General features: G+C 73.3%; 62 protein-coding genes and 1 pseudogene (2 of these 63 running past the window's edge). 35 read left to right on the forward strand and 28 right to left on the reverse strand.

What is annotated here, in order from left to right:
• The 4 genes from FB454_RS20990 to FB454_RS21005 all read right to left on the reverse strand — a co-directional run.
• Window positions 1-699 carry the 5' portion of an RNA polymerase subunit sigma-70 gene (locus FB454_RS20990; RefSeq protein WP_071095217.1) on the reverse strand. Its footprint begins 300 nt before the window's first position, so the window shows 699 of its 999 coding nt (coding positions 1-699); the start codon lies at window positions 697-699; its stop codon lies beyond the left edge, outside the window.
• A gap of 75 nt (window positions 700-774) precedes the next feature.
• Complete coding sequence (locus FB454_RS20995; protein WP_071095215.1) at window positions 775-1110, reverse strand: YnfA family protein; 336 nt, start codon at window positions 1108-1110, stop codon at window positions 775-777.
• Window positions 1111-1113: 3 nt separating this feature from the next.
• The gene (locus tag FB454_RS21000) at window positions 1114-1536 is read right to left on the reverse strand and encodes a MerR family transcriptional regulator (protein ID WP_030274025.1); all 423 of its coding nucleotides are present in this window, start codon (window positions 1534-1536) and stop codon (window positions 1114-1116) included.
• Window positions 1536-1865, reverse strand: coding sequence for a hypothetical protein (locus tag FB454_RS21005; protein ID WP_145823313.1), 330 nt, complete (start codon window positions 1863-1865; stop codon window positions 1536-1538). Before FB454_RS21005 ends, FB454_RS21000 begins: the two co-directional genes overlap by 1 nt.
• Window positions 1866-1952: 87 nt before the next feature.
• On the opposite strand from FB454_RS21005, the gene FB454_RS21010 reads away from it, so the two are divergent.
• From FB454_RS21010 to FB454_RS21020, 3 genes are all read left to right on the forward strand, one after another.
• Window positions 1953-2279, forward strand: coding sequence for a helix-turn-helix domain-containing protein (locus FB454_RS21010; protein WP_145823314.1), 327 nt, complete (start codon window positions 1953-1955; stop codon window positions 2277-2279).
• Window positions 2279-2953 (forward strand): cation efflux transmembrane domain-containing protein, encoded by a 675-nt coding sequence (locus tag FB454_RS21015; protein ID WP_013476960.1) that lies wholly within the window; start codon window positions 2279-2281, stop codon window positions 2951-2953. The genes FB454_RS21010 and FB454_RS21015 overlap by 1 nt, the downstream gene beginning before the upstream one ends.
• A gap of 179 nt (window positions 2954-3132) precedes the next feature.
• Window positions 3133-3315, forward strand: a complete 183-nt coding sequence (locus FB454_RS21020) for a hypothetical protein (RefSeq protein WP_013286093.1) — start codon at window positions 3133-3135, stop codon at window positions 3313-3315.
• A gap of 9 nt (window positions 3316-3324) precedes the next feature.
• Here the strand turns inward: FB454_RS21020 and FB454_RS21025 are convergent, their stop codons facing one another.
• Entirely contained in the window at window positions 3325-3684 is a 360-nt protein-coding gene (locus FB454_RS21025) for a hypothetical protein (RefSeq protein ID WP_145823315.1), read from the reverse strand.
• 130 nt (window positions 3685-3814) lie between these two features.
• Between FB454_RS21025 and FB454_RS21030 the strand changes: the two genes are divergently transcribed.
• Together FB454_RS21030 and FB454_RS21035 are read left to right on the forward strand one after the other, a co-directional pair.
• Entirely contained in the window at window positions 3815-4555 is a 741-nt protein-coding gene (locus FB454_RS21030) for a neutral zinc metallopeptidase (RefSeq protein ID WP_123111232.1), read from the forward strand.
• Window positions 4556-4670: 115 nt separating this feature from the next.
• Window positions 4671-5309, forward strand: a complete 639-nt coding sequence (locus FB454_RS21035) for an HAD family hydrolase (protein WP_071095211.1) — start codon at window positions 4671-4673, stop codon at window positions 5307-5309.
• 52 nt (window positions 5310-5361) lie between these two features.
• On the opposite strand, the gene FB454_RS21040 is transcribed toward FB454_RS21035, so the two are convergent.
• The 5 genes and pseudogenes from FB454_RS21040 to FB454_RS21060 all read right to left on the reverse strand — a co-directional run bounded on the left by FB454_RS21040 (window position 5362) and on the right by FB454_RS21060 (window position 12267).
• On the reverse strand, window positions 5362-7911 hold the full coding sequence (locus FB454_RS21040; RefSeq protein ID WP_013476955.1) for an ABC transporter permease: 2550 nt from the start codon (window positions 7909-7911) through the stop codon (window positions 5362-5364).
• Window positions 7911-8675: an ABC transporter ATP-binding protein gene (locus FB454_RS21045; RefSeq protein WP_013476954.1), complete on the reverse strand. Its 765-nt coding sequence runs from the start codon at window positions 8673-8675 to the stop codon at window positions 7911-7913. The genes FB454_RS21040 and FB454_RS21045 overlap by 1 nt, the downstream gene beginning before the upstream one ends.
• A gap of 260 nt (window positions 8676-8935) precedes the next feature.
• Entirely contained in the window at window positions 8936-9619 is a 684-nt protein-coding gene (locus FB454_RS21050; RefSeq protein WP_145823316.1) for a response regulator transcription factor, read from the reverse strand.
• 1054 nt (window positions 9620-10673) lie between these two features.
• Window positions 10674-11196, reverse strand: a pseudogene (locus FB454_RS21055) (ADP-ribosylglycohydrolase family protein).
• Between the two features lie 153 nt (window positions 11197-11349).
• Window positions 11350-12267: a RecB family exonuclease gene (locus tag FB454_RS21060; RefSeq protein ID WP_030274008.1), complete on the reverse strand. Its 918-nt coding sequence runs from the start codon at window positions 12265-12267 to the stop codon at window positions 11350-11352.
• A gap of 214 nt (window positions 12268-12481) precedes the next feature.
• Here FB454_RS21060 and FB454_RS21065 point away from each other — a divergent pair, with 214 nt between their 5' ends.
• The 3 genes from FB454_RS21065 (at window position 12482) to FB454_RS21075 (ending at window position 15229) form a co-directional block, all read left to right on the forward strand.
• Window positions 12482-13540: a M50 family metallopeptidase gene (locus tag FB454_RS21065; protein ID WP_151014987.1), complete on the forward strand. Its 1059-nt coding sequence runs from the start codon at window positions 12482-12484 to the stop codon at window positions 13538-13540.
• The gene (locus tag FB454_RS21070) at window positions 13537-14481 is read left to right on the forward strand and encodes a tRNA (adenine-N1)-methyltransferase (protein WP_145823318.1); all 945 of its coding nucleotides are present in this window, start codon (window positions 13537-13539) and stop codon (window positions 14479-14481) included. Before FB454_RS21065 ends, FB454_RS21070 begins: the two co-directional genes overlap by 4 nt.
• A 175-nt stretch (window positions 14482-14656) precedes the next feature.
• On the forward strand, window positions 14657-15229 hold the full coding sequence (locus FB454_RS21075) for a hypothetical protein (protein ID WP_145823319.1): 573 nt from the start codon (window positions 14657-14659) through the stop codon (window positions 15227-15229).
• 59 nt (window positions 15230-15288) lie between these two features.
• Here FB454_RS21075 and FB454_RS21080 read toward each other — a convergent pair whose 3' ends face one another.
• Window positions 15289-15582, reverse strand: coding sequence for a ferredoxin (locus FB454_RS21080; RefSeq protein ID WP_013286103.1), 294 nt, complete (start codon window positions 15580-15582; stop codon window positions 15289-15291).
• A gap of 177 nt (window positions 15583-15759) precedes the next feature.
• On the opposite strand from FB454_RS21080, the gene arc reads away from it, so the two are divergent.
• The 8 genes from arc (at window position 15760) to FB454_RS21120 (ending at window position 23228) form a co-directional block, all read left to right on the forward strand.
• A complete protein-coding gene (gene arc, locus FB454_RS21085; protein WP_013286104.1) occupies window positions 15760-17541 on the forward strand; it encodes a proteasome ATPase in 1782 nt (593 codons plus the stop codon).
• A gap of 167 nt (window positions 17542-17708) precedes the next feature.
• Window positions 17709-19226, forward strand: a complete 1518-nt coding sequence (gene dop, locus FB454_RS21090) for a depupylase/deamidase Dop (RefSeq protein ID WP_071095207.1) — start codon at window positions 17709-17711, stop codon at window positions 19224-19226.
• Between the two features lie 107 nt (window positions 19227-19333).
• Window positions 19334-19540: a ubiquitin-like protein Pup gene (locus FB454_RS21095; protein ID WP_013286106.1), complete on the forward strand. Its 207-nt coding sequence runs from the start codon at window positions 19334-19336 to the stop codon at window positions 19538-19540.
• Window positions 19518-19799, forward strand: coding sequence for an endonuclease domain-containing protein (locus FB454_RS21100; protein ID WP_145823320.1), 282 nt, complete (start codon window positions 19518-19520; stop codon window positions 19797-19799). The genes FB454_RS21095 and FB454_RS21100 overlap by 23 nt, the downstream gene beginning before the upstream one ends.
• Window positions 19718-20557 carry a proteasome subunit beta gene (gene prcB / locus FB454_RS21105; protein ID WP_176739678.1) on the forward strand — a complete coding sequence of 280 codons (840 nt, stop codon included), beginning with the start codon at window positions 19718-19720 and terminating at the stop codon, window positions 20555-20557. Before FB454_RS21100 ends, prcB begins: the two co-directional genes overlap by 82 nt.
• Before the next feature lie 54 nt (window positions 20558-20611).
• Window positions 20612-21445: a proteasome subunit alpha gene (prcA, locus tag FB454_RS21110; protein ID WP_013476947.1), complete on the forward strand. Its 834-nt coding sequence runs from the start codon at window positions 20612-20614 to the stop codon at window positions 21443-21445.
• Window positions 21446-21591: 146 nt separating this feature from the next.
• Window positions 21592-22950, forward strand: a complete 1359-nt coding sequence (pafA, locus tag FB454_RS21115; RefSeq protein WP_013286109.1) for a Pup--protein ligase — start codon at window positions 21592-21594, stop codon at window positions 22948-22950.
• A gap of 59 nt (window positions 22951-23009) precedes the next feature.
• Window positions 23010-23228 (forward strand): hypothetical protein, encoded by a 219-nt coding sequence (locus tag FB454_RS21120; RefSeq protein ID WP_013286110.1) that lies wholly within the window; start codon window positions 23010-23012, stop codon window positions 23226-23228.
• Window positions 23229-23240: 12 nt separating this feature from the next.
• On the opposite strand, the gene FB454_RS21125 is transcribed toward FB454_RS21120, so the two are convergent.
• A complete protein-coding gene (locus tag FB454_RS21125) occupies window positions 23241-24185 on the reverse strand; it encodes a hypothetical protein (protein ID WP_013476946.1) in 945 nt (314 codons plus the stop codon).
• Between the two features lie 235 nt (window positions 24186-24420).
• Here FB454_RS21125 and FB454_RS21130 point away from each other — a divergent pair, with 235 nt between their 5' ends.
• Complete coding sequence (locus FB454_RS21130; RefSeq protein WP_013286112.1) at window positions 24421-24969, forward strand: carboxymuconolactone decarboxylase family protein; 549 nt, start codon at window positions 24421-24423, stop codon at window positions 24967-24969.
• A gap of 12 nt (window positions 24970-24981) precedes the next feature.
• Here FB454_RS21130 and FB454_RS21135 read toward each other — a convergent pair whose 3' ends face one another.
• Window positions 24982-26067, reverse strand: a complete 1086-nt coding sequence (locus FB454_RS21135; protein ID WP_123111237.1) for a DUF3866 family protein — start codon at window positions 26065-26067, stop codon at window positions 24982-24984.
• Window positions 26068-26111: 44 nt separating this feature from the next.
• A complete protein-coding gene (locus tag FB454_RS21140) occupies window positions 26112-27104 on the reverse strand; it encodes a cation diffusion facilitator family transporter (RefSeq protein ID WP_013286114.1) in 993 nt (330 codons plus the stop codon).
• Window positions 27105-27209: 105 nt separating this feature from the next.
• On the opposite strand from FB454_RS21140, the gene FB454_RS21145 reads away from it, so the two are divergent.
• The 5 genes from FB454_RS21145 to tatC all read left to right on the forward strand — a co-directional run bounded on the left by FB454_RS21145 (window position 27210) and on the right by tatC (window position 31013).
• A complete protein-coding gene (locus tag FB454_RS21145) occupies window positions 27210-28208 on the forward strand; it encodes a helix-turn-helix transcriptional regulator (RefSeq protein ID WP_013286115.1) in 999 nt (332 codons plus the stop codon).
• Entirely contained in the window at window positions 28205-29212 is a 1008-nt protein-coding gene (locus tag FB454_RS21150; protein ID WP_013286116.1) for a helix-turn-helix transcriptional regulator, read from the forward strand. Before FB454_RS21145 ends, FB454_RS21150 begins: the two co-directional genes overlap by 4 nt.
• 10 nt (window positions 29213-29222) lie before the next feature.
• Complete coding sequence (locus FB454_RS21155; RefSeq protein WP_013286117.1) at window positions 29223-29471, forward strand: hypothetical protein; 249 nt, start codon at window positions 29223-29225, stop codon at window positions 29469-29471.
• A 216-nt stretch (window positions 29472-29687) separates the two neighbouring features.
• Window positions 29688-30038, forward strand: a complete 351-nt coding sequence (tatA, locus tag FB454_RS21160; protein ID WP_145823321.1) for a Sec-independent protein translocase subunit TatA — start codon at window positions 29688-29690, stop codon at window positions 30036-30038.
• Between the two features lie 21 nt (window positions 30039-30059).
• On the forward strand, window positions 30060-31013 hold the full coding sequence (gene tatC, locus FB454_RS21165; RefSeq protein ID WP_145823322.1) for a twin-arginine translocase subunit TatC: 954 nt from the start codon (window positions 30060-30062) through the stop codon (window positions 31011-31013).
• Window positions 31014-31240: 227 nt separating this feature from the next.
• Here the strand turns inward: tatC and FB454_RS21170 are convergent, their stop codons facing one another.
• A complete protein-coding gene (locus tag FB454_RS21170) occupies window positions 31241-32125 on the reverse strand; it encodes an ABC transporter substrate-binding protein (protein ID WP_036311557.1) in 885 nt (294 codons plus the stop codon).
• A 187-nt stretch (window positions 32126-32312) separates the two neighbouring features.
• Here FB454_RS21170 and FB454_RS21175 point away from each other — a divergent pair, with 187 nt between their 5' ends.
• The 3 genes from FB454_RS21175 to FB454_RS21185 all read left to right on the forward strand — a co-directional run bounded on the left by FB454_RS21175 (window position 32313) and on the right by FB454_RS21185 (window position 34815).
• Complete coding sequence (locus tag FB454_RS21175; protein ID WP_013286121.1) at window positions 32313-33011, forward strand: hypothetical protein; 699 nt, start codon at window positions 32313-32315, stop codon at window positions 33009-33011.
• A 119-nt stretch (window positions 33012-33130) separates the two neighbouring features.
• A complete protein-coding gene (locus tag FB454_RS21180) occupies window positions 33131-33781 on the forward strand; it encodes a fasciclin domain-containing protein (RefSeq protein ID WP_240322358.1) in 651 nt (216 codons plus the stop codon).
• Window positions 33782-33897: 116 nt separating this feature from the next.
• Window positions 33898-34815 (forward strand): diacylglycerol kinase family protein, encoded by a 918-nt coding sequence (locus FB454_RS21185; protein ID WP_486485436.1) that lies wholly within the window; start codon window positions 33898-33900, stop codon window positions 34813-34815.
• Here the strand turns inward: FB454_RS21185 and FB454_RS21190 are convergent.
• Together FB454_RS21190 and FB454_RS21195 are read right to left on the reverse strand one after the other, a co-directional pair.
• Window positions 34778-35740 carry an EamA family transporter gene (locus tag FB454_RS21190; RefSeq protein WP_145823324.1) on the reverse strand — a complete coding sequence of 321 codons (963 nt, stop codon included), beginning with the start codon at window positions 35738-35740 and terminating at the stop codon, window positions 34778-34780. The two genes, FB454_RS21185 and FB454_RS21190, sit on opposite strands and share 38 nt — an antisense overlap.
• 57 nt (window positions 35741-35797) lie before the next feature.
• Complete coding sequence (locus FB454_RS21195; RefSeq protein WP_145823325.1) at window positions 35798-36562, reverse strand: HAD family hydrolase; 765 nt, start codon at window positions 36560-36562, stop codon at window positions 35798-35800.
• A gap of 85 nt (window positions 36563-36647) precedes the next feature.
• On the opposite strand from FB454_RS21195, the gene FB454_RS21200 reads away from it, so the two are divergent.
• Both FB454_RS21200 and FB454_RS21205 read left to right on the forward strand, forming a co-directional pair.
• Window positions 36648-39428 carry a DEAD/DEAH box helicase gene (locus FB454_RS21200; protein WP_145823326.1) on the forward strand — a complete coding sequence of 927 codons (2781 nt, stop codon included), beginning with the start codon at window positions 36648-36650 and terminating at the stop codon, window positions 39426-39428.
• Between the two features lie 165 nt (window positions 39429-39593).
• On the forward strand, window positions 39594-40478 hold the full coding sequence (locus tag FB454_RS21205) for an MHYT domain-containing protein (RefSeq protein ID WP_145823327.1): 885 nt from the start codon (window positions 39594-39596) through the stop codon (window positions 40476-40478).
• Between the two features lie 8 nt (window positions 40479-40486).
• On the opposite strand, the gene FB454_RS21210 is transcribed toward FB454_RS21205, so the two are convergent.
• Window positions 40487-41410, reverse strand: a complete 924-nt coding sequence (locus FB454_RS21210) for a 5'-3' exonuclease (protein ID WP_013286128.1) — start codon at window positions 41408-41410, stop codon at window positions 40487-40489.
• A gap of 99 nt (window positions 41411-41509) precedes the next feature.
• On the opposite strand from FB454_RS21210, the gene FB454_RS21215 reads away from it, so the two are divergent.
• The 3 genes from FB454_RS21215 to FB454_RS21225 all read left to right on the forward strand — a co-directional run bounded on the left by FB454_RS21215 (window position 41510) and on the right by FB454_RS21225 (window position 44312).
• Entirely contained in the window at window positions 41510-42595 is a 1086-nt protein-coding gene (locus FB454_RS21215) for a DUF4037 domain-containing protein (RefSeq protein WP_145823328.1), read from the forward strand.
• Between the two features lie 128 nt (window positions 42596-42723).
• Complete coding sequence (locus FB454_RS21220) at window positions 42724-44061, forward strand: extracellular catalytic domain type 1 short-chain-length polyhydroxyalkanoate depolymerase (RefSeq protein WP_145823329.1); 1338 nt, start codon at window positions 42724-42726, stop codon at window positions 44059-44061.
• Window positions 44062-44189: 128 nt separating this feature from the next.
• Window positions 44190-44312, forward strand: a complete 123-nt coding sequence (locus tag FB454_RS21225) for a 50S ribosomal protein L36 (RefSeq protein WP_013286131.1) — start codon at window positions 44190-44192, stop codon at window positions 44310-44312.
• A gap of 24 nt (window positions 44313-44336) precedes the next feature.
• Here the strand turns inward: FB454_RS21225 and FB454_RS21230 are convergent, their stop codons facing one another.
• From FB454_RS21230 to FB454_RS21245, 4 genes are all read right to left on the reverse strand, one after another.
• Window positions 44337-45098, reverse strand: coding sequence for a glycosyltransferase family 2 protein (locus FB454_RS21230; RefSeq protein ID WP_071095194.1), 762 nt, complete (start codon window positions 45096-45098; stop codon window positions 44337-44339).
• A gap of 83 nt (window positions 45099-45181) precedes the next feature.
• The gene (locus FB454_RS21235; RefSeq protein ID WP_013286133.1) at window positions 45182-45820 is read right to left on the reverse strand and encodes a YdcF family protein; all 639 of its coding nucleotides are present in this window, start codon (window positions 45818-45820) and stop codon (window positions 45182-45184) included.
• Between the two features lie 21 nt (window positions 45821-45841).
• A complete protein-coding gene (locus FB454_RS21240) occupies window positions 45842-46111 on the reverse strand; it encodes a DUF4873 domain-containing protein (protein ID WP_013286134.1) in 270 nt (89 codons plus the stop codon).
• On the reverse strand, window positions 46108-46824 hold the full coding sequence (locus FB454_RS21245) for a TetR family transcriptional regulator (protein ID WP_013286135.1): 717 nt from the start codon (window positions 46822-46824) through the stop codon (window positions 46108-46110). Before FB454_RS21245 ends, FB454_RS21240 begins: the two co-directional genes overlap by 4 nt.
• 48 nt (window positions 46825-46872) lie before the next feature.
• On the opposite strand from FB454_RS21245, the gene FB454_RS21250 reads away from it, so the two are divergent.
• The gene (locus FB454_RS21250) at window positions 46873-47763 is read left to right on the forward strand and encodes an AurF N-oxygenase family protein (RefSeq protein ID WP_013286136.1); all 891 of its coding nucleotides are present in this window, start codon (window positions 46873-46875) and stop codon (window positions 47761-47763) included.
• 44 nt (window positions 47764-47807) lie between these two features.
• Here the strand turns inward: FB454_RS21250 and FB454_RS21255 are convergent, their stop codons facing one another.
• The 5 genes from FB454_RS21255 to FB454_RS21275 form a co-directional block, all read right to left on the reverse strand.
• Entirely contained in the window at window positions 47808-49274 is a 1467-nt protein-coding gene (locus tag FB454_RS21255) for a cellulase family glycosylhydrolase (RefSeq protein ID WP_143025387.1), read from the reverse strand.
• A 139-nt stretch (window positions 49275-49413) separates the two neighbouring features.
• A complete protein-coding gene (locus FB454_RS21260) occupies window positions 49414-49704 on the reverse strand; it encodes a BON domain-containing protein (protein WP_013476931.1) in 291 nt (96 codons plus the stop codon).
• Window positions 49698-50264, reverse strand: a complete 567-nt coding sequence (locus tag FB454_RS21265) for an STAS domain-containing protein (protein WP_071095191.1) — start codon at window positions 50262-50264, stop codon at window positions 49698-49700. The genes FB454_RS21260 and FB454_RS21265 overlap by 7 nt, the downstream gene beginning before the upstream one ends.
• Window positions 50261-50575, reverse strand: a complete 315-nt coding sequence (locus FB454_RS21270) for a GlsB/YeaQ/YmgE family stress response membrane protein (RefSeq protein WP_013286140.1) — start codon at window positions 50573-50575, stop codon at window positions 50261-50263. The genes FB454_RS21265 and FB454_RS21270 overlap by 4 nt, the downstream gene beginning before the upstream one ends.
• 9 nt (window positions 50576-50584) lie before the next feature.
• A complete protein-coding gene (locus FB454_RS21275; protein WP_013476930.1) occupies window positions 50585-50950 on the reverse strand; it encodes an STAS domain-containing protein in 366 nt (121 codons plus the stop codon).
• Between the two features lie 149 nt (window positions 50951-51099).
• Between FB454_RS21275 and FB454_RS21280 the strand changes: the two genes are divergently transcribed.
• The 4 genes from FB454_RS21280 to FB454_RS21295 all read left to right on the forward strand — a co-directional run bounded on the left by FB454_RS21280 (window position 51100) and on the right by FB454_RS21295 (window position 54631).
• Window positions 51100-51774: a response regulator transcription factor gene (locus FB454_RS21280; RefSeq protein WP_013286142.1), complete on the forward strand. Its 675-nt coding sequence runs from the start codon at window positions 51100-51102 to the stop codon at window positions 51772-51774.
• Window positions 51771-53120 carry a sensor histidine kinase gene (locus FB454_RS21285; RefSeq protein WP_030273968.1) on the forward strand — a complete coding sequence of 450 codons (1350 nt, stop codon included), beginning with the start codon at window positions 51771-51773 and terminating at the stop codon, window positions 53118-53120. Before FB454_RS21280 ends, FB454_RS21285 begins: the two co-directional genes overlap by 4 nt.
• Window positions 53117-53680 carry a GerMN domain-containing protein gene (locus FB454_RS21290; protein ID WP_013286144.1) on the forward strand — a complete coding sequence of 188 codons (564 nt, stop codon included), beginning with the start codon at window positions 53117-53119 and terminating at the stop codon, window positions 53678-53680. Before FB454_RS21285 ends, FB454_RS21290 begins: the two co-directional genes overlap by 4 nt.
• A 141-nt stretch (window positions 53681-53821) precedes the next feature.
• Entirely contained in the window at window positions 53822-54631 is an 810-nt protein-coding gene (locus tag FB454_RS21295) for a SigB/SigF/SigG family RNA polymerase sigma factor (RefSeq protein ID WP_013286145.1), read from the forward strand.
• Window positions 54632-54682: 51 nt separating this feature from the next.
• Here the strand turns inward: FB454_RS21295 and FB454_RS21300 are convergent, their stop codons facing one another.
• Window positions 54683-54977: the 3' end of a glycosyl hydrolase family 28-related protein gene (locus FB454_RS21300; protein WP_143025313.1), read on the reverse strand. 1706 nt of this gene lie beyond the right edge of the window; the window shows 295 of its 2001 coding nt (coding positions 1707-2001); its start codon lies beyond the right edge, outside the window; it ends in the stop codon at window positions 54683-54685.

A 54977-nucleotide genomic window follows, 5' to 3' on the forward strand; every position in this document is an offset into this window, starting at 1 on the left:
GTCGTCGCGCAGCATGGCGGCGAGACCGTCGACGTCCTTGGCGATGCTGGCGTCGGTGAAGCGGCGTACCAGCTCGCGGGTCCGCGTGTCCGTCTCGTCGCCGGTCCAGTCCTGCCGTTGCGCGGGCAGGTGTTCCCGCATGCCCGCGCGGGCGCGCTGCAAGGCGCTGTTCACCGAGTTGACCGAGTCCCCAAGGAGTTCCGCGACGTCCTTCGCGGGCCAGCCGAGCACGTCCCGCAGGATCAGCACTGCGCGTGGGCGCGGCGCCAGGTGCTGCACCGCGACCAGGTACGCCAGCTCGATCGTCTCTCGCGCCACCGCTACGGCTTCCGGCTCGTCCGCGTCGGCGGCGGGCAGCTCGTCGAGCAGCCGGTCCGGGTACGGCTGGAGCCACCGCACCTCGCCGCCGGTCGCGGGCTCGGGCCGGCACTTGGCGAGCAGGTCCAGGCAGGCGTTGGTGGCGATCCGGTACAGCCAGGCCCGGAACGTCGACCGTCCCGCGAACGTGTCCCGCCGCCGCCACGCCCGCAGGAACGTCTCCTGGACGGTGTCCTCGGCGTCCTCGAACGACCCGAGCATCCGGTAGCAGTGCACGTGCAGCTCCCGCCGGTGCCGCTGCGCCAGCCCGGTGAACGCCGGTTCGTCGACCTCAGCCAGATCGCTCACGCCCAGCTCCTGCAGCTGCGTGTCCCTACCCATGACGTCATCCCTCCGCGTCGTCGTGTCCCTTCGCAGGTGTGACGGGCACGGGCGCGGAAACTCATCACCGCGACGTCAGCTCGTGCGCGGGGCGTACATGATGACGGCGACGCCGACCAGGCAGATGGCCGCTCCGACGAGGTCGTAGCGGTCGGGCCGGAACTTGTCGACCACCATGCCCCAGGCGAGCGACCCGGCGACGAAGACGCCGCCGTAGGCGGCGAGGATGCGGCCGAAGTTCGCGTCCGGCTGGAACGTGGCCACGAACCCGTAGGCGCCGAGCGCGATCACCCCGGCGGCGATCCAGAGCAGCCCGCGGTTCTCCCGCCAGCCCTGCCACACCAGCCAGGCGCCGCCGATCTCGGCGAGGGCGGCGAGCAGGAACAGCAGGATGGAACGCACGACCGTCATGCGTCAGACCGTAGCCGGGCCTCGGTCCGGACCGGTGAAGGGCAGGGGACAGTGCGGGCTTTCGGCGCAGGTGACCAGGTCGTCGCAGCCGGCCGAGACGGCGGCCCGGAGCGTGTCGCGGACGGCGGTGAGGTCCGCGAGCCGTCGCTCCACCTCGGCGAGCTTGTCGCGGGCCCGGGTCCGCAGGCCGGCGTCGTGCCGTCCGGCCGTCAGCAGGTCGGCGACCTCGGCGAGCGTGAAGCCGAGACGTTGCGCGGCCTTCACCACCCGCAGCAGGGTGACCGTCTCGGCCGGGTAGAGGCGATGCCCGCCCGGCGACCGCCGGGGCGCGGGCAGCAGCCCGCGCCGTTCGTAGTAGCGCAGCGTCTGCACGTTGACCCCGGCCGCGTCGGCGAGCCGGCCGCTGCGCAGCTCCGGCTCGCCCATCACCGGCCCCGCGCGGTCGTGGCCCGCAGGGCCAGGGCATCGAGTACGGCGACACGGGTCGCCGGAACGCGGATGTCGAGCGTCAGCGTGTCGCCGTCCGGGCGGGTGAGATCGAAGGTGAAGAAGGAGCAGCAGGCGGACTCGCGGGCGATCAGGTCCCGGGCGAGCGCTTCGGCGCGGCCGTCGAGGTGCAGCCGCAGATGCCCGGCGGCCGGCCGGTCGGCGCCGCGCAGCGCGTCGTGGAACAGCCCGTCGAACTCGGCCAGCCGCAGCGGCCGTTCGGTGGTCGGCAGCGTGCAGGTGTCGGGCACCCAGGAATCGTCGGTCACCTCTCGACGGTAAGCCCGTACCGGGGTACCGGATGCAACCGCCGGTTCATTCCTTCCTGAATACAGCAGACGCTGTACAGTCACGGCATGCGGACGCTGCACCACTCCCAGGCGCTGTCCCGTTTCGGTCAAGCGCTGTCCGACCCACTGCGCGCCCGGCTGCTGCTGGCCCTGCGCGAGGGGCCCGGCTACCCGGCCGAGCTGGCCGAGGCGCTCGGCACCAGCCGGCAGAACCTGTCCAACCACCTGGCCTGCCTGCGCGGCTGCGGCCTGGTCGTGGCCGTGCCGGAGGGTCGCCGCACCCGGTACGAGCTGGCCGACGCCCGCCTCGCCCACGCGCTCGGCGACCTGGTCGGCGTCGTGCTCGCGGTCGACCCGGCCGCCTGCCCGGACGCCGCCGACGGATGCTGCTGATGAGCCTGCCGCTGATCCCCGTCACGCCCGCAGGCCCGGCGCCGGACCGCCGCGCGCTGCTCACCCGCCGGGTACGCCTGCTGGTCGCCGCGACGATCACCTACAACGTGATCGAGGCGGTGGTGGCGATCGGTGCCGGCACCGTCGCGTCCTCGACCGCCCTGATCGGTTTCGGTCTGGATTCGGTCATCGAGGTGGCCTCCGCGGCGGCGGTGGCGTGGCAGTTCGCCGGTCCGGATCCGCAGGCCCGGGAGCGGGTCACGCTGCGCGTCATCGCGGTGTCGTTCTTCGCGCTCGCCGCGTACGTCTCAGTCGAGGCGGTACGGGCGCTACTCGGCGGCGCCGAGGCCGCGCACTCACCGGTCGGGCTGGTGCTCGCCGGGCTCTCGGTGATCGTGATGCCGGTGCTGTCGGCAGCGCAGCGGCGCGCCGGGCGTGAACTGGGCTCCCGGTCGGCGGTGGCCGACTCCAAGCAGACGTTGCTGTGCACGTACCTCTCGGTGGTCCTGCTCGTCGGGCTGGCCCTCAACGGCCTGTTCGGATGGTCCTGGGCCGACCCGGTCGCCGCCCTGGTGATCGCCGTGGTCGCGGTCCGCGAGGGCCGCGACGCCTGGCGCGGCGACACCTGCTGCGCCACCTGCGGCCCGGGCGGCGGGCGCGACGCGCGGGCCTGATCACCGGCCGCGACCTGCGGCGACGTCGGGAATACGGCTGTGCTCGACGGCCCGGCGGGCTACCGTCACCGGAGTACGGGCCGGCGTGGGTCAGGCGCGCCGCGTCCACGCCCGCGCCGTCGGAGTTGACGTGGCGGAAACGCCCGCAGACGAGCATGGGTACGACGAAAGGGGCGGACATGACCGACGAGGTGACGTCGCAGGTCCCGCCGGAACCGGCTCCCGTGCTGACCACCACGCCCGCCGGAACCGGACCGGTCGGACCGCCGAGCAGCCTGGACCTGTGGGCGCGCGCCCAGGTGCTGCACCGCTGCTTCGGCGACGACGACGGCGAGCCCCACATCATGCGCGGCCTGGACTGACCGCGCTGGTCAGCGCACCGTCACGCCGGCCCCCGCCAGCACCTCCCACCACGACGCGAGGTCGGGAACAGGCTCGGCGCGGGCCGTGTACTCATCCAACCGCCGCCGCTGCTCCGCGCTCGGCGCCGGTGAGACGGTGGCGCCCACGCCGACCAGGGCGTACCGGTGGCCGCCGACGGTGAGCAGCATCGTGCCGACGATCGTCCCCCGGGCCTCGACCTGCCCGGCGGGCGCGGCGAACACCTCCGCGCCGCGCCGGTCGCGGGCGCGCAGCCGGCCCTCGTCGAGCGTCAGCAGCACCGGTACGCACCGCATGCCGTTCCAGAGGCTGCGTCGCCAGTAGACGATTCCCGCGTACGACCGGTCCACGCGCCGACCGTATCGTTCCCGCGCACCGGTGAACGTTTCCCGGCGGCGGTGCGTGAGAGCCGGTGAGCATCACCGGCGGCCGCCGGGGGTACTGCTGCGGGACACGGGAACGAACAGCCGGGAGGTTACGGTGGGGGACAGGGCGGGACGTCAGGGGCGCGGGCCGATCGCCGGACTGGTGGTGGCCGCGCTGGTGGCGGCCGGCTGCATGGCCGGTGGCTACGACCAGGGCGAGCCGCAGCAGCCCGCACCCCCGCGCAGCGCGCAGCCCGAGTCGCAGACCACCCGCGCGGACGGCACGACGAGCGTGGCCGAGTTCAAGCAGGACATCCAGGACGCGGTCCGGCTGGCCGAACGCTACTGGGCGGAGCAGTTCCGCGCCTCCGGTGAGCGGTTCAGGCCGATCCGGCGGGTGGTGGCCTACAGCCGCGAGGGCGAGGTGGCCTGCGCCGGGCAAGGGCTGCCGCGCAACAACGCGGTCTACTGCTCGGCCGGCGACTTCATCGCCTACGACGTGAACTGGTCGGTGGCGGCGTTCCGGCAGATCGGCGACGCGTTCCTGTTCTACCTGCTCGGCCACGAGTACGCCCACGGCATGCAGGTGCGCCTGGGCATCCGCTACAACTTCACCATCCAGCAGGAGTTGCAGGCCGACTGCATGGCCGGGGCGTACCTCGGTGACAGCGTGCGGTCCGGGGCGCTGGAACTGGAGGACGGCGACCTGGAGGAGTTCCGGGAAGGGCTGCTGGCGGTCGGCGACGACCCGGACCAGCCGTGGTTCGCCGAGGGTTCGCACGGCACCGCCGAGCAGCGCAGCGAGTCGTTCTTCCGGGGGTACGAGAAGTCGCTCGGCGCCTGCGGCCTCGGCTGATGCCGCGGGTCACCCCGATCGGGGACGGTGACGGGCGCACCGGACGCGGCTGGCAGGATCGGCGGGGTACGCGTACCGAAGGAGGCCCCCGCTGAGCAGCAAGCACCCCGCCGCCGTGCTCTTCGACATGGACGGCACCCTGGTCGACAGCGAGAAACTGTGGGACGTCGCGCTGCAGGAACTGGCCGCCGTGTACGGCGGTGTCCTGTCCGAGGACGCCCGCCGCGCGATCGTCGGCACCGGGATGGCCGACGCGATGCGGATCGTGCACGACGACCTGGGCCAGCCGGAGCGGGACGTGCAGGAAAGCGCCGACTGGATCAGCGCCCGGATCCTGGACCTGTTCCGCACCGGGCTGCGGTGGCGTCCGGGCGCGCTGGCGCTGCTGCGGGCGGTACGGGACGCCGGCATCCCCACCGCGCTGGTCACCTCCAGCGGCCGGTCCCTGGTCGAGGTGGCCCTGGACACGCTGGGGCGGGACAGCTTCGACGCGGTGGTCTGCGGCGACGAGGTGGACTCGGCGAAGCCGCACCCGGAGCCGTACCTGACCGCCGCGCGTCTGCTGGGCGTGCCGGTCGAGCGGTGCGTGGCGATCGAGGACTCACCGACGGGGGTGGCCAGCGCGCTCGCCGCCGGGGCTGCGGTGCTGGCCGTACCGGCCGAGGTGCCGCTGGCGCCCGCCGACGGCGTACACCAGGTGGAGAGCCTGCTCGCGGCGGACCTGGAGCTGCTCGCGGCCCTGCTCAACCGTTAAGAAGGGCCCCTTCTTATGCGCGAGGCGTTAAGAAGGGGCCCTTCCTTTCACGTCAGTCGTGGGCGATGGCGCCCAGGACGTTGATCCGCGCGGCCCGGATCGCCGGCAGCACGGCGGCGACCACGCCGATGATCGCGGCCAGGATCAGGAACGTCACCATCTGACCCCACGGCAGGACCAGGTCGGTGATGCCCTCGTCCTTGAGCGCCTCGACCACCGCCGCGCCGAGACCCGTGCCGACCACCACGCCGAGCAGTGCGCCGAAGATGGAGATCACCACCGCCTCGACCGTGATCATGCGCATGGTCTGGGCGCGGCGCAGGCCGATCGCCCGCAGCAGGCCCAGCTCCCGGGTCCGTTCCAGCACCGACAGCGCGAGCGTGTTGATGATGCCCAGCACCGCGATCACGATGGCCAGCGCCAGCAGGATCTGGATCATCTGGAGCAGGGAGTCCAGCTGGCCGGTCTGCTGCTCGATGAACGCGGCCCGGTCGGCCACCGACACCTCGGGGCTGTCCGCCAGCAACCGCTCGACCTGCGGCTGCACCGCGTCCACCGACGTGCCGGGGGCGAGCTGGAGGAAGCCCTGGATCGGCTGCGGGATGGCGAAGTCCGCGGCGGCCTGCGGCGGCAGCGTCACCGGGTTGGTCAGCTGCGAGCTCTCGTAGATGCCGCTGACCGTGTAGGTGCGGGCGTCGCCGCGGGACAGCTGCACCGGCACCGTCGAACCGACGCTGAGGTTGCGTGCCTTCGCGGTGTCCGAGCTGACCAGCATCTGGTCCGGCGCCAGCTTGCTGATGTCACCGGCGGTGGCCTTCGCCCCGAAGATCTGCTGGAGCGCGGCCACGTTGCTCGACACGGCCACCCAGGTCCGCTCGCCGCCGACCACTGCCATGTCGCCGTACTCGCCGTCGACCATCTGGACGCCCGGGATCGCGGCGGCCTTCTCCAGGACCGCCGGGTCGAAGCTCGCCGGGCGCGGCCCGGACGACGCCCCGGAGATCACCAGTTCCGCCTTGATGGTGTCCTCGGCCAGCGCGCCGATGCTGCCCTTTGCCGAGTCCAGGATCACCGTCACGCCGGTGACCAGGGCGATGCCCACCATCAGCGCGGCGGCGGTGATCGCGGTGCGGCGCGGGTTGCGGCCCGAGTTGAGCCGGCCCAGCTTGCCCGGCACCGACCAGGAGAAGATCGCGCCGAGCAGCGAGACCACCGGCCGGCTGATGATCGGCGTCAGCAGCGCCACGCCGATGAACGCGAACAGCACGCCGCCGAGGATGGTCGCCAGGGTGCTGTCGCCGGCGTGCCCGCCGAGACCGAGGAACAGCAGCACCGCGCCGATGCCGGTCACCACCGCGCCACCGATGGTGACCTTGGTGAGCGGCCGGTCCGGCGTGGCGACGTCCTGCATCGCGGCGATCGGCGGGATGCGCGAGGCGCGTACCGCCGGCAGCAGCGCGGCGATCACCGTGATCAGCATGCCGACCGCGAACGCGCCGATCACCGCCGAGGCCGGCACACCCAGCCCGGCCAGGGTGAGACCCCCGGCGAGCTGACCGAACAGGTACGCCAGCAGCGCGCCGACGCCGATGCCGGCGGCGAGCCCCAGCACCGAGGCGATCAGGCCGACCGCGAGCGCCTCCAGCACCACCGAGCCGATGACCTGCTTGCCGCTGGCCCCGATCGCGCGCATCAGGGCCAGCTCACGGGTGCGCTGGGCCACGATGATCGAGAACGTGTTGAGGATCAGGAACGTGCCGACCAGCAGCGCCACCGCGGCGAACCCGAGGAGGATCTTGTTGAAGAACGACAGCCCCTCCTTGAGGCCGGCCGAGGCGTCGGCGGCGAGCTGCTCGCCGGTCTTGACCTGGTAGTCGGCGCCCAGCGTGCGGGCCAGCTCGTCGCGCAGCGCGGCCGGCGTGGTGCCGTCGGCGGCCTGGACGCTGACGTTGCTGAACACGTCCGGCTTGCCCAGCATCAGCTGCTGCGCCACCGGGGTGGTGAAGTAGACCTCGTTGGCGCCACCGATCGAGTCCCGGCCGCCGCTGTATCCGAACACGCCGACGAGCGTGAACTCCTTCTTCGGGGCGAGCGTCAGCACGCCGACCCGGTCGCCGACCTTGACCTTGCCCGCCTCGGCCAGCGCGGTGTTGATCACGATCTCGTCGTCGGCCTGCGGCGCGCGGCCCTCGCGGATCTCCACCAGGTCGCTCTCACCGAGCCAGTTCTGGCCCAGCTGCGGCGGACCGAACGAGGTGACCACCTTGCCGTTGCTGCCGATCATGCGGGCGCCGTCGGCGGCGACCACGCCCTCGGCGTCGGCGACGCCGGGCACCGCCTTGATCCGGTCGAGCACCGACGCCGGCATCGGGGTGCTCAGCGGCATGCCCTCCGTAGTGGAGACGTCGATCTTCGGCTTCGCCTCGACGCTGACGTCGACCTCGGCGTACGCGTCGGCGAAGACCGCGTCGAAGGACCGCCCGAGCGTGTCGGTGAGCACGAACGCGCCGGAGACGAACATGACGCCGAGCACCACCGCCAGGCCGGACAGCAGCAGGCGCAGCTTGCGCGCCAGCAGGCTCTTGAGCGTTGCCCGCAGCATCAGTTGCCCACCTCGACCGGGGCGTCCAGCTTCTTCATCGTGTCCAGCACCGTCTCGGCGGTCGGCTCGATCAGCTCCGAGACGATCTGCCCGTCGGCGAGGAAGACCACCCGGTCGGCGTACGCGGCGGCGGTCGGGTCGTGCGTGACCATGACGATGGTCTGGCCGTGCTCGCGGACCGAGTTGCGCAGGAACTTGAGCACCTCGGCGCCGGAGCGGGAGTCCAGGTTGCCGGTCGGCTCGTCCGCGAAGATCACCTCGGGGCGGGCGACGAGCGCCCGGGCGCACGCCACGCGCTGCTGCTGGCCGCCGGAGAGCTGAGCCGGGCGGTGCCCGAGCCGCTCCCGCAGCCCGACCGTGTCGATCACCGTGTCGTACCAGGCCGGGTCGGGCTTGCGCCCGGCGATCGACAGCGGCAGCAGGATGTTCTCCTGCGCGGTGAGCGTGGGCAGCAGGTTGAACTGCTGGAAGATGAAGCCCACCTTGTCCCGGCGCAGCTTCGTCAGACCCGCGTCGTTGAGACCGGTCACCGTCGTGTCGCCGATCATCACGGTGCCCTTGGTCACCGTGTCCAGACCGGCGAGGCAGTGCATGAGTGTGGACTTGCCGGAGCCGGACGGCCCCATGATCGCGGTGAACCGGCCGCGTTCGAACTCGGCGGTCACCCCCCGCAGCGCGACGACCTGCGCCTCACCGCTGCCGTACACCTTCCACACGTCGTTCGCCCGGGCCGCGGCCTGCTCTCGGCCTACCGTCGCGGTCACGTCATCTACCTCTTCCGTATGTCGTTCTCATGCCGCACCGCCCCCGCTGGCCGGTGCGGCGGAATCCATCCTCGGGGTCGCGAGCCCGAAAGCCCTCCGACCTGGGGTGGAATCCGCGCCGATCTTCCGGTGAGGGTCGACCCCCATCCGGGCTCAGGGTGACCCCTGACCGGCAGGCGACGCCGACGTCAGGGCCTGACCCCGCGTGATGGTCAACACATCAGCCCCGCCGCTGGTCACGGTAGGCGACCCGCGCCACCTCAGCCGCCGGGACGGACCAGGCCCGTCTCGTACGCGAGCACGACCGCCTGGACCCGGTCGCGCAACCGTAGCTTCGTCAGCACATGACCGACATGGGTTTTCACAGTGGTCTCGCTGACCGACAGCAACCGGGCGATCTCCGCGTTGGACAGTCCACGCGCCATGTGGGTGAGCACCTCGCGCTCCCGGTCGGTCAGCGGCTCCAGCGCCCGCGCCGGCGCGGCGGCCGGGTCCGGCAGCACCTGGGCGAAGCGGTCGAGCAGCCGGCGCAGGATGCGTGGGGACATCACCGCGCCCCCGGCGGCCACAGTGCGGATCGCGGCGACGAGGTCCTCGGCCGGCACGTCCTTGGTGAGGAAGCCGCCCGCCCCGGCCCGCAGCGACCCGACGACGTGTTCGTCCTGCTCGAACGTGGTGAGCACGAGCACGCGGACCGGCAGCCGGGCCGACACGATCGCCCGGGTGGCGGCCACTCCGTCCAGGCGCGGCATCCGGATGTCCATCAGCACCACGTCGGGCAGCAGCCGCCGGGACAGCTCCACCGCCTCCACGCCGTCGCCGGCCTCACCCACCACGTTGAGGTCGTCCTCCGCGCCGAGCACCATCCGGAATCCGGTACGCAGCAGCGGCTGGTCGTCGGCGAGCAGAATCCGCACCGGCCGGGAGACGGCGCCCTCGGTCATGCATCCCCCTCGTCGTCCGGTCGGCGGTCCGGCCGGAGCCCGCCGGCACGCGCCCGCGATCCATCCAGCGCGAACCGGGCCGCGGTAACCACCGTAGAGGGCGCCGGCCGCCCGGTCGCCGATCAGGCCGCTCTGATCCCGCGGGTTGGCCGGGCTCTGCGCGCCGGCCCGCGCGGGATCGCGGGGCGCTCTGTGCGCCCGGCCCTCACGGGATCGTGGGCGGTCTGCGCGCACGGTCCGCGCGGGATCGCGCACGGCCCTCACGGGATCGTGGGCGGTCTGCGCGCACGGCCCGCGCGGGATCGCGCACGGCCCTCACGGGATCGCGAGCGGTCTGCGCGCACGGCCCGCACGGAATCGCAGGGCCCACGGTGACCTGGCGCCGCATTCGTCCCAGACACCCGATTCCGCCCCGCGGTGACCTGACACCGGAATCGCCCAGATCGGGGAGCGCCGCGCGCCGGCTCGGCGAGCCCGTCCCGGCCGGTGGTGCACGCCCCGCACGCATGATCGACCCCACTTCGCCGAGGTGGCTGCATCCCACCCCTATCGACCCCGCCACCTCCCCGAGGTGGCGTCACGCCCCCGTCGACCCCGCCACCTCGGCGAGGTGCTGCGTGCCCGGTCACCACCGATGGTGATCCACACCTGCTCGGGGAGGTTGCGGCATCATGCACCCGTCGACCCCGCCACCTCCCCGATGTGGCTGCGTCTCATCCCCGTTGACCCCGCCACCTCCCCGATGTGGCGGCGTCTCATCCCCGTTGACCCCGCCACCTCCCCGATGTGGCTGCGTCTCATCCCCGTTGACCCCGCCACCTCCCCGATGTGGCTGCGTCTCATCCCCGTCGACCCCGCCACCTCCCCGATGTGGCTGCGTCCCACCCCCGTTGACCCCGCCACCTCCCCGTTATGGCTGCGTCACGCCCCCGTCGACCCGCCACCTCCCTGACCTGGGTGCATCCCGCCCGTCAACCTCGCCACTTCGGTGAAGTGGTCCGGGTGCCCGGTCGCCACCGGTGGTGATCCACACCTGGTCGGGGAGGTTGCGGCATCACGCACCGCTCGATCCCGCCACCTCCCCGAAGTGGCGCGCATGCCCCCAGGCGGCGGAAAGTGGGCGGTCGCGCCCGCTCAAACCGGTGTACGCGGTAACGGTCCTGCCCGCGATGGCGGCTGTGGTGTCCACGTGGCCGCCCGCCTCCATGCAGACACGGATCGCGGCCGGACAGTCGTGCGGCAGCGTGGCGGCGACCCAGCCGCAGGAGCCCTGCCCGTCGAACGCGGACGCGGCAGCCACCGGCCACGGCGTGCCGGTACGGATCAGCCGCAGCACCGTCACCGCGCCCGGCCCGTACCCCCGGGTGTGGGCCGCAGCGCTGCGCGAACGCCAACGCCAGCCGGTCCCGGTCGATCCGTCCCCCGCCGGCCAGTCCGGCCACCACCGAACAGGCCATCTCGGTGTCGTCGGTCCACTCCCACGGCGCTCTGCGCGCCGGGCCCGCATCGGGCTCGGACGCGCTCCCCGCGCCCGAGCCGCGCGCGGGATCGCGGGCGCTCCGCGCGCCGGTCCGCACGGGATCGCGGGCGCTCTTGTGTGCGGTTACGGTCCGAACGGGTGGATTGACGGCGGGTACGACTGGGCATCACCGGCGTGCGCGGGATCGCCCGTCGATCCGGGCACCCTCCGGCCAGGCGTCAGCCCGGGCACCCTCCGGCGGGAGCGGAGGTCACTCGTCGGCGCCGGGCGCCACCGGGCGGGAGCGGGCGTCCACGAGCGGGTCGGGCGCGGCGGCGGCCACCGGGAACGGCGGCGGCGTCCCGCCGTAGCTCGGGCACAGCGCCTGGTGGTTGCACCAGTCGCACAGGCGGCTCGGCCGGGGACGGAAGTCCTGCCGGGCGGTGGCCTGCTCGATCGCCCGCCACAGCGCCACCACGGTGCGCTCGAAACGCACCAGCTCGTCGGCGTCCGGCGCGTAGTCGCAGACCTCGGCGTCCTTGAGGTAGAGCAGGCGCAGCACGCGCGGCACCACGCCCCGGGTGCGCCACAGCACCAGGGCGTAGAACTTGAGCTGGAACAGCGCGCGCGCCTCGAACGCCTCGCGCGGCGCCCCGCCGGTCTTGTAGTCGACCACCCGCAGCGCGCCGTCCGGCGCGACGTCGAGCCGGTCGAGGTAGCCCCGGATGAGAAGTTCGTCGTCCACCACCGCGGAGATCAGCGCCTCGCGCTCGGCCGGCTCCAGCCGGCGCGGGTCCTCCACCGCGAAGTAGCCGTCCAGCAGCGCCGTCGCCGACCGGAGGAACTCCTGCGGCCCGACGGCGTCGCCGTCGGCGAACAGCGTCGCCAGCTCCGGCTCCTCGGTGACCAGCCGGTCCCACTGCGGGGCGACCAGGTCACCCGCCGACTCCGGGGTGCGCGCCGCGGCCGGCAGGTCGAACAGCCGCTCCAGCACGGCGTGCACGAGGGTGCCCCGGGCCTGCTCGACGGTCGGCCGCTCGGGCAGCCGGTCGATGCTGCGGAACCGGTAGAGCAACGGGCAGGTCTTGAAATCTGCCGCCCGCGACGGCGACAACGAGGCCCGCACGGTGACCGGCGCCGGTGCCGCCGTCTGGTCGCCGTGACTGTCGATCATCGGTTCCGCCGTCATGACCGGAAGGTTAGGGCACGCGTGTGACAGGGCCGGCGTCGCCGCACCGAAGCATGATCGGGATCGCCGCGCCCTGGGTCGTCCCCGGCTGCGGGGCTCGCTGGAGCTCAGCTCACGTAGCATCGGGCCGGTGCAGCAGCGGAGCCGAGGACCCCGCCGGCCGGGGCTCAGCCTCGGCCGGGTCCTCGGGGTGCCGCTGCGCGTCGACGCCTCGATGCTGCTGCTCACCGTCGTGGTCACGGTGCTGTACGCGGCGCTGGCCCGCCGCCAGCTCGACCTCGGCCCGCTCGGCGGCTACCTGGTCGGCCTCGGCTTCGTGATCTCCCTGCTCGGCTCCGTGCTGCTGCACGAGCTGGGCCACGCGCTGACCGCCCGCCGGTACGGCATCGGTGTGCGGGGGATCACGCTGGAACTGCTCGGCGGCTACACCGAGATGGACCGCGACGCCCCCAGCCCTCGGGTCGAGCTGCTGATCTCCCTGGCCGGTCCGGCCGTCTCCGCAGTGCTCGGCGCCGGCGCGGTCGCCGCCACCCTCGCCCTGCCCGCCGGCACGCTCGGCCACCAGCTCGCCTTCCAGCTCGCGGTCAGCAACGTGGTGGTGGCGATCTTCAACAGCCTGCCCGGCCTGCCGCTGGACGGCGGCCGGGCGCTGCGCGCCGCCGTGTGGGCGCTCACCCGCGACCGGCACCGCGGCACCGAGGTGGCCGGCTGGGTGGGCCGGGCCGTCGCGCTGGGCACGCTGGCGCTGGTCGTGGTGCTCACCATGCGCCGGGCGCTGGCCCCGCTGGCCCTGCCGCTGCTGCTGCTCGTCGCGCTGACGCTGTGGCGCGGCGCCGGCCAGTCGATCCGGATGGCGCGCATCGGCCGCCGGCTGCACCTGGTCGACCTGGCCCGGCTGGCCCGCGCGGTGCTGCCGGTGCCCGCCGGCACGCCGCTGGCCGAGGCCCAGCGCCGCCGCGACGAGGCGGGCACCCCCGAGGCGGCGCTCGGCGTGGTCGACTCGGCCGGCCGTACGGTCGCCCTGGTCGACCCGGCCCGCGTCGCCGCCGTACCCCCGGAACGGAGGCCGTGGGTCGCGGTGGACGAGGTGGCCCGCGACCTGTCCGCCGTGCCGGCCCTGCCGCTCGGGGCGGACGGCGAGCGGGTGCTGGAGACCGTGCGCACCCACCCGGGCGCGCAGTACGTCGTGACGGCAGGCGAAGATGTGGTCGGCGTGCTGCACATCGCGGATCTCGCCCAGCTCCTGGAACCCGAACGGAAGACGAACACGTGACCGCAGAGATCTCCACCGTCCCGGCGTTGCCCCCGGTCCACCGCGGGCCGTTCCGGCCGGGCGACCGGGTCCAGCTGACCGACCCGAAGGGCCGGATGCACACCGTGACGCTGGAGCCGGGCAAGGAGTTCCACACCCATCGCGGGATCCTCAAGCACGACACCCTGATCGGCCTGCCCGACGGCAGCGTGGTCACCACCGCCGGCGGCGGCACCGCGTTCCTGGCGCTGCGGCCGCTGCTGTCGGACTACGTGCTGTCCATGCCGCGCGGCGCCCAGGTGATCTACCCGAAGGACTCGGCGCAGATCGTCGCCATGGGCGACGTCTTCCCCGGCGCCAAGGTGCTGGAGGCCGGCGCCGGATCCGGCGCGCTGTCCTGCTCGCTGCTGCGGGCCGTCGGCACCGAGGGTGAGCTGCACTCGTTCGAGCTGCGCGACGACTTCGCCCAGATCGCCCGCCGCAACGTCGAGGCGTTCTTCAACGGCCCGCACCCGGCCTGGAACCTGCACGTCGGCGACGTCGCCGACTGCGCCGAGACCGGATTCGACCGGATCATCCTCGACATGCTCACCCCGTGGGAGATGCTCGACATGGTCGAGCGGGCACTCGTGCCCGGCGGCGTGCTGATCGGCTACGTGGCCACCACCCCGCAGCTCTCCGAGCTGGTCGAGGCGCTGCGCGAGCGCGGCGGCTGGACCGAGCCGCGCGCCTGGGAGTCGCTCGTGCGCGACTGGCACGCCGAGGGGCTCGCCGTCCGACCGGACCACCGGATGATCGCCCACACCGCGTTCCTGGTCTCCGCGCGCAAGCTCGCCCCCGGGGTCACCGCGCCGCCGCGGCGGCGCAAGCCCAGCAAGGGCGCCGAGGCGTACGCGCAGCGCCGCGACGCCCTGCGCGCCGCCGCCGCGGCCCGCGCGGCGGAGGAGCCGGAGCAGCCCTGACCCCCGCCGCGCGCCCGCGCGCGCACGGGCGGATCATGTGTGCCGGTGGGGACGACACCTGAGCGGGTGGAGACGGTGGCATGAGCGAGCGGATCGGGGCGCGCGTCGGGCGGCGCGCCCGTGCCGGTGACCGGAACCGACGGCGGCGCCGCGGCGCGGGTCGGCGGGAGGCGGCGTGAGCAACCCCGGCTACGGCAACAACGACCTGCCCGCCGTCTTCCCGGACTGGTCGCCCTACACCGACCTGGAGTCGGCCGCCCGGGCGTACCTGCGCGACCCGGACATCGCCCTGGAGGCGCTCGACGGCGTGCTGCGCGGCGCCTCAGTGCTCGGCTTCACGCTGGAACGCTTCGTCAACGAGGTCAACGGCGTGTGGCAGGAGGTCGTCGTCTGCGACGGCAGCCGGCTGGTGCTCTGGCACGGCGAGGACGTGCCGCCGGGGGAGGGGCCGCCCGGCGCGATGACCTCGTCGCTGCGGGTGGTGCCGCTGTCCACCGTCACCGAGGTCGGCTGCCGGCGGCGGCTCATGCGCGCCGACAACGGCACCGTACGGGTCGACAGCATCGACGTGTACCTGCTGCTCAGCTCACTGGACGAGGCACCGCCCAGCGACGAGGCGATCGGCGCGCCCCGGCACGACGCGCTGCGATTCGGCAAGACCCTCGACGACGGCGGGGCCGGGCAGATCGCCCGGCTGGAGGAGTTCGCCCGGCTGGTCGCCTCGGTCGTCGGCCGGCCCCTGCTCTGAGGCGGACGCACGACGGGCCGGGGACCACACGTCCCCGGCCCGTCGTGTCCGTCTCCGCCTCAGTCCTCGGCCTCCGGGCCGGCCACCTCGACGCCGTCGCTGCCGCGCACCACGTGGATGCACTCGCCCGGGCACTCCTTCGCGGAGTCGATCACCTCGAGGCGCAGGTGCTCCGGCACGTCCACCCGGGCGCCGGGGGCCTGCCGCAGCTCGCCGTCGGGGCCCTTGACGTACGCCAGGCCGTCGACGTCGAACTCGAAGACCTCCGGCGCGTACTGCACGCAGAGCCCGTCACCGGTGCAGAGATCCTGATCCACCCAGACCTGCAACTGGTCGGTCGCGACGTCGGTCACGAAGCACCCCCCATGTTCTCCCGTCCCACGCTCCGACGGTACCCGAACGCCCGTACCCGCCCCGCGACCAGCCCTTCGCGATCAAGCTTCGGTGACGAGCGCGTTGCTGTGGACCGAATCGGGCTCATAGCGGCTAGTGTTAGGTCAGAACGTTCAAGCCCCCCGGGGAGGTGGGACGTGGCACGCAGCGACGACGCGGACTCGCGCGCCGCACGGTGGGAAAAGGAAGCCCACGATCTCTCCACGCAGGTCGCGTTCCTGCAAGAGGAACTCGCTCTGGTGCGGCGCAAGTTGACCGAAAGCCCTCGACACGTCCGGCAGCTCGAAGAGCGGCTGGCGGCCACCCAGGCACAGTTGGCGCGGCTGACCGAGAACAACGAGCGGCTCGTGAGCACCCTCAAGGAGGCTCGCGCGCAGATCGTGACGCTCAAGGAGGAGATCGACCGGCTCGCCCAGCCGCCGAGTGGCTACGGCGTCTTCCTGGCCAAGCACGACGACGGCACGGTGGACGTGTTCACCGGCGGGCGCAAGCTCCGGGTGGCCGTCTCGCCCTCGCTGGAGGTCGACGAGCTGCGCCGGGGCCAGGAGGTCCTGCTCAACGACGCGCTCAACATCGTCGACGCGTTCGGCTACGAGCGGGTCGGCGAGGTGGTGATGCTCAAGGAGATCCTGGCGGGCCCCGAGGGCGCTCCGGGTGACCGGGCACTCGTGGTCTCGCACTCCGACGAGGAGCGCATCGTGCACCTCGCCGAGACCCTGATCGGCAGCGCGATCCGGGCCGGCGACTCGCTCATGATCGAGCCCCGCTCGGCGTACGCGTACGAGCGGATCCCGAAGAGCGAGGTCGAGGAGCTGGTCCTGGAGGAGGTGCCCGACGTCGACTACGAGGACATCGGTGGCCTCCAGGCGCAGATCGAGCAGATCCGCGACGCGGTGGAACTGCCCTTCCTGCACTCCGACCTGTTCCGCGAGCATCAGCTCCGGCCGCCGAAGGGCATCCTGCTCTACGGCCCGCCCGGCTGCGGCAAGACGCTCATCGCCAAGGCGGTGGCGAACTCGCTGGCCAAGAAGATCGCCGAGCGGGAGGGCAAGGATCGGCACACCAGCTTCTTCCTCAACATCAAGGGCCCCGAGCTGCTCAACAAGTACGTCGGCGAGACCGAGCGGCACATCCGGCTGATCTTCCAGCGGGCACGGGAGAAGGCCGGTGAGGGCACTCCGGTGATCGTGTTCTTCGACGAGATGGACTCGGTGTTCCGCACCCGCGGCTCCGGCGTCTCGTCCGACGTGGAGAACACCATCGTCCCGCAGCTGCTCAGCGAGATCGACGGCGTCGAGGGCCTGGAGAACGTCATCGTCATCGGCGCCTCCAACCGGGAAGACATGATCGACCCGGCGATCCTGCGGCCCGGCCGGCTCGACGTGAAGATCAAGATCGAGCGGCCGGACGCCGAGGCGGCGAAGGACATCTTCTCCAAGTACATCCTCGCCGGCCTGCCGCTGCACGCCGACGACCTGGCCGAACACGGCGGCGACGCCCAGGCCACGGTCGCGGCGATGATCGACGCGGTGGTCCTGCGGATGTACTCCGAGACCGAGGAGAACCGGTTCCTCGAGGTCACGTACGCCAACGGTGACAAGGAAGTCCTCTACTTCAAGGACTTCAACTCCGGCGCGATGATCCAGAACATCGTCGACCGGGGCAAGAAGATGGCCATCAAGGAGTTCCTCACCTCCGGCCGCAAGGGTCTGCGCCTGCAGCACCTGCTCGACGCCTGCGTCGACGAGTTCCGCGAGAACGAGGACCTGCCCAACACCACCAACCCCGACGACTGGGCCCGCATCTCCGGCAAGAAGGGCGAGCGGATCGTCTACATCCGCACGCTCGTCTCCGGTGGCAAGGGCGCCGAGGCCGGACGGTCCATCGAGACCGCCAGCAACACCGGCCAGTACCTGTAGTCCGACCCCCTCGACGAAGGCCCGTGGCGTACGCGCCACGGGCCTTCGCGCGTACCCGGGGAAGCCGCCACACCGGACCCGGCGCTGCCGCCACGCCCCCTCGGCGCGTCACGCCGACTACGCTCGACGTGACGGGGACCGGGACGGCGAGCGGAGCGGGCAGGTCGATGAGCGTTAGACGGATCATGGGCACCGAGGTCGAGTACGGCATCTCCGTGCCCGGTCAGGCCGGAGCCAACCCGATGGTCACCTCCTCCCAGGTGGTCAACGCCTACGGGGCGCGGCCGGAACTCAACCGGGGCGGCCGGGCCCGCTGGGACTACGAGGAGGAGTCGCCACTGCGCGACGCCCGGGGGTTCACCTACTCCGGTGCCGCGTACGACCCGGCCGAGGCGCTCGCCGACGAGGATCTCGGGCTCGCCAACGTCATACTCACCAACGGCGCCCGCCTCTACGTCGACCACGCGCACCCGGAGTACTCCACACCCGAGGTCACAAACCCCCTCGACGTGGTGCGGTGGGACAAGGCGGGGGAGCGGGTGATGGCCGAGGCGTCCCGCCGCGCCGCGACCATCCCGGGCACCCACCCGATCCACCTGTACAAGAACAACACCGACAACAAGGGCGCCAGCTACGGCGCGCACGAGAACTACCTGATGCGCCGGCAGACGCCGTTCGCCGACATCGTGGCGTACCTGACGCCGTTCTTCGTCACCCGGCAGATCGTCTGCGGCGCCGGGCGGGTCGGCATCGGCCAGGACGGCGGCCAGAGCGGTTTCCAGATCTCCCAGCGGGCCGACTTCTTCGAGGTCGAGGTGGGACTGGAGACGACGCTCAAGCGGCCCATCATCAACACCCGCGACGAGCCGCACGCCGACGCCGACAAGTACCGCCGGCTGCACGTCATCATCGGCGACGCCAACCTCTCCGAGATCTCCACGTTCCTCAAGGTCGGCACCACCTCGCTGATCCTCGCCATGATCGAGGAGAAGGCGCTCGGCGCGGACCTGGGCATCGCCGACCCGGTGGCCGAGCTGCGCGCGGTCAGCCACGACCCGTCGCTCAAGCACCTGATGCGGATGCGCGACGGCCGCAGGCTCACCGCGTTGGACGTGCAGTGGGCGTACCTGGAGCGGGTGAGCTCCTTCGTGGACGACCGCTACGGCAAGGACGTGGACGCGCAGACGGCCGACGTGCTGCGCCGCTGGGAGAGCGTGCTGGACCGGCTCGGCCGGGACGCGTTCGAGTGCGCCGACGAGCTGGACTGGGTGGCCAAGCTGCGGCTGCTGGAGGGCTACCGGGAGCGGGAGAAGCTCGCCTGGGGCTCGCACAAGCTGCAACTGGTCGACCTCCAGTACTCCGACGTGCGGCCGGAGAAGGGCCTCTATCACCGGCTGGTGCAGCGCGGCTCGATGAAGACGCTGCTCACCGACGAGCAGACGCGCACCGCGATGACCGAGCCGCCGGAGGACACCCGGGCCTACTTCCGGGGCCGCTGCCTGGACCGGTACGCCTCCGAGGTGGTCGCCGCGAGCTGGGACTCGGTCATCTTCGACGTGGGCCGGGAGTCGCTGGTCCGGGTGCCGATGATGGAGCCCGAGCGGGGCACCCGCGCGCACGTCGGCGAGCTGTTCGACCGCTGCGAGAGCGCGAAGGATCTGCTGGAGACGCTCACCGGCGGGTGACCCCGATGCCGGAAGGCCCGCCGGGTGCCGGAAACGGGCACGCGACGGGCCTTTCGTCGCTCCCGCGAGGTAAGTTGATCGCAGGCGATCGTGGAGGAGGCACCACCATGGCGACGCAAGAGGGTGGGCAGACCCAGTCCGGCAAGTCCCGCGAGGAGGTCGAGGAGGTCACCGCGGAGGCCAACCCCGAGGTGGCTGAGCGGCACGCCGAGATCACCGAGGACGTGGACGACCTGCTCGACGAGATCGACTCCGTCCTGGAGGAGAACGCCGAGGAGTTCGTCCGAGGATATGTACAAAAGGGCGGCCAGTGAGGCATATGTCCGTTTCACCCGTCAGGGCGAAGGGCAGGCCGTCGACCGCCGGCACCACGATGATCGCACCGAACGGGTGCGCGGGATAATCTGCTTCAACTGCAACGGTGGTCTTGGCCGGTCCCGGGACGCTCCCGTGGGGCCGGCCGGGGCGATCACGTACCTGAGAGGAACCACGTGGCAGCGGGTTTTGATCCATCCGGGCGTCTTCCAGATGTGTTCACCAACGCGGGGACGTCCTCCTTCACAGCGTTCCTGAGCAAGGTGGCCCCCGAGATGCTGCCCGGCCGTCGGCCGCTGCCGCCCGGCATGGCCGCCGACATGGCGCCGCACGCGACCACCATCGTGGCCATCTCGGCCGCCGGCGGTGTGGTCATGGCCGGCGACCGGCGCGCCACGATGGGCAACCTGATCGCCCAGCGCGACATCGAGAAGGTGCACCCGGCCGACGCGTACTCGCTCGTCGGCATCGCGGGCACCGCCGGCATCGGCATCGAGCTGATGCGACTGTTCCAGGTGGAGCTGGAGCACTACGAGAAGATCGAGGGCGCGATGCTCTCGCTCGACGGCAAGGCCAACCGGCTGGCGTCGATGATCCGCGGCAACCTGGGCGCGGCCATGCAGGGCCTCGCCGTGATCCCGCTGTTCGCCGGCTTCGACCTGGCCGCGAGCGACCCGCAGCGGGCCGGGCGGATCTTCAGCTTCGACGTGACCGGCGGCCCGTACGAGGAGACCGGTTACGACGCCATCGGCTCCGGTTCGCTGTTCGCCAAGTCCGCGCTGAAGAAGCGGTTCCGGGCCGGCCTGTCGGTCGAGGACGCGACGCGGCTGGCGGTCGAGGCGCTCTACGACGCGGCGGACGACGACACCGCCACCGGCGGCCCCGACCTGACCCGGCGGATCTACCCGGTCGTGATGACCGCGACCGCCGAGGGCACCCACCGGCTCACCGACGCCGAGACGGCGGCGATCGCGGAGAGCGTGGTGTCCGGCCGGATGGAGAACCCCGGCGGCTGAGGCCGCTCCCACCGTCCACCGAGTCAGCAGTCCCGCAGAAGGAGAACCGCCGCCGTGGCCATGCAGTTCTACGCCTCGCCCGAGCAGATCATGCGCGACCGCTCCGAGCTGGCCCGCAAGGGCATCGCCCGGGGCCGCAGCGCGGTGGTCCTGAGCTACGAGGGCGGGGTGCTCTTCGTCGCCGAGAACCTGTCCAGCACGCTGCACAAGGTCAGCGAGATCTACGACCGGATCGGCTTCGCCGCTGTCGGCCGGTACAACGAGTTCGAGAACCTGCGCCGCGCGGGCGTGCGGATGGCCGACCTCAACGGGCTCAGCTACGACCGCCGGGACGTGACCGGCCTGGCGCTCGCCAACGCGTACGCGCAGACGCTGGGCGCGATCTTCACGGAGCAGTCGAAGCCGTTCGAGGTGGAGATCTGTGTGGCCGAGGTGGGCGCCACCGCCGAGGACGACTCCCTCTACCGGGTGACCTACGACGGCTCGGTGAACGACGAGCCGGGCCGGATGGCGATGGGCGGTCAGGCCGAGGCGATCAGCGGGGTGCTGAAGAACGAGCACCGGCCGGAGATGTCGCTGTCGGAGGCGGTCCGCGCCGCCATGAAGGCGCTGAGCAGCGTCGGCGGCGAGGGCGGGGCGGCCCGCACGATCGCCGCGAACCAGCTGGAGGTGGCGGTCCTGGACCGGCGCCGGGTGGGGCGTACGTTCCGGCGGGTGACCGGCGCGGCGCTCACCGCGCTGCTGGAGGGCGACGCCGAGGCCGACACCGCGCCCGCGCCGGGCCGGGCGAAGACGCCGACCGTGCCGACGGAGGAGGCGAAGAAGCCGACCACGTCGGCGGGTTCGGCCGATCTGGAGGGCAACGCGGAGGACAAGCCCGCCGAGTGACGACCGTCGCGGACCCCGCCACCTCGCCGAGGTGGCGGGGTTTTTCGCGTACGGATGCCGCCACCTCGCCGATCTGCGCGGGGGAGATCGCAAGCGGCGAGCGTCGGCGCTGCCCATCGGAGGCTCCGGGCGGCTAATGTCTCATCATGGAGCGGCGAATCTTCGGCCTCGAAACCGAGTACGGCGTCACCTGCACCTATCGCGGGCAACGCCGACTGTCCCCCGACGAGGTCGCGCGGTACCTGTTCCGGCGGGTGGTGTCGTGGGGCCGGTCGAGCAACGTGTTCCTGCGCAACGGCGCCCGCCTCTATCTCGACGTCGGTTCGCACCCGGAGTACGCGACTCCGGAGTGCGACTCGGTGACCGACCTGGTGGCACACGACCGGGCCGGTGAGCGGATCCTGGAGGGCCTGCTCGTCGACGCGGAGAAGCGGCTGCACGACGAGGGCATCGCGGGCGAGATCTACCTGTTCAAGAACAACACCGACTCGGCCGGCAACTCGTACGGCTGCCACGAGAACTATCTGGTGTCCCGGCACGGCGAGTTCGGCCGGCTCGCCGACGTGCTCATCCCGTTCCTGGTCACCCGGCAGTTGATCTGCGGCGCGGGCAAGGTGCTGCAGACGCCGCGCGGCGCTGTCTACTGCCTGTCCCAGCGGGCCGAGCACATCTGGGAGGGTGTCTCGTCGGCGACCACCCGCAGCCGGCCGATCATCAACACCCGCGACGAGCCGCACGCGGACGCCGAGCGCTACCGCCGGCTGCACGTGATCGTCGGTGACTCGAACATGAACGAGGTCACCACGCTGCTGAAGGTCGGCACCGCCGACATCGTGCTGCGGATGATCGAGGCCGGCGTGGTGATGCGCGACCTGACGCTGGAGAACCCGATCCGGGCCATCCGCGAGGTGTCGCACGACATCACCGGCCGGCGCAAGGTGCGGCTGGCCTCCGGCAAGGAGGTCTCGGCGCTGGAGATCCAGCAGGAATACCTGGCCAAGGCGACGGAGTTCGTGGAGCGCCGGGGCGGCGACCAGACCGCGAAGCGGGTGGTCGACCTGTGGGGCCGGGTGCTGCGCGCGGTCGAGACCGGCGACCTGGACCCGGTGGCCCGCGAGATCGACTGGGTCACCAAGCTGAAGCTGATCGAGCGTTACCAGCGCAAGCACGACCTGCCGCTGTCGCACCCGCGGGTGGCGCAGATGGACCTGGCCTACCACGACCTGCGGCGCGGGCGCGGCCTGTACGGGCTGCTGGAGCGCCGTCGTGAGGTGGACCGGGTGGCCACCGACCCGGAGATCTTCGAGGCGAAGGAGACGCCGCCGCAGACGACCCGGGCGCGGCTGCGCGGCGAGTTCATCCGCCACGCCCAGGAGAAGCGGCGCGACTTCACCGTGGACTGGGTGCACCTGAAGCTGAACGACCAGGCGCAGCGCACGGTGCTGTGCAAGGACCCGTTCCGGGCCTACGACGAGCGGGTGGAGCGGCTGATCGCCAGCATGTGATCGTGCGGGCGGCCGGTGCCCGGCACCGGCCGCCCGTCCACAGGTACGCTGGCGTCGCGATGAACACTTCCGAATCCGCCGGTGGGTCCGGCCGCGAGACGTCCTCGGACCGTGACGGCACCGAGAAGCTCAACTGGATCGACCGCCGGCGGGAGAAGATCCGCGCCGAGATCGAGCGCAACAGGCGCGGCGACTACACGGTGCCGACCTGGGTGCTGGCGGCGGCGCTGGTGCTGATCGTGGGCGCCTGGCTCGGGCTGATCCTGTTCCTCGGCTGAGTTCCGGGCCGGTCAGTTGTACGGCATCCGGGGGAACCAGCCGAAGCCGAACAGCGCAGGCACCCGCACGTCCCAGTAGACGACTGTGAAGACGCCGAGCGCGACGAGCAGCGCTCCGGTGACCACGGCGGCGCGGCGGGGGTCGGCCATCCATGCGAGGAAGCGTCCCCGGCTGATCGCCACGGCGACCGCGAAGACGACTGTGACGAGCACGATGTTGCCCAGCGACTGGAGCGTGAACGCCAGCGCTCCGTAGAGCGGGTTGCCGGTGTCGACGGCCCAGTGGAACAGCTTGTTGAACATCGGGTAGGGCCGGCCGACGAGGAAACCGCCGACGAGCGCGCCGATCGTCACCACCCGGGCGACGGGCCGGTGCGCGAAGACGTCCGGCACCAGCTTGAGCGCGGCGAGTCCGAGGTAGGTCAGGGCGAGTCCGATGACGCCGAAGACGACCGACGACTGGATGAGGCGTACCGGGACGCCGCCGACCACGTCGGTGGACAGCTGGGGCAGCCGGTCGCCGGCCAGCACGCCGACGACGCCGTAGCTCGCCGAGACGGCGACCATGCCGAGGGTCAGCCAGCCGACCGGGCGCAGCAGGGCACGCAGCGCCTGCCGGGTGCCACCGGCCGGGTCGGCGCCGGAGACCTGGCTCATCGGCCCGACCGAGGCCGCGACGGCGATGTTGCAGGCGGTGAAGGTGCCGGCGAAGCCGGAGACGAAGGCGAAGAGCAATCCGGCGACGGTGCCGGTGATGGCGGTCTCCTTGGCGTCGTGGCCCAGCACGGTGTTCGCGACGTTGTCGCCGATGACCTTGTCGACCAGCTCGAACGACCACAGGACGGCCAGCAGCACGCCGGCTGCCGCGCTGACCAGGGCGAGTCGGAGCCGGTGCCGGGGGCGATGGGGGGAGATCCCGGCGTCGGGGGTCGCGTCCGGGAACTGTCGCAGTGCCATGAGGGGCCTCCTAAACGGCGGCCGCACGCGTCCCCCGGGCAGCCGGGAACGACGCCTGTCAGTGGGGAGTGGTGGGGCCGGAGTCGAGTACCCGGCAAGTATGGGGAGGCCGGGCAGGGCCCTGGTTCTTCCATCATGCTGACCTGTCTCCGGCGTCTTCTCCGGCGCCGGCGGTGACGGCACTCTGGACGGCGAGGCCGCCGGCACCGCCGGCACGGACAGGGAGCGTGACGTCATCGCACACATCGATCTCGGGCTGGACGAGAAGGCACATCCGGGCATCCGAGGGCCGCTGCGGTTCCGGCCGGAGACGGCGAAGCCGCTGGGCGAGCTGGCGGAGGTGCTGCTGCGCGCGCCGCATCCCACGCTGACGCCGGGCGAGCGGGAGCTGATCGCGGCGTACGTCTCCGGCCTCAACGACTGCGACTTCTGCTGTTCGTCGCACGCGGCTTTCGCCGCCGCGCAGCTGCCCGCCGGGATGCCGTTGGTCGACCAGGTGCGCGCGGACGTCGGCACGGCCCCGGTCGACGCCAGGCTGCGGGCACTGCTGCACATCGCCGCCGCGGTGCGCCGCAGCGGCCGGGAGGTCACCACCGAACTGGTCGAGGCGGCCCGCGCGGAGGGCGCCACCGACCTGGAGATCCACGACACGGTGCTGATCGCCGCCGCGTTCTGCATGTTCAACCGCTACGTCGACGGTCTGGGCACCTGGACGCCGCGGGATCCCGAGGCGTACGCGCGAGCCGCCGACCACCTCGTCGCGAACGGTTACCTGGCGATCTGACGGCGGCGCGGCTCAGCCGAGCAGGCGGGCCGCGTACCGGCCGGCGGCGGCGGCGGCCAGGAAGTAGGCGTGGTCGGCGTCCAGGCCCCGGCCCATCGTGGACAGGCCGACCGGGGTGGCCCGCAGCGCCGCGTCGAGGCCGTCGGCAGGCACCGTGACGATGCGGTGCCGGTCGGCCAGCGGTGTCAGCGCCGCGGCGACCTCCGCGGCCAGGCCGGGGGCGAGGCCGTCCGGCACGACCAGCTCCGCGGGGGCCAGCGCGACCCGGCCGTACGCGGTCAGGCTGTGGTGGGAGACGCCACGGTGCCGGGGGCGGGCGTCGGCGTCGGAGATGCGCAGCGAGCCGACCGGGCGCCCGCCCAGCGTGGCGACCGCGTTCACTGCTTCGCCGACCGCGACGCCGGAGAAGCCCCAGCGGGTGCCGGTGCCGAGGTTGCCCGGCCCCTGGGCGACGATCGTCAGGTCGGCGTCGAGCACGTGCCGGGCGGCGAGCAGGCCGCTGTGCAGTGTGCTCGCCTCCAGGTCACCGCCGAACGCCTGGCCCACGCTGACCGTGCCGGCGAGGTGCCCGGACAGCCCGGCCAGGGTGCGGGAGAACCAGGCCGGCAGCGCGCCACCGTCGGTCAGCACGTACGCCACCCGGGCGTCGGGCGCGTCGGCGTGTACACCGGCCAGGATCGCCGGCAGCGCGGAGTGCAGATCGGCGGTGACCACCGGCATGCCGTCGACCGAGTCCGCGGCGGCCAGCCGGTCGTGGTGCGGCGACGCCTCCTCGTCCACGCCGAGGAGGATCGGTTGCAGCGGCGTGTAGCGGGCCTTGACCAGGTGCCCGGCGTCGCGGCTGTCACCGGCCTGCGGCGGGTCCGGCGGCAGCCGGTCGGGCAGCGCCACGACCAGCGCGTAGCCGCCGGTGCCGAGGCCCATCAGCAGCGCGCCGGCGTTGAGCAGCACCCGGTCGCCGGGTTCGGGCTCGCCGACCAGGGCCGGGTAGGCCAGGGCGCGCATCCGGGCGCCGTCGGGCAGGTCGACGTCGAGTTCGACAGCGCCGGCCCACCGTCGCCGTACCGCCGTGACCGTGCCGGACCGCCATCGCACCATGCGGTGCACCGTATCGGCCGCCGCCGGGACGGCTCCCGGGCGGGTCAGGGGTTCCGGTCGTCGACCGGGCGGCCCGCCTCGTCCTGGGTGGTGCGGGCGGTCCGGCCGGCCGAACCGGACCGGGTGGGGTCGAGGAAGACGTACGCGATCTCCGGGAAGTGCCCGGTGAGCCGGCGTTCGGCCTCGTCGGCGGCGGCCTCGATGTCGGCGCCGGTGGCGTCGTCACGGAAGTCGACCTTGGCGGCGACGAGGATGTCGTCGGGACCGAGGAACATGGTCATCAGGGTGTCGACGTGGTCCACCGTCGGCACGTCCGTCAGCTCCCGCTCGATGCGCCGGTGCAGCCGGTCGGAGACGGAGCGGCCGACCAGCAGCGAGATGTTGCTGCGCGCCAGCACGACGGCGACCACCAGCAGCAGTACGCCGATGAGGATCGAGGCGACGCCGTCGTACAGTTCGTCGCCGGTCAGGTGCGACAGGGTGAGCCCGCCGGCGGCGATCAGCAGGCCGATCAGCGCGGCGCTGTCCTCCAGGAAGACGGCCTTGACGGTGGTGTCGGCGGTCAGGCGCAGATAGCGGCGCGGGGTGGTGCCCCAGCGGCGTGACTCGCCGCGCACCTGCCGGACCGCCCGGGCCAGCGACACCGACTCGATCGCGAAGGAGACCGCCAGCACCACGTACGCGACGAGGTATTCGCCGCTGTGCTCGTGCACCAGGATGGTGGTGACGCCGTGCGTGACGGCGAAGCCCGCACCGGCGACGAAGGTGAACAGCGCGGCGAGGAACGCCCAGACGTAGCTCTCCTTGCCGTACCCGAAGGGGTGCCGGGTGTCGGCGGGCCGCGCGCCGCGGCGCAGCGCCAGGTAGAGCAGCACCTCGGTGGTGGTGTCGGCGAGCGAGTGGGCGGCCTCGGAGAGCATCGCCGCGGAGCCCGAGATCAGGCCCGCGACCAGCTTGGCGACCGCGATGGCGAGGTTCGCCGCGCCGGCCACCACGACAGTGCCGACGCTCTCGGTCTTGACCTCCGGTTCCGCCATGCGATCCACCCTATGACCGGTCGATGCCCGCCGCCGGGTGGGAAGACCCCCGCGCCGCGCCGCGCGGGTGCCCGCGCCGGACGCGCGGGCTGCTAGCGTTTGGGCGTGTCCCGGACCCGTACCGAACGCCTGGTCAACCTGGTGATCTGCCTGCTGTCGACGCGACGCTTCCTGACCGCCGCGCAGATCGCCGCGACCGTGCCCGGCTACGAGCACGACCCGGACGACGCCAAGGACCACGAGGCGTTCCAGCGCAAGTTCGAGCGCGACAAGGCCGAGCTGCGTGAGCTGGGCGTGCCGCTGGAGACGGGCACGGCGAGCGTCTTCGACGCCGAGCCGGGCTACCGGATCGCGCCGCGCGCGTACGCGCTGCCCGACATCCCGCTCGAACCGGACGAGGCCGCGGCCGTGGGCATCGCCGCCCGGCTGTGGCAGCACGCCGGGCTGGCCGCCGCCGCGTCGTCGGGGCTGGCGAAGCTGCGCGCCGCCGGCATCGACGTCGACCCGCAGGCGACCCTGGGCCTGGAGCCGATGGTCACCGTCGACCCGGCGTTCGCGCCGCTCACCGCCGCCGCGCGGGACCGGCGCGAGGTCAGCTTCGACTACCGCGTGCCGGACCGGGACGCGCCCACCCGCCGCCGGGTGCAACCGTGGGGCGTGGTCTGCTGGCGCGGCCGGTGGTATGTCGTCGGCCACGACCTGGACCGGGCGGCGACCCGCTGTTTCCGGCTGTCGCGGGTGGTCGGCACGGTCCGGGCGACCGGCGAGCCGGGCGCCTACGAGCCGCCCGCCGGGGTCGACCTGATCAGCCATGTGGCCCGCTGGTCCGGGCCGGTGGAACGCACCGGCCGGGCCACGGTGCTGGCCACGCCGGGCCGTGCCGCCGGGCTGCGCCGCTGGGCCGTCGAGTGCCAGGCCGGCCCCGACGGCGACCGGCTGGTGCTGCCGTACGCCGACGCCGACTACCTGGCCGGCCAGATCGTCGGGTACGGCCCGGACGTCCGGGTCCTGGAGCCACCGGAGGTACGGGAGGCGGTCATCCAGCGGCTCAAGGAGGTCGCCGCCCGGCACGACGAGCTGGCAGTGACCGGAGGTGCCCGGTGACCCGCCCGGCGTCCCGCGCGGGCCGTGCCTCCGCCGACCGGCTGGCCCGGCTGCTCAACCTGGTGCCCTACCTGCTGGCCCGCCCCGGCATCGAGATCGCCGAGGCGGCGCACGACCTCGGAGTGACCGAGAAGCAGCTCCGGGAGGACCTGGAACTGCTCTGGGTGTGCGGGCTGCCCGGCTACGGCCCCGGCGACCTGATCGACATGGCGTTCGACGGCGACCGGGTCACCATCACCTACGACGCCGGGATCGACCGCCCGCTGCGGCTGACCCCGGACGAGGCCCTGGCCCTGGTGGTGGCGCTGCGGATGATCGCCGAGACGCCCGGCGTGGCCAACCGGGAGGCGGTCGAACGGGCGCTCGCCAAGATCGAGAATGCCGCCGGTGACCTGGCCGGCGCGCCGGTCGAGGTCCGCCTGCCCGGCGACAGCGCCCGGGTACGCGAGCTGCGCGCCGCCGTCGAGCGCGGCCGGGCGCTGCGGATCACCTACTACACCCCGGCGCGGGACGAGACCACCGAACGCACCATCGACCCGCTGCGGATGCTGATGGTCGGCGGCCGGGCGTACGTGGAGGCGTGGTGCCGCCGCGCCGAGGGGGTACGCCTGTTCCGGGCCGACCGGATCGACGCGGTGACCGAGCTGCCGGAGCAGGCGGTGGTGCCGCCGCAGGCCCGCCCGCACGATCTCAGCGACGGCGTGTTCCGCCCGTCGGCGGACCTGCCGCTGATCACGCTGCGGATCGGCCGGGGCGAGCGGTGGATCACCGAATATTATCCGTGCGAGCGGGTCGAGGCCGACGGCGAGCAGTGGCTGGTGTCGCTGCGCGTCACCGACCTCGGGTGGGCCCGGCGGTTCGTGCTCGGGCTGGGCCCGGAGGTGACTGTGGTGGCCCCGGCCGAGCTGGCCGAGCAGGTACGCGCCCAGGCCGTGGCCGCGCTCGACGCGTACGCCACCCCGGCCGGCAGCGCCGACCCGGCAGCCGTCGGCGGCACCCGATAGGCTGACCGCCGTGGTGACGTGGATCGTGCTCGGGGTCGTGGTGTTCGCGCTGGTCGTACTGGCCCTGGCGATCCGTCCGGTGGTGAGCCGCCTGCCGGGGCTGCGCCGTTCCGCGCTGGCGTTGCAGCGCCGGGCGGTCGAGGCCGAGTCGCTGCGGTCGGCCGCCGAGCAGTTGCAGGCGCGGGCCGAGTCGCTCCAGGAGCGGGCGGCGGTCGCGCAGGAGCGGATCATGTTGATCAAGGCCAAGCGCGGCGACTGATCGACGCCGATCGGCCCGGTGAGCGTCGGCTGCGCGTTCCCGGGCGGTTGCGCGCAGAAATGCGCGGACCTGGACGGTTGACGGGACACTTCGGGTTGGTCGAAACTTCACCGATCGGGCCCGCACGAGCAGGCCCGCGGGGGTGGCAAGCCGCTGCGACACACGTACGATGGGCGACGACCCACCCTCACCGACACAGAGCGACTGGAGCTTCCCATGGGTGCCCTCAAGCCGTGGCACATCGCCGTACTCGTGGTCGTGCTGATCCTGCTGTTCGGCGCGAAGCGGCTCCCCGACGCGGCCCGCTCGCTGGGCCGCTCGCTGCGGATCATCAAGGCCGAGACCAAGAGCCTGCACGACGACGACCGCGATCTCGCCGAGAAGGCCGACGCGCAGTCCGGCTACCAGCCGCTCCCGCCGCAGCAGGGGCACGTGCAGCAGCAGCCGTACGCCCAGGGCCAGCAGCAGTACGCCCAGCAGCAGCCGTACGCGCCGCAGCCGCAGCCGCAGCCGCAGCAGCCCGTGGCCCCGCCGGCCGACCCGGTGCAGCGCGTCCGCGAGAACTGATCCGAGAGGGCCTCAACCACCGTGGCCTTCGGGTTGAAGAAGCGCGGCCCGAGCAGCTTCGCGCGCGCGGCCGACGGCTCGATGACGCTCATCGAGCACATCCGTGAGCTGCGCAACCGGCTGTTCCGGGCGTCGCTGGCGATCCTGGTCGGCTTCGGCTTCGGCATCTGGCTGGCCGAGCCGGTCCGGGTGCTGCTGTCCAAGCCCTACTGCGACCTGCCGCAGTCGTTCGACGCGGCGACGGGCAAGTGCAAGTTCGTGCAGCTCGGCGTCGCCGACGTCTTCCTGCTGAACCTCAAGATCGGCCTCTGGGTGGGCCTGATCATCGCCGCGCCGATCTGGCTCTACCAGCTCTGGGCGTTCATCGCGCCCGGCCTGCACCGCCACGAGCGGCGGTACGCATACGTCTTCACCGCCCTGGCGGCCCCGCTGTTCGCGGCCGGCGCGGTGCTGGCGTTCTTCGTCACCACCAAGGGGCTCGAGTTCCTGCTCGACATCTCCGGCGACGACATCGCGACCAACCTCGAGGTGACCCGCTACATCTCGTTCGTCACGAACCTGATCCTGCTGTTCGGTGTGGCGTTCGAGTTCCCGCTGATCGTGCTGATGCTCAACTTCGTCGGCCTGGCCAGCGCCAAGCGGCTGCTGAGCTGGTGGCGGGTGGCGGTGTTCGTGTTCTTCGCGTTCTCCGCCGTGGTCACGCCGACACCCGACCCGTTCGGCATGACCGCGCTGGCGATCTGCCTCTGCGCGCTCTACTTCGCCGCGGTGGGGGTGGCGTTCCTCAACGACAAGCGGCGCGGTCGCGGGCGTGAGGTCTACGCCGGCATCGCCGACGACGAGGTGTCACCGCTTGACCTGTCGGACGAGCCGGTGCCCGCCGGCGGCCGGATCGAGGCGTCCGAGCCCATCGGCGCACCCGAGCCGATCGTCGCCCCGAAGCCGATCGAGCGCCGCTACGACGACATGACCTGACCGACCCCGCTCACCGCCGGACGCCGTCCCCGCCTCACGGGGACGGCGTCCGCGTCTTCCCAGCCGCCCACCGCCGCCCGCCGAGGACGCTGACGCCCTGTCCCGCGTCGATCATGGACTTGGCGCCCCTCGAACGCCCGATATGAGCGGCTTGACCGGGCCGCAGCTGCAAGATCAACGAGGCTGGGGTGGCGGGGCTGGGGCGACGGGGTCGGGGCGGTGGGTGGTCAGGGGATGTGGCGGGCTGCTTCGGGGTGGGGTGGGGGGACCGCGTCGGGGTGCAGGATCGCGGCTATCGTCTCGGCGCCGTCGACCAGGCGCGGGCCGGCGCGCACGATCAGCCCGTCCGCGTCCAGCGCCCACACCTGCGCGTCCGGGAAACGCCCGGCCACCGCGGCGGCCTGCTCGGCCGCGCCGTCGAGACGGAACCCGCACGGCGCCACCAGCACCACCTCCGGGCGGGCGGCCCGCAGGGCCTCCCAGGTGGTAGGCGTGGACCGGGCGCCGCGATGGGTGGCCACCGGTTCGCCACCCGCGACGTCGACGAGGTCCGGGATCCAGTGCCCGGCGCCGAACGGCGGGTCCACCCATTCGACAACCGCGACCCGTGGCCGGGGCCGGCCCGCCACCGCCGCGCCGACCGCCGCGAGCCGGGCGCGCAGGCCGTCGACCAGCGCCTCCGCGCGGTCCGGCACCCGGGCCGCCGCGCCCACCGCGCGGATCGACTCCAGCACGTCGTCCAGCGTGTACGGGTCGAGCGACAGCACGTCGGCCCGGCATCCCAGGTGGTCCACGGCGTCGGCGACCCGGCCGGACGGCAGCGCGCAGACGCGGCACAGGTCCTGGGTGAGGATCAGGTCCGGGTCCAGCCCGGCCAGCGCGCCGGCGTGCAGCGTGTAGAGGTCTGCACCGGCCGCGACCTGCGCCCGGACGTACGCGTCGATGTCGCCGGGACTCATACCCCGGGTGTCCCGGCCGCCGACGACCACTGTGGTGCCCGACCGGTGGCGGGCGGGCACCTCGCACTCGAAGGTGACGCCGACCAGGTCGTCGCCGAGGCCGAGCGCGTACGCGATCTCGGTGGCGGAGGGGAGCAGGGAGACCAGCCGCATGCCCGCCATCATGCCGGTCGCGCGGACCGCCCCGGTGCGCGGGCAGATCGGATCGCCCTCGGGCCTTGCCGGGACGCCGTACCCGCTTAGACTCTGCTGACTCCGCCGAGCCCCCCGGGCGGTGTGCCGGGGTGCGTCGGCGCCCCCGTTCCGGTCAGCCCGTCTGACCTGCGCTCCGGAGAGCCCGATGAAGAGCCGTACCGCCGCCGTCCTGACCGTCCTCTGCGCGGCCACCGCGCTCACCGCCTGCGGTGACGACGAGCCCGCGCCGAAAGGCCAGCAGGTGCCGGTGACAGCCACCGACACCAGCTGCGAGGTCACCACCACGCTGTTCACCCCGGGCACCGTCACCTTCACCGTCACCAACCGGGGCCGGCAGGCCACCGGGGTCTACGTCTACGGCCGGGAGGGCGACGCCTTCACCAAGGTGATCGCCGAGGTCGCGGACGTGCCGGCGGGCCGTACCGGTGACCTGCGCGCCTCGCTGCAGACCGGCACGTACGAGGTGGCCTGCAAGCCGGGCCGGCAGGGCGACGGCGTCCGGACCAAGATCACCGTCTCCGACGACGGCAACCTCGCCAGCGCCGCCGCCGAGGTGGCCTACGACCGCTCGGTGACGATCGAGCTGACCGACGACGCGATGACCGGCGTGGACGCCCTGATCGCCGAGCCCGGCGAGAAGATCGCGTTCAAGGTGACGAACAAGACCGCCGGGGCCCGGACGCTGTACGTGCTCAACCCCGAGGGCAAGCGGGTCGCCGAGATGAAGGCCGGGGCCAACGGCACCGCCGAGACGGTGGTGACGCTGGGCGCGGCGGGGGACTGGTCGCTGAAGGTCAAGGGCGACGGCGTGCCGTCGGTGAGCAAGCCGCTGGTGGTCCGCTGAGGCACAGGGACGTCGATCCGAAGTCGGTCGATCCGGGTGCATCCACCGGGGACGGTCCGGGCGAAGCAATGGTCGTGACGACAGTCACGGACCTGGTCGCTTCGACGAAAGGCTCCCCGATGAACATCGCTCGTCTCGCCGCCCGGCTGGCCGTGGGCGCCACCGCGGCGGCGGTGGCCACCACCGCCGTCGCCGTGCCCGCCCAGGCCGGTGCCAAGCAGCCGGGTACGCGGTCGCTGGCCGCCGTGCTCACCGCCGACAAGAGCGGCTTCGACCGCAACTCGCGGGACTTCGACGTCCTCACGAAGGCGGTCCTGACGGTGCTGCAGGCCAAGCCGGACTCGCCGGTGAAGGTGCTCACCGACGGCACCGTCGCGCTGACCGCGTTCGTGCCGAACGACTACGCGTTCCGCGAGCTGGTGCGGGACATCACCGCCGCGAAGAAGCTGCCCGGTGAGAAGGCCGCGTTCGAGGCGGTCGCCGGCCTGGGCGTGGACACCGTGGAGGACGTCCTGCTCTACCACGTCGTGCCCGGCGCGACGATCGACCGGAAGGCGGCGCTGAAGGCCGACGGCGCGGACCTGACCACCGCGCTCGGCGCCACCGTCGAGGTGGACGTGAAGCGCTGCTGGTACGGCCGTGAGGTGCGCCTGGTCGACGCCGACACCAGCGACCGCAACGCCAAGGTGGTGCGGTACGACATCAACAAGGGCAACAAGCAGATCGCGCACGCGGTGGACCGGGTGCTGCGCCCGATCGACCTCCCCTGAACCACCCCCGCCACGGCGCCCGGCACCCCCTGCCGGGCGCCGTCGGCGTGTGCCGCCCGCCCGCCGTGTGACCTGGCTCTGGTGGGCGGCGCGAGCCGTGCCGTACGGTGCTCGCCGTGACCGCGCACGATCATGTCCCGTCCGGCCCCGTCGCCGTGCTCGCCAACCCGACCGCGGGCCGGGGGCGGCACCGCGGTCTGCTGCCCGGGATCCTGGAGCGCCTCGCCGGAGCCGGCCGCCCGGTCGAGCTGCTGCGCGCGCGTACCCCCGAGGAGGCGGAGGCGGCGTGCCACGCCGCGGTCGCCGGCGGCGCCGGGGCGCTCGTCGCGGTGGGCGGCGACGGCACTGTGCACCGGGCGATGCAGGCGGTCGCCGGCACGGCCGTGGCGTTCGGGCCGGTCCCGGCGGGCACCGGCAACGACTTCGCGGTGGAGACCGGCTTCCCGGCCGACCCGACGGCCGCCGTCGAGGTGATCACCGCGGCGCTCGCCGCCGGCCACACCCGCCCGGTCGACCTGGCGCGGCTGTCCCGGCCCGGCGAGGCGGACCGCTGGTTCGGCGCGGTGCTCGCGGCCGGCTTCGACGCGATCGTCAACGAACGCGCCAACCGGATGCGCTGGCCGCGCGGCCCGCGCCGGTACGACCTGGCGATCGTGGTGGAGCTGGCCCGGCTGCGGCCACGTCGCTACCGGCTGGTCCTCGACGGGGAGGCGCAGGAGGTCGACGCGGTGCTCGTCGCGGTGGGGAACACGGCCAGCTACGGCGGCGGCATGCGGATCTGCCCGGACGCCGACCCGCACGACGGCCTGCTGGACGTGGTGGTCGGCGGCCGGTTCGACAGGCGCACGCTGATGCGGGTCAAGCCGCAGATCTACCAGGGCACCCACGTCACGCACCCGCTGGCGCGCGTCTACCGGGCGCGGACGGTGGAGCTGTCCGCCGACGGCATCACCACGTACGCCGACGGGGAACGCTCCTTCGACCTGCCGGTGACCGTCACCGCGGTGCCGGCGGCGCTGCGGCTGCTGCGCTGACCACCGCCGGGTCCGCCTCGGACGGCACGCCGGGAACGGCCGGCGGCGCGGGAGAAGGCGGCGGCGCGGCGGCGCGGACCGCGCCGGCGCTCGCGGCGACCACGAGCGCGATGGCGAGCACCTCGACCGGGCGCAGCGCCTGGCCGAGGACCAGCCAGCCGGCCACGGCGGCGATCGCCGGACCGAGACTCATCATCACCGCGAACGTCGCGGTCGGCAGCCGCCGCAGCGCGGCCAGCTCCAGGCTGTACGGCAGCACCGAGGCGAGCAGCGCCAGCCCGGTACCGAGTCCCAGCACCACCGGGTCGGCGAGGCGACCGCCGCCGTCGGCCAGCCCGAACGGCAGCGTGAGCAGCGCCGCGACGGTCAGAGCGAGGGCCAGCCCGTCGGCGCCGGGGAACCGCGCGCCGATCCGCGCCGAGCAGACGATGTACGCGGCCCACATGGCGCCCGCCGTCAGCGCCAGCGCGGCGCCGGCCGGGTCGAGCCGGTCGAACCCGCCCTGCCCGAGCAGGACCACCCCGGCCAGCGCCAGCGCGGCCCAGCACCAGGCGGCCATCCGGCGCGCGGCGATCACGGACAGCGCCAGCGGGCCGAGCACCTCAAGCGTGACGGCCGGGCCGAGCGGGATCCGCTCGATCGCCTGGTAGAAGATCGAGTTCATGCCGGCCAGGGCCAGCCCGAACGCCAGCACCGCCGCCCAGTCGCGTCGCCCGTACCCGCGTACCCGGGGGCGGCAGACCACGAGCATCAGCAGCGCGCCGATGGTCAGCCGCAACGTCACCGCCCCGGCCACCCCGGCACGCGGGAACAGCAGCGCGGCGAGCGCGGAGCCGAACTGCACCGACAGCGCCCCGCCGAGTACCAGCGCGACCCCGCCGAGCCGTCCCGGCGCACGCGGCGGCAAGGGGTGGGCACCGGTCATGCCCCTGACGGTATCCGGTGCGCCGCGGCGGGTTCGCGCCGCTGGGCAGGTGAACGCTCAGCCGGCCCCGGCCAGGTCCAGCACCGCGCCGAGTCCGTTCGGGCGGCCCGCGTCGGCGCAGGGCAGCACCAGCACCCCGCACCCGGCCGCCACCGCGCCCGCGTCGGCCGGGGTGTCGCCCACCATGAGCGTGCGCTCCGGGTCCACGCCGAGCATCCCGCAGGCGCGCAGGAAGATGCCCGGGTCCGGCTTGCAGCGCCCCACCTCGTACGACAGCGCGTACGCGTCGACGAGCGCGTCGAGGTCCCAGGCGGCGAACAGCGGCCGCAGGTCGAAACCGATGTTGCTGACCACCGCCACCTTCACTCCGGCGGAGCGCAGGGCACCCAGCACCGGAGCGGTGTCCGGGTACGGCACCCAGCCCTCGGGCACCAGCACCCGCTCGTAGAGCGCGTCGGCGAACCCGTCGATGCCGGTGTCCACGGTCTCGGCCAGCCCGGTGTACGCGCCCCGGTGCGCGTGCGGGTAGAGATCCCGGTCGGCCCACAGCTCGGCCAGCCGGGGCGGCACCCGTGCCGGCAGCGGGCCACCGGCACGCCCGGCGGTGAGCAGCCGGTCGGCCAGCGACGTGGCCCGGATGCGGTCCAGCTCGGCGCCGCAGGCGGCCGCGGCGGCGAGCACCCAGGCCAGCGGCTCCTCCACCTGGGCGAGGGTGCCGTGGAAGTCGAAGAGCACCGCCTCCACGGGCCGGCGGGACGGGCCCGGGCGGACGGCGTCGTCGGCGCCGCTCGAGACGTGGGGCAGTTCGGTACGGTCCGGCACGTCGTGCACCCTACCGACCGCTCCGACCGTCCTGCCGGATGGCCTTGACCGGTACTCCTCGGCGGCACCGATTAATCTTGGATCCATGTCGAGCCCCGCCGAGCGGTACGCCGCGGCGCGCCGCCGGGCCGCGCAGGCCTCCGCCTTCCCGGCCCTGGACGAATTCTCGCTGGATCTCGGGTTCGATCTCGACGACTTCCAGCGCGAGGCGTGCGAGGCGCTGGAGCGGGGCAGCGGCGTGCTGGTCTGCGCTCCCACCGGCGCCGGCAAGACCGTGGTGGGTGAGTTCGCGGTGCACCTGGCGCTGCGCGGCCGGCCCGGCGGCGACGCGCCCGCGACCCGGCGCAAGTGCTTCTACACCACGCCGATCAAGGCGCTGTCCAACCAGAAGTACCACGACCTGGTGGACCGCTACGGCGCCGAGCACGTCGGCCTGCTCACCGGCGACAACGCGATCAACGGCGACGCGCCGGTGGTGGTGATGACCACCGAGGTGCTGCGCAACATGCTCTACGCCGGCTCGGCGACGCTGGAGGGCCTGGCGTACGTGGTGATGGACGAGGTCCACTACCTGGCCGACCGGTTCCGCGGCGGGGTCTGGGAAGAGGTGATCATCCACCTGCCCGAGTCGGTCACGCTCGTGTCGCTGTCGGCCACCGTCTCCAACGCCGAGGAGTTCGCGGACTGGCTGGTCACCGTACGCGGAGAGACCGCCGTGGTGGTCTCCGAGCACCGGCCGGTGCCGCTGTGGCAGCACATGCTCGTCGGCAAGCGGATGTTCGACCTGTTCCACGACGCCGACGCGGCCCGCAAGCACGACGTGCACCCCGAGCTGCTGCGCTACACCCGCGACACGATGCGCCGTCTGGAGCTGGGCGAGGGCCGCAGCGCCGGCCCCGGGGGCGGGCGGCGCGGCCCTCGCTGGCGGGGCCCGATGCGCCCGGACATCGTCGACCGGCTCGACCGGGAGGGGCTGCTCCCGGCCATCCTGTTCATCTTCAGCCGGGCCGGCTGCGACGCCGCCGTGCAGCAGTGCCTCGCCGCCGGGCTGCGCCTGACCTCCCCGGACGAACGCGCCGAGATCCGCCGGGTGGTCGAGTCGCGGGTCACCGCCATCCCCGGCGAGGACCTGTCGGTGCTCGGCTACTGGGAGTGGCTCGACGGCCTGGAGCGCGGCCTGGCCGCGCACCACGCCGGCATGCTCCCGGCGTTCAAGGAGGTCGTCGAGGAGCTGTTCGTCCGCGGGCTGGTCAAGGCCGTCTTCGCCACCGAGACGCTCGCGCTGGGCATCAACATGCCGGCCCGCTGCGTGGTGCTGGAGCGTCTGGTGAAGTTCAACGGAGAGGCCCACGTCGACCTCACCCCCGGCGAGTACACCCAGCTCACCGGCCGGGCCGGTCGCCGGGGCATCGACGTGGAGGGCCACGCGGTGGTCGTCTGGTCGCCGGAGACCGACCCCCGGCACGTCGCCGGGCTCGCCTCCACCCGCACCTACCCGCTGCGTTCCAGCTTCCGGCCGTCGTACAACATGGCCGTCAACCTGGTCGGCAGCGTCGGCGCGGCGCCGGCCCGGGAGCTCCTGGAGTCCTCGTTCGCGCAGTTCCAGGCCGACCGGTCGGTGGTCGGCCTGGCCCGGCAGGTGCAGCGCAACACCGAGACCATCGACGCGTACGGCGTGGAGGCCGCCTGCCACCACGGCGACTTCGACGAGTACTTCGCGCTGCGGGTGGCCATCGCCGACCGGGAACGGGCCATCGCCCGTCAGGGGCAGACCCAGCGCAAGGCGGCGGCCGTCGCCTCGCTGGAGCGGCTGCGGGTCGGTGACGTGATCCGGGTGCCGTCCGGGCGGCGGGCCGGCCTGGCGGTGGTGCTGGACCCGGCCACCGGCGGGTTCGGCGAGCCCCGGCCGCTGGTCCTCACCCAGGACCGCTGGGCCGGGCGGGTCACCCCCGGTGATTTCACCACCCCGGCCGAGGTGCTCACCCGCATCCGGGTGCCGAAGCACTTCAACCACCGCTCGCCCGCGGCCCGGCGGGATCTGGCCGCCGCGGTCAGCGGCACCGGCCTGGACCGGCACGGCGGCCGCCGGGGCGGCCGGTCCCGTCAGGCGGTGGGCGAGGACCACCGGCTCAGCCAGCTCCGCGTGGAGCTGCGCGCGCACCCGTGTCACGCCTGCCCGGACCGGGAGGAGCACGCCCGCTGGGCGGAGCGGCGGCGCCGGCTGGAACGCGACACCGAGGAGCTGCGTCAGCGGGTGTCCGGGCGGACCGGCTCGCTGGCCCGTACCTTCGACCGGATCGTCGCGTTGCTGACGGCGCGCGGCTACCTGGCCGCCGACGGCGAGGTCACCGACGCCGGGCGGATGCTGGCCCGGATCTGGACCGAGGCGGACCTGCTGGTGGCCGAGTGCCTGCGCCGCCGGGTGTGGGACGGCCTGTCCCCGGCCGAGCTGGCCGCCGCCGTGTCGGTGGTGGTCTTCGAGGCCCGGCGGGACGTCGACGAGCGGGCGTCGCTGCCGCGCGGCGCGGTGGCCGACGCGGTCGACGAGACGCTCAAGCTGTGGGGCGACATCGAGGCGGACGAGGCGGCGCGCGGCCTGGCCGTGACCCGGGAGCCGGATCTCGGCTTCGCCTGGCCGATCTACCGGTGGGCGCGCGGCGAGGCGCTGGCGAAGGTGCTGGCCAGCGGCCATCAGATCGATGGGGAGATGCCGGCGGGCGACTTCGTCCGCTGGGCGCGCCAGGTGGTCGACCTGCTCGGGCAGGTCGCCGACTCGGGTGGCGCCTCGGCCGAGCTGCGCGGCACCGCCCGGCAGGCCATCGCGGCGGTCAACCGGGGCGTGCTGGCCTACCACGCCTCCGCCTAACGGTCACTTTCGGTCATCGGTTTCCGGAAACCGACGCACCGCTGCGTCACGGCGCTGCCACCCCACGAATTGTCGGGGGGCCGATGTGCGCCCTGGTCAGGGCCTATCCCATCATTGCCCGGGGCGCCGTGGGTCGCGCTCGGCCGATGGTGAGGGAAGGGCGTCGTGGGCGAGATCAATCACTTTGAGTACGGGTGGATCACACCCGCGCTCAGCTACGCGTTGTCCGTGCTCGGCTCGGCGCTCGGGCTGGTCTGCGCCGGACGGATCCGGACCGCCACCAGTGCCGGTCAGCGCGCCTGGTGGGGCCTGCTCGCCGCGTGGGCGCTGGGCGGCACGGCCATCTGGGCCATGCACTTCATGGCGATGCTCGGCTTCGCCGTCGGCGGCACCCGGATCCGCTACGACGTGCCGCTGACGGCCGCCAGCACGGCGATCGCGGTGGCGTCGGTCGGCATCGGGCTGGCGATCGTGGGCACCGGCCGGCTCGCCGCGCCCCGGCTGCTCGCCGGCGGGTTCTTCACCGGCGCCGGGGTGGCCGCCATGCACTACACCGGCATGGCCGCCATGCGCCTGGACGGCTCACTCGGCTACGACCCGCTGCGGGTGACGCTGTCGGTGGTCATCGCGATCGTGGCCGCCACCGTGGCGCTCTGGCTGGCGATGACCGTCCGGCGCGCGCTCGCCATCGCCGCCTCGGCGCTGGTCATGGGCATCGCGGTCAACGGAATGCACTTCACCGGCATGAGCGCGCTGTCGGTGCACCTGCACGAGAGCCGCGGCCCGGCATCCGGCACCGAGGTGAGCGGTCTGCTGGTGCCGATCGTGCTGGCAGTGGTCTTCGGCGTGGTCGGGCTCGTCTACGCGCTGCTCGCCGCGCCGTCGGACGACGACCGGGCCGGGGCCGCGTACGTCAGCTCGCGGCTCGACGAGGCGCCGTACGCCGCCGCCGAGCCCGCGCCGGACCCGGTCGGCCTGCGCGCCCGCTCGACGCTGGCGCAGCCCGGCGCCCAGTTCCCGACCCGCCGGAGCACCGACCGCCCCTCGTGATCAACTGATCACGATCGGTCGCCCGCCAGCGCGTCGACCAGGCGGCGGCACGAGCCGGCCAGGTTCCAGCGCTGCGCGAGCTCCAGCAGCCGGTCCGGGTCGGCGGGAGACGTCGGCAGTGCCGGGTCCAGCTCGGGCAGCGGCACGTCGGTGGCGACCCGGACCACCTTCGGCGCCACGGCCAGGTAGTCGCGGGCGGCGTCGAGCTTGGCCCGCAGCCCCGGCGCGAAACCGGAACGGGGGTCGTCCAGCGCGGCCAGGATGCCGTCCAGCCCGCCGTAGCGGTCGATCAGCCGGGCGGCGGTCTTCTCGCCGACGCCGGCGACGCCGGGAAGCCCGTCGCTGGGGTCGCCGCGCAGCGCCGCGAAGTCGGCGTACCGGTCGGCCGGCACGCCGTAGCGGGTGCGGACCGCCGCGTCGTCGCAGTCGTCCAGCTTGGCCACGCCCCGGCCGACGTAGAGCAGGCGCACCGGGTGCGCGTCGTCGACGAGCTGGAACAGATCGCGGTCGCCGGAGACCACCTCGACCGGGCCCGGCTGGGTCACCGCGAGCGTGCCGAGCACGTCGTCGGCCTCGTAGCCGGTGGCCCCCACGGCCGGGATGCCGAGCGCGTCCAGCACCTCCAGGATCATCGGCACCTGCGGGGACAGCGTGTCCGGCACGACCTCGCCGCCCTCGGGCGCGACCCGGTGCGCCTTGTACGACGGCAGCAGCTCCACCCGCCACGCCGGCCGCCAGTCGTGGTCGAACGCGCAGATCATGCGGTCGGGCCGGCGGGTGCGCACGAGCTGGGCGAGCATGTCGAGGAAGCCGCGCACGGCGTTCACCGGCTGGCCGTCGCCGGTCTTCGCGGCGGACTCGGGGATGCCGAAGTAGGCGCGGAAGTAGAGGCTGGGGGAGTCGATCAGGAGGATCGGCTGTCGGTGTGCCACGCGGACAAGCCTTCCACAGCCCTGTGACGGGATGGGGGAGGCGACCGCCGGACCGGAAACCGGGCCGCGCGACGGGCGTCCGATGCGCAGACTGGCGGGGTGAGCTTCGTACCCGGCCTGATCCTGGCCCGCCGGTTCCACGACGAGGTGGTGGGTCCGCTGCTGGCGCGGCGGCTGCCCGGCCTGCCGTACTCCGCCGGGCTGCTCGACGGCGGCTCCGAGCTGCTCGGCCTCGACACGCCCCGTTCCACCGACCACGACTGGGGTCCGCGTACCCAGGTCTTCGTGGGGAACGCGCACGACGTCGCGCCGGTACGGGCGGTGCTGGACGCGGAGTTGCCGGCGCGGTTCCTCGGCTGGCCGACCCGGTACGCGGGCGGGCCGGAGGCGCGCCTCGGCACGGTCCGCGCCGACGGCGACCGGCACGGGGTGACGGTGGACGAACTCGGGGGATGGCTGCGGGAGCGGCTCGGCGCCGACCCGCGCACCGGACTGACGGCGGCGGACTGGCTGGCGACGCCGACGCAGCGGCTGGCCGAGCTGACCGGGGGAGCGGTGTTCCACGACGGGCTCGACGGCGCGCTCACCGGCGTCCGGGCCCGGCTCGCCTGGTATCCGGACGACGTGTGGCGGTACGTGCTCGCCTCCGGGTGGCAGCGGGTCGCGCAGGCCGAGCACCTGGCCGGCCGGTGCGCCGAGGTCGGCGACGACCTGGGCAGCCGGGTCGTGGTCGCCGGTCTGGCCCGGGATCTGATGCGCCTCGGCCTGCTGCTGCACCGCCGCTGGCCCCCGTACGCGAAATGGCTCGGCACGGTCTTCGCGACGCTGCCGGACGCGGCGCCGGTGGTGGACGGGCTCGCCGCCGCGCTTGGCCCGGGTGACTGGGCGGCCCGCGAGCCCGGCCTGGTCCGGGCGCTGGAGACGGTGGCCGGCTGGACCAACGACGCCGCGCCGGCGCCGCCGGTGGACCCGGCCGCCCGGCCGTTCCACGATCGGCCGTTCCTGGTGCTGCACGCCTGCCGGTTCGTCGAGACGCTGCGTGCCGCCATCACCGACCCGGAGCTGCGCGACCGCCCGCCGGTGGGCGCTGTGGACCAGTACGTGGACAGCGTGGACGTGCTCACCCACGCCGACCGCGCCCGCCGGCTGGCCGCCGCGGTTGTCGGCCCGCCGGTGGGCGCCTAGACTCCGATTCGAGTCGCATCGATCCGCGACTGTCTATCTCGTCTCCGAGGGTCCGGGCCGCCCGTCGCAGGCGCCTCGCCGGCGAGAACGCCGCGACACGCGGCGTTCCCACCACCGAGGAGAACAGCATGCTGTCCAAAAGGAGCGGACTCCGGCTGCTCGGCGCGGCGCTGGCCGCCGCCGGGCTCGCCGTCGGGGCGGCGCTCGCCGTCCCGGGGCCGGCCTCGGCCGCCGCGCTGACCGAGGTGACGAACTTCGGCGCCAACCCGAGCAACCTGCGCATGTACCTGTACGTCCCGGACACCGTCGCGGCCCGTCCCGGGCTGCTCGTAGTGAACCACTACTGCACCGGCAGCGGCCCGGCCATGTACTCCGGCACCCAGTTCGCGTCGCTCGCCGACCGGTACGGCTACATCGTGGTCTACCCGTCGGTGACCCGTAGCAGCAAGTGCTTCGACGTGTCCTCGCCGCAGGCGCTGCGCCGCGACGGCGGCAGCGACCCGGTGGGCATCAAGTCGATGGTGGACCACGTGCGGCAGCGCTACCCGGTCGACTCGCAGCGGATCTTCACCACCGGCACCTCGTCCGGCGCGATGATGACGAACGTGCTGCTCGGCGACTACCCGGACGTGTTCCGGGCCGGCGCCGCGTTCGCCGGTGTGCCGTTCGGCTGCTTCGCCACCACCAACGGCTCGGAGTGGAACAGCGAGTGCGCCAACGGCCAGGTGCTGAAGACCCCGCAGCAGTGGGGTGACCTGGTGCGCAACGCGTACCCGGGTTACACCGGCCCGCGTCCGCGGATGCAGATCTGGCACGGCACCAACGACGAGACGCTGCGCTACCCGAACTTCGGCGAGCAGATCGACCAGTGGACGAACGTGAACGGGCTGGGCCAGACGCCCGCGTACACGGACAGTCCGCAGGCCGGCTACACGCGTACCCGCTACGGCGGCACCGGCGGCACCGCGACCGTCGAGGCGATCAGCATGCAGGGCGTCTCGCACAACCTGCCGGTGGACGCGGCGCAGGCGATCCGTTTCTTCGGCCTGGACTCCACCACGCCGCCGCCGACCACCGCGCCGCCGACCACGCCCCCGCCCACCACGCCTCCGCCCACCACGGCGCCGCCGACCACGCCGCCGCCGTCGGGGGCCTGCCGGGTCGGGTACGTGGTGAACGCCTGGAACAACGGCCTGACCGCCGCGGTGACCATCACCAACACGTCCACCACGGCGATCAACGGCTGGAACCTCGCGTTCACGCTGCCGGGCGGTCAGACGATCACCGGAGGCTGGAACGCCACGTACAGCCCGTCCAGCGGAGCGGTGACGGCCCGCAACGTGTCCTACAACGCGTCGATCCCACCGGGCGGTTCGGTGGACATCGGCTTCCAGGCGACCCACACCGGCAACACCGGTAGGCCCGCCTCGTTCGCGCTCAACGGGAGCACCTGCACGACCGCCTGATCCGTCCCCGCTCGCACGGCGGGTGGCGGCGTCCCGGACACGGTGACGCCGCCACCCCGCCGGGCATGGGCGCCGCCCCGGCGGGTACCCGTGCCGGACGGACACCGGCGGGAACCGAAGGAGCGGATATGAAGGTCCGAAGCTCCCTGCGCGGGCTCAAGCGCAAGGCCGACTCGATAGTGGTCCGGCGCCGGGGCAGGCTGTTCGTCCTCAACAAGGCCGACCGGCGGCAGAAGGCCCGGCAGGGCTGAGCCCGTCGTCGCCGCGCGACCCGCTCAGGGAGTTCGAGACGCAGGTGTGGGACGCGACGTCGTGACGGCGGCGGCCGGCACGTCGCCCACCTCGGCGCGCCCGGTCAGGCGGGCGAGCGCGGAGGCGGCCAGCGGCCGGTAGATCCGTACCGAGTCGGCGAGCGCGGAGAAGTGCGAGCCCGAGTTGTCGCCGTGGTAGCGGGTGGCGATCTCCACCTGCTCGACCGGCAGCCCGGCGCGGACCAGCCGCAGCAGCACCGTCATCTCGTACTCGAAGCGGTCACCGGGGATCGTGGTGAGCCAGCCGAGCAGCGCGGACGGGTAGGCGCGCAGCCCGGTCTGGGTGTCGCGCACGTCCCGGCCGGTCGCCAGGCGGAACGCCACCCGGGTCGCCGCGTTGCCGAACCGGCTGCGCGCCGGGACCTCGCCGTCGAACCCGCGTACGCCGAGCGTCGGCGCTCCGGTGGCGCGCATCCGGTCCGTCACGGCGCACACGTCGGGCACACAGTGCTGGCCGTCGGCGTCCACACAGATCACGTCGCGTCCCGGGTGGTGCGTCGAGGCGTACCGGAAGCCGGTGCGCAGCACCACGCCCTTGCCCCGGTTGACCCGGCGGCGCAGCACGGTCGCGCCCCGGGCGCGGGCCGCGTCCAGCACCCCGGCGGCGGCCGGGCCGCTGCCGTCGTCGACGACGAGCACGTCCGCCCCGGGCAGTGCGTCCCGCAGGTCGCCGACCAGCGGCGGCAGACGGTCACCCGGTCGGTACACCGGCACGAGCACGATCACGGAACCTCCCGGGTGGACTCGCCCGCCGGCACGGCCCGCCGGGTCGATCGAGGACGCTCGTACCCCGGGCCCGCCCCGGTGAATCACCGCCGGGGCGTGAGGCGTCCGATCCGGTCGGCGGCGCGGGCCAGCGCGCGCTCGCGGCGCAGCGACGCCTCCGGGGTACGCACACCGAGGAAGCCGATCCGGCTGAACGCCCGGGCGGCCCGCTCCCGCCGGACGGGCACCGGGTCGGGCGCGGTCACCGGCACGTCGGCCAGCGCCGGGCCGGACAGGCCGAGCACGCGCGCGGCGAGCAGCCGGACGCGGGGCAGGTGCCACGGGTGGGAGACCAGCCCGAGCGGGCGCTGCGCGGTGAACTCCGCCGCGTCGAGCAGCCCGTCCTGGACGGTGTGCGCCAGGTTCTGCACAGTGGTGCGGGAGCGGGTCTCGGCCGCCGACGAGGCGTACGCGTCGAGCCCCGCCTCGCGCGCCAGCGCCCGCATCAGCTCCGCCTCCCGGTATCCGGCGGGCGGGCCGGGCGCGCCGGCCGGGCCGTGCGGCCAGCCGCCGGTGAACACCACCCGGGCGTCCGGCGCGCGGCGGAACGCCTCGGCGTGCGCGCGGACGTAGGCCACCGCAGCCTCGGTGCGCGCCACGCTCTCCGCGGTGAGCCGGTAGCCGTCGTCCCCGGCCACCACCCCACGGCCGAAGACCAGCAGCACGGTGGCGGGAGACGTCATCCCTTCACGGTACGGCGCGGATCACTCGTCGTCCGGCGGCCAGGGTGGCGTGCCGACACCGGTGATGCGGACGCCGCCCCACGGGTCCACCTCGGCCAGCCGGGCCCGGGCGACCCGTTCGCCGATCCGGACCTCCACGTCGCGGCGGCCGGAGCGCAGCAGCCGGACCAGGCGCGGTTCCGGCTCGACCCGTCCGGCCCAGTGGTAGCGGCCGTCGACCGGCTCGAACCGCCCGCCGCCGTGCAACCGGACCGTGGTGCCGGCGATCTGGGCCGTGCCCTCCCAGGTCACCTGTCGATCCGTTCGTGCGCGCGGGTCAGCTCCGGTGGCAGGTCCGCGCCCCGGCGGACCCCCTCGATGCCGCTCCACAGCAGCGTGGTCAGGTATTCGGTGAGCGCGGCCCGGTGGATCGGCTGCCCGTGCGTGGTCCACCAGTCGCCGACCGCCTGCACGAACCCGACCAGCCCGTACGCCCACGGCTCGGCCGGGCCGGCGTCGAGGCCGAGCGCGCGCAGCCGGTCGCCGATGACCCGGGCCAGCCCGGTCGCGACCTGGCGGCTGGTGCCTGTCACCACCTGCTGGATGCCGGGATGCCCGGACTCGTGCACGAGGAACCGGTACAGCGACGGCTCGTACTCCACCACGCTCAGGTACGCGTCGATGGTCGCCTCGACCAGCGCGCGTTCCTCGCGTACCTGCTCCACGGCTGGGGCGATCGCGGCGACCACGCGCTCCGCGACCACCTCGCTGACCGCCAGCCAGAGTTGCGCCTTGTCGGCGAAGTAGCGGTAGAGCACCGGCTTGCTGACCCCGGCGGTGGCGGCGACCTGGTCCATGTCGACGCTCGGGCCGTGCTGCAGCAGTGCCTGCACGGCGGCGGCGATCAGTTCCTGCCGCCGCTGTTCGCGGTGGTCGGCCCAGCGGTCGCGCCGCCCGCCGGAACGGGGTGCGGCCGGCTCCGGAGGAGCGTCGGGGCCATTGACATCGGTGGTGGTCCGTCGCATGCTACCACTCGTAACAGTTACTCGAAGTTACGTCAATATGGAGGGGTCATGGCCGGGTTCCCGCGCGAGGCGGTCGCCGACCGCCTGCTCTCCGCCTCGGTACGCACCAGCTACGACCCGGTGGTCGACATCGACTGGTCGGCGCCACCGGTGCCCGGCGCGTACTGGCTGCCGCCCACGCGCAGCAGCCTCTACGGCACTCCACTGTGGGACGCCATGACCGAGGACCAGCGGGTCGAGCTGACCAAGCACGAGGTCGCCAGCGCGGCCAGCGCCGGGATCTGGTTCGAGACGATCCTCATGCAGATGCTGATCCGGCACTACTACGACGCCGACCCGACCAGCCGGCACGCCCAGTACGCGCTCACCGAGGTCGCCGACGAGTGCCGGCACTCCATCATGTTCGGCCGGCTCATCGAGGCCGCCGGCGCGCCGGTCTACCGGGCCGAGCCGTTCGACCACCTGCTCGGGCGCTGGCTCAAGTCCACGGCGACCGGCCCGCAGATGTACGCGGCCATCCTGATCGCCGAGGAGATCCTCGACTCGTTCCAGCGCGAGATCATGGCCGACGAGTCGTTGCAGCCGCTGATCCGGATGGTGTCGCGCATCCACGTGGTGGAGGAGGCCCGGCACGTGCGCTTCGCCCGCGACGAGCTGACCCGGCAGGTCGAGGCCGCCGGGCCGGTCGCGCTCGCGTACGCGCGGCTGGTGATCGGCCGGGCCGCGTACTCGATCACGCGGCGCCTGGTGCACCCGCGGGCGTACGCGGCGGTCGGGATCGACCCGGCGGCCGGCCGGGCCGCGGCGCGGGCCAACCCGCACTGGCGGGCCACGCTGCGCTGGTCCGCGCAGCGGATCGCCGACCACCTGACCGAACTGGGCCTGGTCGCCGGGCCGGGCCTGGTGCTGTGGCGCCGGGCCGGGCTGGTGGAGGGCTGACCGGCGGCGACCCGAAGGGGAAAGGATCGCCGCCGGCCGCCCGGTCACAAGGTGGGGAAGTTGTCGGCGGTACGGATGCGCTCGCGCATGAACGCGCCGGACTCGGTGAGCACCGACGTCCCGCCGAACGAGCCGGACGCGCAGGTGCCCGGCCGGAGCGCCGCCGAGCCCTCGGGCGCGTCGGAGAGCGTCCAGTTCGCGTAGCTGATCTTCAACCGGTCGAGCAGGTCGAGCCAGGCGTTGCTGCTGGCGGTGTCGACAGCGCCGTCACCGGTGTAGGTGACAGTGCCGAACTCGGTGACGAACAGCGGGAGCCGGCTCGCCGCCCGCTGCACCTCGTTGCGGTAGTTGTCCTTGTGCGACGCGGCGTAGAAGTGGAACGTGTACATGATGTTCTGCGCCCGCACCGGGTTGTTCACGATCTCGTCGGAGTTGCCGCCCTCGGAGACACCCAGCGAGGACCAGCCCCGGGTGCCGACGATGACCACCGCGTCCGGGTCGTTGGCCCGGATCACCGGGATGACCTGCTCGGCGTAGTTGCGGATGGTCGACCAGCTCACCCCGTTGGGCTCGTTGGTGATCTCGTAGATCACGTTCTTCTTCGCGGCGTTGCGCGCGGACACGTTGGCGAAGAACGTCTTGGCCCGGTCCAGGTTGTACATCGGGTCACCGGGCGTCAGCGTGTGGAAGTCGATGAGCGCGTACATGCCCCGGGCCTCGGCCTTGTCCACGAGCGTGTTCACCTGGTTGGTGAAGCCGGCCGGGTTGGTCTCGTAGCCCTGCTCCTGCACGTACATGGAGATGCGCAGCAGGTCGGACCGCCACTCGTTCGCGAGCACGTCGAGCGAGGCGTCGGTGTAGCAGTTGGCGAACCACTGCAACCCGTGCGTGCTCATGCCGCGCAGCTGGATCGGCCGCCCGTACTGGTTGCAGAGGTTGACGCCGCACACCTGGAGCTGGCCGTTGATCGCCACCGGCGTGGTGCCGGTCGGCGGCGGGGTGGTGGGTGGCGGGGTGGTGGGCGGGGGAGTGGTCGGCGGCGGCGGGGTGCTCGGCGGGGGCGTGCTGGGCGGCGGGGTGCTCGTGCCGCCGGTGCAGACCGTGCCGTTGAGCGTGAACGACGTGGGGCTCGGGTTCGACCCGGTCCACGAGCCGTTGAAGCCGATCGTGGTGCTCGCGCCGGTGCCGAGCGCGCCGTTGTAGTCCAGGCTGCGCGCGGTGACCGCCGAGCCGCTCTGCTGCCAGGTGGCCGACCAGCCCTGGACCACGCGCTGGCCGCCGTCGGGGAAGGTGAAGCCCAGCGTCCAGTTGCTCACCGGGTCGCCGAGGTTGCGTACCGCCACTGTCGCGGTGAAGCCGCCTTGCCAGGAGTTGGTGGTGTAGGTGACGGCGCAGCCGGTCGCCGCCATCGCGTCCGGCGAGGGCAGGACGGCCGTCGTCGCCAGGGCGAGCGCGCCGACCGCGCCGCCGACGAGCAGGTGCCGCCGGGACGGGCGGGGAATCGAGAACATGCGGGAAGGTCCCATCGTCTGGATGGTGAACGGACGGTGCCCGTCGTGAACCTGCCCGGAAAGCCCGACGCGGCGGCCTGGGGGAGCGCTCCCACGGCCGAGCGTAGAGGTGGATGCCGATGCGTGCAACAGTCGCCGCTCAGCGGCCGCCGCGCCGCCCGCCGTAGAGCCGCAGCGCGTTGCAGACGTCGAACACACCCGGCACGTCCCAGGCCAGCTCGGCGGCGACCAGGCGCGTCTCCGGGTCGGCCACCAGGCCGGCGAGGATGACCACGCGGTTCTGCACGGTCACTGTGATCTGCTGCCGGCGGGTGGTCCAGTCGGCGCTGAGCCGCTGCGCGACGAGCGACGCGAGCCGGGTGTCCGCGTCGTCGGGCTCCGGTCCGCCGCCGGTGTACGGGAACTCGGGGTACGGCCAGGGCATCACCACGGGGAGGGCTCCTTCTGTTCGGTCAGGACCGGTTGCCGGGTTGCGGGGCCCGGCGCCGGGACGCGGCCGTCGACGACTGTGAAGACGCCGTCGAGCCGCATGGTGTGCAGCACGGTGAGCACGAACCGCGACGGGGACAGCAGGCACAGCCGGCGGCCGTCGCGCCGGGCGTCCTGGTGCGCGCGCACCAGCAGGCTGAGCCCGGCGGAGTCGATCACCTCCAGGCCGGACAGGTCGACCAGCTCCATGTCGTCGCGGAGGGAACGCTCGTCGAGAGCGCGGCGGACCGCCGTGGCCGGGTCGAGTTCGTGGGCGGCCGGGGTGCCGGCGACCTGTTCCAGCTCGTCCAGGCCCAGACCGTCGTCGGCGATGGCCGCCCGGGCGCTGCACCGGGGGCAGTGATGCGGTCCGGACGCGAACGGCGAGCCGACCCAGTCGTGCTCGAACACGAGCGTCCACACCACCTCGGCGTCGGGCAGCGTGGCTCCGGTGCCGGTGACGCTGTCGCCGCAGGCGTCGCAGATGAGCATCATGAGGTGGTCCGCGGGAACGACGGTCACACCTCCTCCTTCCGCCGGCCGCCCGTACCGGGCGGCGTCTGCCCCTCCGCCTCCGGCCGGCCCGCGGCGACCACCGCCAGCACGACCGCCACGGCGGCGAAGCCGGTCTGCACCATCAGCGGCAGCACGGGCGATCCGTCGGTGCGGTGGTCCACCAGCCCGACCACGATCGCGCCGAGCAGCGCGGACGCCACGCCGAGCGCGAGTGTCAGCCACACCGGGACGGCCTTGCGCCCCGGCAGGACGAGGCGTCCCAGCCCGCCGACGGCCAGACCCACCACGAGCGCTCCGACGAGCGTGCTGCCGGTCACCACTCCTCCTCAGCGTGATGCGGACGCGACCCGGGCCCGGCCGCGCGCGGCCGGACGGGGCGTGTCGACGACGGGTACGGCGCCGAGCCCGGAGTTCTCCAGGATGCGCCGGATCCGCGGATGTGGATTGCTCAGCGTGAGCAGGCCGCCCTGCCGCGCCAGCCGGCGGTGCACGTCCAGCAGCAGCGCGACGGCGGCGGCGTCCACATGCCGGCACCCGGCGAGGTCGATCGTCAGCTCGCGGGGCCGTAGCGCGAGGATGCGGTCCAGCACGTGGGCGACCTCGGGCAGCCCGGCGAGGTCCAGCTCGTCGGTGATGTCCACGCGCACGTGCGGCACGGCGGACTCCGGCGGGGACGGCAGGCTGGCAGGCATCTGGTCGCTTCCGTGGTGGGATCGGGTCAGACCCCACTCTGCGCAGGGATCTTGGAGGTCACCGGACGGTTGTATGACGGTTCGATGACAAAAACCACGAACGGCCCACGCGATTGGGCGACCCGTGCCGGGCCGGTCATGATGCCCATATGACGGCCGTACTGGTGATCGAGGACGACGACCGCATCCGGCTCGCGCTGCAGCTCGCCCTGGAGGAGGAGGGCTACGAGGCGTACGGCGCGCCGACCGCCGAGGACGGCCTGCGCCGGCAGCGGGAGAAGCCGGCGGACTACGTGCTCGTCGACCTGATGCTGCCCGGCATGAACGGATTCGACTGCATCCGTCAGCTGCGCCGCGACGACGACGTGCCGGTCGTGGTGATCAGCGCCCGCGACGACACCCACGACATCGTCGCCGCGCTGGAGGCCGGCGCCGACGACTACGTGGTGAAGCCGGTCGCGATCAAGGAGCTGTCCGCCCGGCTGCGGGCGCTGCGCCGGCGCGTACGCACGGTGGCCGGGCCGGTGCCCGCCCAGTTCTTCGGCGACCTGGAGATCAGCGCGGAGGCCGGCGAGGTGCGGCGCTCGGGACAGCCGGTGCCTGTCACCCGCACCGAGTTCCGGCTGCTCTGCGAGCTGGCCGAGCACGCCGGGCGGGTGCTGTCGCGCCAGCAGCTGCTCAGCCGGGTCTGGGGCTACGAGACCGGCGACGAGCGGCTCGTCGACGTGCACGTGGGCCGGCTGCGGCAGAAGATCGAATCCGACCCGGCCAACCCGCGCCACCTGGTCACGCTGCGCGGCCTCGGCTACAAGCTCCAGCGATGACCCGGCCCGGCCTGCGCGCCCGGGTCACCGCGGCGTTCGCCGTCGGGGCGTTGCTGCTGTCCGCGCTGATGGCCCTCTTCTCGTACGACCTGACCCGGCGCTCGCTGCTCGACGAGCGGGAGCGCACCGCGGTACGGGCCGCCTACTACGACGCCGCCGTGGTCCGCTCCGGCCTGGACACCGGCACCCCGGACGTGGTGGCCGTGCTGCGCTCGCTCGACACCGGCAGCGCGCGCCGCCCGCTGCTGCACCTGCCCGACGGCTGGTACGCCCGTACCGCGGACGTGGGCGCCAGCTCGGTGCCGGTGGAGTTGCAGCGCGTGGTGGCCGACGGCAAGCCCGCGGTGCAGCGGATCCGGCTCGACGGGCAGCCCGTGCTGCTTGTCGGCGTGCCGCTGCCCGGCGCGCTCGGCTACTACGAGCTGACCTCGCTGCGGGAGGTCGAGGAGACGTTCCAGGTGGTGGGCCTGGCACTGATCGCCGTGGCGATCATGGTCGCCGGGGCGGGCGCGGCGCTCGGCTGGTACGCCACCCGGCACAGCCTGCGGCCGCTCACCGCGGTCGCCGACGCGGCGGAACGGATCGCGGCCGGCGACTTCGCCACCCGGCTCGACCCGACCACCGATCCCGACCTCACCCGCCTGTCCAGCTCGTTCAACGAGATGGTCGACAAGCTGGTGCACCGCATCGAGCGGGACCGGCGCTTCGCCGCCGACGTGAGCCACGAGCTGCGCTCGCCGTTGCAGACCCTGGCCGCCGCCGCGAGCGTGCTCCACCGCCGCCGGGAGCACCAGGACGAACGCACCGCGACCGCGGCGGGCCTGGTCGCCGACGAGGTGACCCGGTTCCAGCGCCTGGTCGACGATCTCATCCAGCTTGCCCGCACCGAGCAGCCGGCGCACCGCGAGACGGTCGACGTGCTGGAGCTGGCCCGGACCGTCTGCCGGGAGCGGTCGCTGCCGGAGAGCCTGGTGACGGTCGAGGGTGACGCCCCGCGCCTGTGGTGGGTCGACCGGCGCCGGTTCGCCCAGACGCTGCTGAACCTGGTGGAGAACGCCGAGCGGTACGGCGGCGGGCCGGTCGCCGTACGCCTCGGCGGGAGCGACGGCGTGGGCGTGCTGGAGGTCGACGACGACGGTCCGGGTGTACCGCCCGGTGACCGCGAGATCATCTTCGACCGGTTCGTGCGGGGGCGGGCGGCGCACGACCGGGCCGGCACCGACGGCACCGGTCTCGGGCTCGCGCTGGTGGCGCAGCACGCCGCCGCGCACGGCGGTACGGCCGCGGTGCTGGACCGCGAGCCCGGCGCCCGGTTCCGGGTCGAGCTGCCCGGAGCGCTGCGATGAGCCGCCGGCGGCTCCTGCCCGCCCTGCTCGCGGCCGTGCTGCTGGCCGGCTGCGGGGTGCCGGTGGACGACGAGCCCCGCCTGGTGCAGACGCCACCGGGCGCGTTCCCCACCCCCACGGTGTCCTCGACCGCCGACGGCGACGGGCGGGTGGACGAGCCGTTCTGCTTCGTCCGGGACGACGGGCTGGTCGTGGTCAAGCGCCGGGTGGACGGGCTGCCGGAGGTGGATGCGCACCTCCAGCACCTGCTGGCCGGTCCGGACGGCGGCGAGCGCCGTCAGGGACTGGCCACGGCGCTGCCCGGCACGGTCGCGGTGGCCGGGGCGACGCTGGCCGGCACGCTCGCCACGGTCGACGTACGCCAGGCCGGGGAGGAGACCGGCCGCAACGACGAGGTGCTGGCCTTCGGGCAGATCGTGTGCAGCCTCACTCAGCGGCCCGACGTGTTCAGCGTGGCCTTCCGCCGGGACGGTCAGCCGCTGGAGGTGCCACGCGCGGACGGGAGCCTCTCCGCGCTGCCGCTCACCGCCGCCGACTACCGGCCGTTGCTACCTCGCTGACACCCTTCCTCGCCGCTGTGTCCGTATATGAACCGAAATCTCCATCGTCCGTTCGGTTGATTTGATGGTGGCCTTTGGTCTAGTGTGGCTGGCACGACCGGTGTGGGAGGCCACCCGTTCTCCGAGGACAGGAAGGGCAGCATGACCACGATGACCATGGGATCGACCGCCACCGAGGTGCACCGCGCGCCGCAGACGGGCGAGGAGACCCGCGCCAGCGAGCTGATCGCGGCGCTCGCCGCACTGCCGGCCGACCACCCGCAGCGGGCCGCCCTGCGCAACCAGGTCATCGAGGCGTGGCTGCCGCTGGCGAACCACCTGGCCGCCCGCTACAGCGGTCGCGGCGAGCCGGCCGGTGACCTGGCCCAGACCGCGGCGCTCGGCCTGATCAAGGCAGTCGACCGGTTCGACGCCTCGCGCGGTGTCGACTTCGCCGGCTTCGCCATCCCGACCATCCTCGGCGAGATCAAGCGGCACTTCCGCGACCGCACCTGGAACATCCGGGTTCCCCGGCGCCTCCAGGAGCTGCGGCTGCGCATCTCCGAGGCCAACAGCACGCTGACCCAGACGCTCAACCGGGCCCCGACCGTCGCCGACATCGCCGCCCACCTCGACGTCACCGAGGAAGAGGTGCTGGAGGGACTGGAGGGCGCCCGCGCGTACAACGCGGTCTCGCTGTCCACCCCGATCGGCGACGGCGACAGCGCCACCGAGCTGGGCGACACGCTCGGCACCGAGGACAACGAGTACGAGCTGGCCGACCTGCGCGCCTCGCTCGGCCCGGCGCTCGCCACGCTCGACGAGCGGGAGCAGAAGATCCTCACGCTGCGCTTCTACGGCAACCTGACCCAGAGCGAGATCGCCGCTCGGGTCGGCGTCTCCCAGATGCACGTGTCCCGGCTGCTCGCCCGCGCCCTGACCAAGCTGCGCGGCCAGCTCACCGAGGCCTGATCGACCCTTGACGCGACCCCCGCCGGCCCGCCCGGCGGGGGTCGCGTCGTGTCACCAGCGCGAGGGCGGGGGCGGCGGCACCACCGGCGGCCGGTCGTCGCAGGTGATGGTGTTCGGCAGCAGCCACGGGGCCAGCCACCCGCCGTCGTTGCCACCCAGATCGGTCAGGGCGAACTCCGACCCGGCGGGTGTGAAGTGGAACGACCCGCAGTTGTTCACGCCGACCGCGCCCACGTTGCGGGCGTCGACGTTCGCGAAGCTCGCCCCGCCCGCCGTACGCGCGCTGACCACCGACGTGCCGGTGCCGTCGACCCGGATGTCGCGGAAGCGCACGTTGTCGATGCGC

The organism is Micromonospora sp. CNZ297 (genome assembly GCF_007827625.1).

Bases quoted from the DNA above. Each gene is read 5' to 3' on its own strand.
- FB454_RS21250 (WP_013286136.1), top strand. From the start codon at position 46,873: ATGGCCGGGTTCCCGCGCGAGGCGGTCGCCGACCGCCTGCTCTCCGCC.
- FB454_RS21100 (WP_145823320.1), top strand. From the start codon at position 19,518: ATGTACAAAAGGGCGGCCAGTGAGGCATATGTCCGTTTCACCCGTCAG.
- FB454_RS21275 (WP_013476930.1), bottom strand. From the start codon at position 50,950: ATGCCTGCCAGCCTGCCGTCCCCGCCGGAGTCCGCCGTGCCGCACGTG.
- FB454_RS20995 (WP_071095215.1), bottom strand. From the start codon at position 1,110: ATGACGGTCGTGCGTTCCATCCTGCTGTTCCTGCTCGCCGCCCTCGCC.
- FB454_RS21235 (WP_013286133.1), bottom strand. From the start codon at position 45,820: ATGACGTCTCCCGCCACCGTGCTGCTGGTCTTCGGCCGTGGGGTGGTG.
- FB454_RS21010 (WP_145823314.1), top strand. From the start codon at position 1,953: ATGCGGACGCTGCACCACTCCCAGGCGCTGTCCCGTTTCGGTCAAGCG.
- FB454_RS21140 (WP_013286114.1), bottom strand. From the start codon at position 27,104: ATGGCGGAACCGGAGGTCAAGACCGAGAGCGTCGGCACTGTCGTGGTG.
- FB454_RS21065 (WP_151014987.1), top strand. From the start codon at position 12,482: ATGCTGCTGCTCACCGTCGTGGTCACGGTGCTGTACGCGGCGCTGGCC.
- FB454_RS21180 (WP_240322358.1), top strand. From the start codon at position 33,131: ATGAACATCGCTCGTCTCGCCGCCCGGCTGGCCGTGGGCGCCACCGCG.
- tatA (WP_145823321.1), top strand. From the start codon at position 29,688: ATGGGTGCCCTCAAGCCGTGGCACATCGCCGTACTCGTGGTCGTGCTG.
- FB454_RS21295 (WP_013286145.1), top strand. From the start codon at position 53,822: ATGACCACGATGACCATGGGATCGACCGCCACCGAGGTGCACCGCGCG.
- FB454_RS21020 (WP_013286093.1), top strand. From the start codon at position 3,133: ATGACCGACGAGGTGACGTCGCAGGTCCCGCCGGAACCGGCTCCCGTG.
- FB454_RS21280 (WP_013286142.1), top strand. From the start codon at position 51,100: ATGACGGCCGTACTGGTGATCGAGGACGACGACCGCATCCGGCTCGCG.
- dop (WP_071095207.1), top strand. From the start codon at position 17,709: ATGAGCGTTAGACGGATCATGGGCACCGAGGTCGAGTACGGCATCTCC.
- FB454_RS21290 (WP_013286144.1), top strand. From the start codon at position 53,117: ATGAGCCGCCGGCGGCTCCTGCCCGCCCTGCTCGCGGCCGTGCTGCTG.
- FB454_RS21245 (WP_013286135.1), bottom strand. From the start codon at position 46,824: ATGCGACGGACCACCACCGATGTCAATGGCCCCGACGCTCCTCCGGAG.
- FB454_RS21225 (WP_013286131.1), top strand. From the start codon at position 44,190: ATGAAGGTCCGAAGCTCCCTGCGCGGGCTCAAGCGCAAGGCCGACTCG.
- FB454_RS21190 (WP_145823324.1), bottom strand. From the start codon at position 35,740: ATGACCGGTGCCCACCCCTTGCCGCCGCGTGCGCCGGGACGGCTCGGC.
- FB454_RS21200 (WP_145823326.1), top strand. From the start codon at position 36,648: ATGTCGAGCCCCGCCGAGCGGTACGCCGCGGCGCGCCGCCGGGCCGCG.
- pafA (WP_013286109.1), top strand. From the start codon at position 21,592: ATGGAGCGGCGAATCTTCGGCCTCGAAACCGAGTACGGCGTCACCTGC.
- FB454_RS21040 (WP_013476955.1), bottom strand. From the start codon at position 7,911: ATGCTGCGGGCAACGCTCAAGAGCCTGCTGGCGCGCAAGCTGCGCCTG.
- FB454_RS21135 (WP_123111237.1), bottom strand. From the start codon at position 26,067: ATGGTGCGATGGCGGTCCGGCACGGTCACGGCGGTACGGCGACGGTGG.
- FB454_RS21285 (WP_030273968.1), top strand. From the start codon at position 51,771: ATGACCCGGCCCGGCCTGCGCGCCCGGGTCACCGCGGCGTTCGCCGTC.
- FB454_RS21220 (WP_145823329.1), top strand. From the start codon at position 42,724: ATGCTGTCCAAAAGGAGCGGACTCCGGCTGCTCGGCGCGGCGCTGGCC.
- FB454_RS21060 (WP_030274008.1), bottom strand. From the start codon at position 12,267: ATGACGGCGGAACCGATGATCGACAGTCACGGCGACCAGACGGCGGCA.
- FB454_RS21175 (WP_013286121.1), top strand. From the start codon at position 32,313: ATGAAGAGCCGTACCGCCGCCGTCCTGACCGTCCTCTGCGCGGCCACC.
- FB454_RS21000 (WP_030274025.1), bottom strand. From the start codon at position 1,536: ATGGGCGAGCCGGAGCTGCGCAGCGGCCGGCTCGCCGACGCGGCCGGG.
- FB454_RS21095 (WP_013286106.1), top strand. From the start codon at position 19,334: ATGGCGACGCAAGAGGGTGGGCAGACCCAGTCCGGCAAGTCCCGCGAG.
- FB454_RS21255 (WP_143025387.1), bottom strand. From the start codon at position 49,274: ATGTTCTCGATTCCCCGCCCGTCCCGGCGGCACCTGCTCGTCGGCGGC.
- FB454_RS21125 (WP_013476946.1), bottom strand. From the start codon at position 24,185: ATGGCACTGCGACAGTTCCCGGACGCGACCCCCGACGCCGGGATCTCC.
- FB454_RS21050 (WP_145823316.1), bottom strand. From the start codon at position 9,619: ATGACCGAGGGCGCCGTCTCCCGGCCGGTGCGGATTCTGCTCGCCGAC.
- FB454_RS21170 (WP_036311557.1), bottom strand. From the start codon at position 32,125: ATGCGGCTGGTCTCCCTGCTCCCCTCCGCCACCGAGATCGCGTACGCG.
- FB454_RS21015 (WP_013476960.1), top strand. From the start codon at position 2,279: ATGAGCCTGCCGCTGATCCCCGTCACGCCCGCAGGCCCGGCGCCGGAC.
- FB454_RS21120 (WP_013286110.1), top strand. From the start codon at position 23,010: ATGAACACTTCCGAATCCGCCGGTGGGTCCGGCCGCGAGACGTCCTCG.